Annotated in this window: 39 protein-coding genes and 7 pseudogenes (2 of these 46 only partly in view); 35 read left to right on the forward strand and 11 right to left on the reverse strand. The window is 69.8% G+C overall.

The window, feature by feature from the left end; translation table 11 throughout:
• Positions 1 to 719, reverse strand: the 5' portion of a protein-coding gene (locus tag OGH68_RS35620; RefSeq protein ID WP_264249726.1) for a WecB/TagA/CpsF family glycosyltransferase. The gene continues 22 nt to the left of window position 1, outside the view; the window shows 719 of its 741 coding nt (coding positions 1-719); the start codon lies at positions 717 to 719; its stop codon lies off the left edge, out of view.
• Between the two features lie 32 nt (positions 720 to 751).
• Positions 752 to 1,747 carry an NAD-dependent epimerase/dehydratase family protein gene (locus OGH68_RS35625; RefSeq protein ID WP_264249727.1) on the reverse strand — a complete coding sequence of 332 codons (996 nt, stop codon included), beginning with the start codon at positions 1,745 to 1,747 and terminating at the stop codon, positions 752 to 754.
• Positions 1,748 to 2,671: 924 nt separating this feature from the next.
• Here OGH68_RS35625 and OGH68_RS35630 point away from each other — a divergent pair.
• The 5 genes and pseudogenes from OGH68_RS35630 to OGH68_RS35650 all read left to right on the forward strand — a co-directional run bounded on the left by OGH68_RS35630 (position 2,672) and on the right by OGH68_RS35650 (position 8,942).
• Complete coding sequence (locus tag OGH68_RS35630; RefSeq protein ID WP_264249729.1) at positions 2,672 to 3,052, forward strand: bifunctional 3-phenylpropionate/cinnamic acid dioxygenase ferredoxin subunit; 381 nt, start codon at positions 2,672 to 2,674, stop codon at positions 3,050 to 3,052.
• A pseudogene (locus OGH68_RS35635) lies at positions 3,049 to 4,310 on the forward strand (NAD(P)/FAD-dependent oxidoreductase). The gene OGH68_RS35630 and the pseudogene OGH68_RS35635 overlap by 4 nt, the downstream one beginning before the upstream one ends.
• A gap of 89 nt (positions 4,311 to 4,399) precedes the next feature.
• Positions 4,400 to 5,227 (forward strand): dihydropteroate synthase, encoded by an 828-nt coding sequence (folP, locus tag OGH68_RS35640; protein ID WP_264250443.1) that lies wholly within the window; start codon positions 4,400 to 4,402, stop codon positions 5,225 to 5,227.
• 191 nt (positions 5,228 to 5,418) lie between these two features.
• Positions 5,419 to 6,540, forward strand: a complete 1,122-nt coding sequence (locus OGH68_RS35645) for an aromatic ring-hydroxylating oxygenase subunit alpha (protein WP_264250444.1) — start codon at positions 5,419 to 5,421, stop codon at positions 6,538 to 6,540.
• Positions 6,541 to 6,578: 38 nt separating this feature from the next.
• The gene (locus OGH68_RS35650; protein WP_264249730.1) at positions 6,579 to 8,942 is read left to right on the forward strand and encodes an FdhF/YdeP family oxidoreductase; all 2,364 of its coding nucleotides are present in this window, start codon (positions 6,579 to 6,581) and stop codon (positions 8,940 to 8,942) included.
• Here the strand turns inward: OGH68_RS35650 and OGH68_RS35655 are convergent.
• The 4 genes and pseudogenes from OGH68_RS35655 to OGH68_RS35670 form a co-directional block, all read right to left on the reverse strand.
• Positions 8,930 to 9,727, reverse strand: a complete 798-nt coding sequence (locus OGH68_RS35655) for an IclR family transcriptional regulator (RefSeq protein WP_264249731.1) — start codon at positions 9,725 to 9,727, stop codon at positions 8,930 to 8,932. The genes OGH68_RS35650 and OGH68_RS35655 overlap by 13 nt on opposite strands.
• Before the next feature lie 554 nt (positions 9,728 to 10,281).
• Positions 10,282 to 11,154: a formyltetrahydrofolate deformylase gene (gene purU / locus OGH68_RS35660; protein WP_264249732.1), complete on the reverse strand. Its 873-nt coding sequence runs from the start codon at positions 11,152 to 11,154 to the stop codon at positions 10,282 to 10,284.
• Between the two features lie 464 nt (positions 11,155 to 11,618).
• Positions 11,619 to 13,085: pseudogene (locus OGH68_RS35665) on the reverse strand (catalase).
• 510 nt (positions 13,086 to 13,595) lie between these two features.
• Positions 13,596 to 13,958 carry a cupin domain-containing protein gene (locus OGH68_RS35670; protein ID WP_264249734.1) on the reverse strand — a complete coding sequence of 121 codons (363 nt, stop codon included), beginning with the start codon at positions 13,956 to 13,958 and terminating at the stop codon, positions 13,596 to 13,598.
• 594 nt (positions 13,959 to 14,552) lie between these two features.
• Between OGH68_RS35670 and OGH68_RS35675 the strand changes: the two genes are divergently transcribed.
• From OGH68_RS35675 to OGH68_RS35775, 23 genes and pseudogenes are all read left to right on the forward strand, one after another.
• Positions 14,553 to 16,268 carry a BCCT family transporter gene (locus tag OGH68_RS35675; protein WP_264249735.1) on the forward strand — a complete coding sequence of 572 codons (1,716 nt, stop codon included), beginning with the start codon at positions 14,553 to 14,555 and terminating at the stop codon, positions 16,266 to 16,268.
• A gap of 511 nt (positions 16,269 to 16,779) precedes the next feature.
• A complete protein-coding gene (locus OGH68_RS35680) occupies positions 16,780 to 17,868 on the forward strand; it encodes an S-(hydroxymethyl)mycothiol dehydrogenase (protein WP_264249736.1) in 1,089 nt (362 codons plus the stop codon).
• Positions 17,865 to 18,497, forward strand: coding sequence for an MBL fold metallo-hydrolase (locus tag OGH68_RS35685; protein ID WP_264249737.1), 633 nt, complete (start codon positions 17,865 to 17,867; stop codon positions 18,495 to 18,497). Before OGH68_RS35680 ends, OGH68_RS35685 begins: the two co-directional genes overlap by 4 nt.
• Before the next feature lie 36 nt (positions 18,498 to 18,533).
• Positions 18,534 to 20,972: a GcvT family protein gene (locus OGH68_RS35690; RefSeq protein WP_264249738.1), complete on the forward strand. Its 2,439-nt coding sequence runs from the start codon at positions 18,534 to 18,536 to the stop codon at positions 20,970 to 20,972.
• Between the two features lie 61 nt (positions 20,973 to 21,033).
• The gene (gene solA / locus OGH68_RS35695; protein WP_264249739.1) at positions 21,034 to 22,182 is read left to right on the forward strand and encodes an N-methyl-L-tryptophan oxidase; all 1,149 of its coding nucleotides are present in this window, start codon (positions 21,034 to 21,036) and stop codon (positions 22,180 to 22,182) included.
• Between the two features lie 20 nt (positions 22,183 to 22,202).
• Positions 22,203 to 23,336, forward strand: coding sequence for an aromatic ring-hydroxylating oxygenase subunit alpha (locus OGH68_RS35700; RefSeq protein ID WP_264250445.1), 1,134 nt, complete (start codon positions 22,203 to 22,205; stop codon positions 23,334 to 23,336).
• A 332-nt stretch (positions 23,337 to 23,668) separates the two neighbouring features.
• Positions 23,669 to 24,796 (forward strand): hypothetical protein, encoded by a 1,128-nt coding sequence (locus OGH68_RS36580; RefSeq protein ID WP_413471074.1) that lies wholly within the window; start codon positions 23,669 to 23,671, stop codon positions 24,794 to 24,796.
• 362 nt (positions 24,797 to 25,158) lie between these two features.
• Positions 25,159 to 25,811, forward strand: a pseudogene (locus tag OGH68_RS36585) (PP2C family protein-serine/threonine phosphatase); the annotation flags it as partial.
• Positions 25,812 to 25,928: 117 nt separating this feature from the next.
• Entirely contained in the window at positions 25,929 to 26,354 is a 426-nt protein-coding gene (locus tag OGH68_RS36590; protein WP_413471148.1) for an ATP-binding protein, read from the forward strand.
• Positions 26,355 to 26,695: 341 nt separating this feature from the next.
• Positions 26,696 to 26,845: a hypothetical protein gene (locus OGH68_RS35710; protein ID WP_264249740.1), complete on the forward strand. Its 150-nt coding sequence runs from the start codon at positions 26,696 to 26,698 to the stop codon at positions 26,843 to 26,845.
• Positions 26,842 to 28,023, forward strand: coding sequence for an NAD(P)/FAD-dependent oxidoreductase (locus OGH68_RS35715; RefSeq protein WP_264249741.1), 1,182 nt, complete (start codon positions 26,842 to 26,844; stop codon positions 28,021 to 28,023). The genes OGH68_RS35710 and OGH68_RS35715 overlap by 4 nt, the downstream gene beginning before the upstream one ends.
• A gap of 44 nt (positions 28,024 to 28,067) precedes the next feature.
• Entirely contained in the window at positions 28,068 to 28,457 is a 390-nt protein-coding gene (gcvH, locus tag OGH68_RS35720; protein WP_264249743.1) for a glycine cleavage system protein GcvH, read from the forward strand.
• On the forward strand, positions 28,454 to 29,713 hold the full coding sequence (gene glyA / locus OGH68_RS35725) for a serine hydroxymethyltransferase (protein WP_264249744.1): 1,260 nt from the start codon (positions 28,454 to 28,456) through the stop codon (positions 29,711 to 29,713). Before gcvH ends, glyA (OGH68_RS35725) begins: the two co-directional genes overlap by 4 nt.
• 70 nt (positions 29,714 to 29,783) lie before the next feature.
• A complete protein-coding gene (locus tag OGH68_RS35730) occupies positions 29,784 to 31,166 on the forward strand; it encodes an L-serine ammonia-lyase (RefSeq protein WP_264249746.1) in 1,383 nt (460 codons plus the stop codon).
• Between the two features lie 11 nt (positions 31,167 to 31,177).
• The gene (gene moaA, locus OGH68_RS35735) at positions 31,178 to 32,167 is read left to right on the forward strand and encodes a GTP 3',8-cyclase MoaA (RefSeq protein WP_264249747.1); all 990 of its coding nucleotides are present in this window, start codon (positions 31,178 to 31,180) and stop codon (positions 32,165 to 32,167) included.
• A gap of 98 nt (positions 32,168 to 32,265) precedes the next feature.
• A pseudogene (fdhD, locus tag OGH68_RS35740) lies at positions 32,266 to 33,105 on the forward strand (formate dehydrogenase accessory sulfurtransferase FdhD); the annotation flags it as partial.
• A 119-nt stretch (positions 33,106 to 33,224) separates the two neighbouring features.
• A complete protein-coding gene (mshA, locus tag OGH68_RS35745) occupies positions 33,225 to 34,637 on the forward strand; it encodes a D-inositol-3-phosphate glycosyltransferase (RefSeq protein WP_413471075.1) in 1,413 nt (470 codons plus the stop codon).
• Positions 34,638 to 34,825: 188 nt separating this feature from the next.
• A pseudogene (locus OGH68_RS35750) lies at positions 34,826 to 36,450 on the forward strand (BCCT family transporter).
• A 213-nt stretch (positions 36,451 to 36,663) separates the two neighbouring features.
• Positions 36,664 to 37,749, forward strand: a complete 1,086-nt coding sequence (locus OGH68_RS35755) for an S-(hydroxymethyl)mycothiol dehydrogenase (RefSeq protein ID WP_264249749.1) — start codon at positions 36,664 to 36,666, stop codon at positions 37,747 to 37,749.
• A complete protein-coding gene (locus tag OGH68_RS35760; protein ID WP_264249750.1) occupies positions 37,749 to 38,384 on the forward strand; it encodes an MBL fold metallo-hydrolase in 636 nt (211 codons plus the stop codon). The genes OGH68_RS35755 and OGH68_RS35760 overlap by 1 nt, the downstream gene beginning before the upstream one ends.
• Positions 38,385 to 38,521: 137 nt before the next feature.
• A pseudogene (locus OGH68_RS35765) lies at positions 38,522 to 39,650 on the forward strand (chorismate-binding protein).
• A gap of 216 nt (positions 39,651 to 39,866) precedes the next feature.
• Complete coding sequence (locus tag OGH68_RS35770; RefSeq protein ID WP_264249752.1) at positions 39,867 to 40,229, forward strand: bifunctional 3-phenylpropionate/cinnamic acid dioxygenase ferredoxin subunit; 363 nt, start codon at positions 39,867 to 39,869, stop codon at positions 40,227 to 40,229.
• A complete protein-coding gene (locus tag OGH68_RS35775; protein ID WP_264249753.1) occupies positions 40,226 to 41,386 on the forward strand; it encodes an NAD(P)/FAD-dependent oxidoreductase in 1,161 nt (386 codons plus the stop codon). The genes OGH68_RS35770 and OGH68_RS35775 overlap by 4 nt, the downstream gene beginning before the upstream one ends.
• A gap of 101 nt (positions 41,387 to 41,487) precedes the next feature.
• On the opposite strand, the gene OGH68_RS35780 is transcribed toward OGH68_RS35775, so the two are convergent.
• Positions 41,488 to 42,285 carry an IclR family transcriptional regulator gene (locus OGH68_RS35780; protein ID WP_264249755.1) on the reverse strand — a complete coding sequence of 266 codons (798 nt, stop codon included), beginning with the start codon at positions 42,283 to 42,285 and terminating at the stop codon, positions 41,488 to 41,490.
• Between the two features lie 384 nt (positions 42,286 to 42,669).
• Between OGH68_RS35780 and OGH68_RS35785 the strand changes: the two genes are divergently transcribed.
• The 7 genes and pseudogenes from OGH68_RS35785 (at position 42,670) to OGH68_RS35815 (ending at position 53,535) form a co-directional block, all read left to right on the forward strand.
• On the forward strand, positions 42,670 to 43,479 hold the full coding sequence (locus OGH68_RS35785) for a 5,10-methylenetetrahydrofolate reductase (RefSeq protein WP_264249756.1): 810 nt from the start codon (positions 42,670 to 42,672) through the stop codon (positions 43,477 to 43,479).
• A 384-nt stretch (positions 43,480 to 43,863) separates the two neighbouring features.
• On the forward strand, positions 43,864 to 46,302 hold the full coding sequence (locus OGH68_RS35790) for a GcvT family protein (protein ID WP_264249757.1): 2,439 nt from the start codon (positions 43,864 to 43,866) through the stop codon (positions 46,300 to 46,302).
• Between the two features lie 22 nt (positions 46,303 to 46,324).
• Positions 46,325 to 47,185: a bifunctional methylenetetrahydrofolate dehydrogenase/methenyltetrahydrofolate cyclohydrolase gene (locus OGH68_RS35795; protein ID WP_264249758.1), complete on the forward strand. Its 861-nt coding sequence runs from the start codon at positions 46,325 to 46,327 to the stop codon at positions 47,183 to 47,185.
• Positions 47,182 to 48,458, forward strand: a pseudogene (gene glyA, locus OGH68_RS35800) (serine hydroxymethyltransferase). Before OGH68_RS35795 ends, glyA (OGH68_RS35800) begins: the two are co-directional and overlap by 4 nt.
• Positions 48,455 to 49,687 carry a sarcosine oxidase subunit beta family protein gene (locus OGH68_RS35805; RefSeq protein ID WP_264249759.1) on the forward strand — a complete coding sequence of 411 codons (1,233 nt, stop codon included), beginning with the start codon at positions 48,455 to 48,457 and terminating at the stop codon, positions 49,685 to 49,687. The pseudogene glyA (OGH68_RS35800) and the gene OGH68_RS35805 overlap by 4 nt, the downstream one beginning before the upstream one ends.
• Before the next feature lie 10 nt (positions 49,688 to 49,697).
• Positions 49,698 to 52,937, forward strand: a complete 3,240-nt coding sequence (locus OGH68_RS35810) for a sarcosine oxidase subunit alpha family protein (RefSeq protein WP_264249761.1) — start codon at positions 49,698 to 49,700, stop codon at positions 52,935 to 52,937.
• Positions 52,930 to 53,535, forward strand: coding sequence for a sarcosine oxidase subunit gamma (locus OGH68_RS35815; RefSeq protein WP_264249763.1), 606 nt, complete (start codon positions 52,930 to 52,932; stop codon positions 53,533 to 53,535). Before OGH68_RS35810 ends, OGH68_RS35815 begins: the two co-directional genes overlap by 8 nt.
• Before the next feature lie 401 nt (positions 53,536 to 53,936).
• Here the strand turns inward: OGH68_RS35815 and OGH68_RS35820 are convergent, their stop codons facing one another.
• The 4 genes from OGH68_RS35820 to OGH68_RS35835 form a co-directional block, all read right to left on the reverse strand.
• Complete coding sequence (locus OGH68_RS35820) at positions 53,937 to 54,905, reverse strand: pyridoxal-phosphate dependent enzyme (RefSeq protein WP_264249764.1); 969 nt, start codon at positions 54,903 to 54,905, stop codon at positions 53,937 to 53,939.
• On the reverse strand, positions 54,902 to 55,603 hold the full coding sequence (locus tag OGH68_RS35825; RefSeq protein ID WP_264249766.1) for a transcriptional regulator: 702 nt from the start codon (positions 55,601 to 55,603) through the stop codon (positions 54,902 to 54,904). The genes OGH68_RS35820 and OGH68_RS35825 overlap by 4 nt, the downstream gene beginning before the upstream one ends.
• Complete coding sequence (locus OGH68_RS35830) at positions 55,593 to 56,009, reverse strand: Rid family hydrolase (protein WP_264249767.1); 417 nt, start codon at positions 56,007 to 56,009, stop codon at positions 55,593 to 55,595. The genes OGH68_RS35825 and OGH68_RS35830 overlap by 11 nt, the downstream gene beginning before the upstream one ends.
• A gap of 684 nt (positions 56,010 to 56,693) precedes the next feature.
• On the reverse strand, positions 56,694 to 57,671 hold the 3' portion of the coding sequence (locus tag OGH68_RS35835) for an FAD-binding oxidoreductase (protein WP_264249768.1). 375 nt of this gene lie beyond the right edge of the window; 978 of the gene's 1,353 nt are visible here — the last part of the coding sequence; the start codon falls outside the window, past its right edge — the gene reads right to left on this strand; the stop codon is at positions 56,694 to 56,696.

Genomic DNA, 57,671 nt, shown 5'->3' on the forward strand with positions numbered 1-57,671 from the left:
TGGAAGCGTGGCGGGCGCAGTGTGCTGCGTGCCAGATAGGAGGGGTTGTTGCGGAGGTAGCGACGCCACAGCCGGCGCGGCTCCTTCATCAGGCGGTACGCCCACTCGAGACCAGCCTGCTGGATCCATCCCGGCGCCTGGGGCTTGAGGCCGGCGTGGAAGTCGAAGGCAGCGCCGACCCCCAATAGGACGGGCGGCTGCAGTCGGCCGCGGTGTTCCGCCATCCAGAGCTCCTGCTTGGGCGTGGAGAGGCCAACCCAGACCAGATCAGCGCCTGAGGCGTTGATGGCGGCCACCACCGCCTCTGACTCCTCGGCTGTCAGCTGCCGGTAGGGCGGTGAGTACGTGCCTGCGATCTTCAGGCCGGGAATCTGTTCGCCAAGCCGCTGACCGAGCAGTTCGGGTACGCCGGCAGCACCGCCGTACAGGAACGAGGACCAACCCCGCACGGCAGCTCTTTCAAGGACGGCGAGCATGAGATCGGGGCCGTAGACCCGGCGCATCCAGGGCGCCCCGGCCCGGTGGCCGGCCCAGACCATGGGCATACCGTCGGGGACGGTCAGACCGGACGTGTTGTGGACGTGGCGCAGTACCGGATCACGTTGGGCTTCCATGACACCGTGTACTCCGGTGACGCAGACGTACGTGCGCTCGCCGGTCTCGATCCAGCGGGCGATCTCGTCGACGGCGGTCCGTGGTGTCACCGCACTGACGCCCACACCCAGAACGTCGACTCGGGGATGGCGCCCCATCAGATCTGCCGGGTGCCGCTGCCGAGTTGCGCCTTCACTTGGTCGTACACCCAGCGATAGGTGACCTCCAGGCCGTTGACCAGGGAGACCTGTGGCTCCCAGCCGAGTTCCTTGCGGATGAGGGTGTTGTCGCTGTTGCGGCCCCGTACGCCGAGGGGTCCGGCAACGTGGCAGTGCTCAAGCGTGACCCCTGCGATCTGCTCCACGAGCGCATACAACTGATTGATGGAAACGACCTTGTCCGAGCCGATGTTGATCGGTTCGGCGTGCTCGCTACGGGTGAGGCGCAGGGTGCCCTCGACGCAGTCGTCGATGAAGGTGAAGCTGCGGGTCTGCTCACCGTCGCCCCAGATCTCGATCTCGTGTTTCCCGGCGAGAGCGGCGAGCGCGACCTTGCGGCAGGCCGCGGCGGGAGCCTTCTCACGGCCGCCCGTCCAGGTGCCGTAAGGGCCGTAGACATTGTGGTAACGAGCGGTGCGGGTGGCCAGTCCGTAATCCTCGCGGAAATGGCGTGCCATTCGCTCGCTGAAGAGCTTCTCCCAGCCGTAGCCGTCCTCGGGCATGGCGGGGTAGGCGTCCTGCTCGCGCAATGGCAGTACGTTGCTGGCGACCTGTTTGTCGGCGGCGTACACGCAGGCGGACGAGGAGTAGAAGTACCGGTCGACGCCCGCGTGCCGCGCGGCCAGCAGCATGTGGGTGCTGGACAACACCGAGAGCATGCAGGCGGCCTTGTTGCTCTCGATGAAGCCCATGCCTCCCATGTCGGCGGCAAGGTGGTACACCTCGCCCGCGCCGCTGTCGAGGATCTCGTAGCAGGTGTCGAGCAGCGAGACGTCGTGCACCTCGTTCAAAGCGTCGTGGTGGAGCTGGTACCACTCGTCGTACGGCTTGCGGTCCACCGCCCGCACACTCTTGCCCTCAGCGAGAAGAGCCCGCGTCAGATGTCCGCCGATAAAACCACCGGCCCCTGTCACCACGGCGTCAACGTCAGTCACGCTTTCGCCTTCCTTGTGCTAGGCAGTCACTTTCGATAAAGAATACATTTGGGAGCAAAAGCGCCATTTTTGGCGCTCCGGCTGATGAGGAAATCTCGCCCATTCCCACCCGTCCGCAGGAGTCACGGGCCCAGGCGCTGTGCGTCGGCCGCGGGTGACTGCACAGCCCGATTCACACGCCTTCCCCCATCGTCCTTCGGCGGCAGGTCCCTGCAGTCGAGGTGGCAGCGCCGGGCGTAGTCGAACGGGACCTCGTGGCCATCGAGGGCGGTGTTCCAGCGTTCGGCGACGGCGTTCTGCACGAGGGGCGAGTTCCGGGTCCATCCGGCTTCAGCGCGCACAGTGGCCGATGCCGATGTCCACCAAGTGCCCGCGCGTATGGACGAACGAGCGCTGCCCGCCGGGCCCGAGGAATCAGGACGAGTAGAGCCGGGGCACGGATCAACGTCTTCTCTGCATACCACCTGGGTCATTCGTGTGGAGCGGCGCCCTGCGGCGCCGCCGGTGAGCATGGGGCTGTCCCTTCCGTCCTTGGTCCCGGGGGCGAAGCGCATGCCGTGATGCACCGCCGCCGACGCTCCCGGCAGCGCTGCCGGCCGGCGCGGTAGCGAGGCGCGGGCCGTGCGTCCTCGGTCCGCCGGGCGAGGTGGGCTCATTCCGCCAGCAACTCGGTCTGTGCGCCTGGTGAACCGCCGGATTCCCAGCCGGTCGTCTCGTGCGTCGCCGTCCGGTGCGCGCGGGGCGCCGTCGGTGATGGCAGTTCCGCGATCTGGCCAGTAGCGCGTGCGGCAGCCGCCTGGCGGCGGGCGGGCTGCGGGAGACCGCCGTGGATGCCCACATCAACTCCTTGACAAGGGGTAGAGGCGACCTCAAACTGACGTTGCACTTGACGCAATCAGTTTCGTAATACGCACCGAGGTGGTCATGATGATTCCTGCGTGCCGTGTCGCCGATCTGCCGCGAGGCGAGGCGTTCCGGATCGAGTTTGACCCGCCCGTCGCCGTGTTCCACACCGAGGACGGCGAGTTCTACGCGATTGACGACACGTGCACCCATCAGGACGCCTCGCTCTCCGACGGATGGCTGGAGGGGTGCGAGGTCGAATGCCCCCTGCACGCTTCGAAGTTCGACGTGCGCACCGGAAGCGTGGACGCCCCGCCGGCCCGGCTCCCCGTGCGCACCCACCAGGTCCTGCTCGAGGACGGCATGATCTACGTCAAGCTTTCCGACGCCCCGCCGAACCTCCCGCCCTCCTGTGTCGCCGCACGGCTCGGAGCCGTCCCGGTCGCCGGAGGCGCTGCGTGAAGAGCGTGGCTGTCGTCGGCGCCTCGCTGGCCGGGCTGTCGGCCGCCCGGGCGCTACGCGCGCAGGGTTTTGACGGACGGCTCGTCATCGTCGGTGACGAGACTCACCGTCCCTACGACCGGCCGCCGTTGTCCAAGGAGTTCCTCGCCGGTCAGGTGGGGGAGTCCGACCTTGCGCTCGAGGGGGACGGTGAGGAGCTGGATGCGCAGTGGCTGCTCGGCACCCGCGCCGTCGGGCTCGACCGCGCCCAGCGCGCGATACGGCTCGCGGACGGCCGTACGGTGCGCGCCGACGGGGTCGTCGTGGCCACCGGAGCGGCCGCCCGCACCCTCCCCGGCGGCCACGGCCTGGAAGGCGTCCACGTGCTGCGCACGCTCGACGACGCCCGCGCGCTGCGCGAGGACCTCGCGCGCGGTGGCCGGCTCGTGGTCATCGGCGGCGGATTCATCGGTGCCGAGGTCGCCTCGACCGCCCGCGCACTCGGGCTCGAGGTCACTGTGGTCGAGGCCGCGCCGACCGCGCTCGCCGGTCCGCTCGGAACGGCGATGGGCACGCTGGTCTCCGCCCTCCACGCCGACCACGGAGTGCGGCTCGTGTGCGGAGTCGGCGTACAGGCGCTCAGCGGTGACGACCCGAGCGGGAGGGGAGTCCCTCCGGCGCAGGACGGCCGCAGCGGTGGCCGAGGCAGGGTGAAGGCGGTGCTGCTGGAGGACGGCCGCAGCCTTGCGGCCGACACCGTCGTCGTCGGGGTGGGTGCCCGTCCCTGCACCGAGTGGCTCGAGGGCTCCGGCGTGGCGCTGGACAACGGGGTGCGGTGTGACGCCGCCGGTGCCACGAACGTCCCCGGCGTCGTCGCGGTCGGCGACTGCGCGGCCTGGTACGACCCCGCGGTCGGGGCGCACCGCCGCGTCGAGCACTGGACCGGTGCGCGCGAGCGGCCGGCGGCGGCCGTTGCCGCGCTGCTCGACATGGGGGTCCCCCCAGCGAAGCGGGGGGAGGCAAGGCCGCACCTGAGCCGCTGCGTCCGCCGTACTTCTGGTCCGACCAGTACGGCGTGCGTATCCAGTTCGCCGGATACGCGGCCGGAGCCGACAGCGTGACCGTCGAGGAGGGTGCGGCGGACGAGGGCAGCTTCCTCGCCGTCTACCGGAGGGCAGAGCGCCCGGTCGCCGTGCTCGGCGTGAACCGGACCCGCCCGTTCATGCGCTGGCGCCGTCAGCTGGCCACCGAGGCGGCGCACAAGGATGGATCCCCGTGACCGCCACGGCCCGCCCCACCGCCCCACCGCGCCCGGGAAGGCCGGAACTGCACCCCTACGGGCTCCCGCGGCCCGGCCGGACACTGGTCATGGGCGTCGTCAACGTCACGCCGGACTCCTTCTCCGACGGCGGGCTGTCGTTCGCTCCGCAAACGGCACTCGCGCACGGACACGCCCTGTTCGAGCAGGGAGCGGACATCGTGGACGTGGGCGGTGAGTCGACCCGCCCCGGCGCGGCCCGTCCACCGGTCGAGGAGGAGCTGCGGCGCGTCGTGCCTGTTGTGCGGGAACTCGCCGCGGCGGGCGGAACCGTCAGCGTCGACACCATGCGGGCCGAGGTCGCCGCCCGCGCCCTCGATGCCGGTGCACGGCTGGTCAACGACGTCTCGGGCGGCCTTGCCGACCCGGCGATGCTGCCGCTGATGGCCCGGGCCGGCACGCCGTACGTGGTGATGCACTGGCGCGGCCACGCAGCCGGCATGCAGGCGAACGCCGCATACGACGACGTCGTCACCGACGTGGTCGACGAGCTGCGCCTGAGGGTCGAGGCAGCGTTGCAGGCAGGGATCGGGCCCGGGTGCCTGATAGTCGACCCCGGGCTGGGTTTCGCCAAGACGCCCGAGCACAACTGGGAGCTGCTGGGCCGTCTCGGGGAGGTCGGCGCGCTGGGCTGTCCCCTTCTCGTGGGCGCGTCACGCAAGTCGTTCCTCGGGCGCTTGCTGGCGGACCCGGCGACGGGCCGCGTGCGCCCGGCGCGGTTGCGGGATGCCGCGACCACCGCTGTTTCCGTACTCGCCGCCGCGCAGGGCGTCTGGTGCCTGCGCGTGCACGATGTGGCCTCGACGCTCGACGCGGTGCGGGTGACCGCCCGCTGGGGCGCCGAGGCGGCGGCCCCGGCGCAGACGTCCCTGCGCTGAGGACCCGGTGTCCGACCGGCATCGCAGGCTCTGCCCGCCTCCGGTCGACGTCTTGACACCGCTGGATTCACACCAGATTCTTTGTTCCGTAATACGCCACCCGTCTCTTATTAGGAAACGTGCCGTCGTAAAACCGTCTCTGACGGCCGCCCCCGCCGTGTGCGCGTGTGACATCTTCCGAGGTGAGAATGATGAGCAGGACCAGTCTGTCCCCGAGCTTGATCGCCACGTTGTCCGGGGAGTACTACACCGATCCTTCAGTCTTCGCTGCCGAGCAGGAGCGTGTTTTCGAGGCCATGTGGTTCTGTGCGGTCCGTGCTTCGGAGCTGGCCGGGCCCGGTGCTTTCCGCACGGTTCAGGTGGGGCGGGAGAGTGTGTTGATCTCGCGTTCCCGGGACGGTTCGGTCAGGGCGTTTTTGAACATCTGCCGGCACCGTGGTGCGAAGTTGTGCACGGAGGAGTCGGGTGAGGTCAAGCGGGCGTTCCAGTGCCCGTACCATGCCTGGACCTACGGTCTGGACGGCAAGTTGGTCGCGGCTCCGAATCTGACGTCGATGCCGGACATCGACCGGGTCGAGTACGGGCTGGTCAATGTCCATGTCCGTGAGTGGCTCGGGTATGTGTGGGTGTGTCTTGCGCAGACGCCGCCGTCGTTCGAGGCGGATGTGATCGGTGCGGTGGCTGAGCGGTTGGGCGGCGCCGAGCCGATCGAGAACTACGGGATCGATGACCTTCGGGTGGGCCGGCGGATCACGTATGACGTGAAGGCCAACTGGAAGCTGATCATCGAGAATTTCATGGAGTGCTACCACTGCGCCACCATTCATCCCGAACTGACGGAGGTGTTGCCGGAGTTCGCGGACGGGTTCGCGGCGCAGTACTACGTCGGCCATGGTGCCCGGTTCGGTGAGGAGGTCAAGGGGTTCACGGTCGACGGCGGTGAGGGTCTGGACCGTATTCCGGGTGTGGCGCAGGAGCAGGATCGTCGCTACTACGCGATCACCGTGCGGCCGCAGGTGTTCGTCAACCTGGTGCCGGACCATGTGATCTTCCACCGGATGTATCCGATGGCGCACGATCGCACGGTCGTGGAGTGCGACTGGCTTTACTTGCCCCACGTCGTGGAGAGCGGCAAGGACGTGGACCGGTCGGTGGAGCTGTTCCACCGGGTGAACCAGCAGGACTTCGATGCCTGCGAGCGCACCCAGCCGGCGATGAGTTCGAGGGCGTATGCCAAGGGCGGTGTCCTGGTGCCCAGCGAGCACCACATCGGCGAATTCCACACCTGGCTGCAGGCCCGCCTGGGCGCATAACAGCAGTCCAACCGGCACATCGACGAGGAGAGACAGCCATGGCACGCAAGGCGCCGCGCGTGGACCCCGGCGAGGACGCACTGGAAGTGACCGAGCCAAAGCGCTGGGCCGTCGGGATCCCCGCGGTGACCCATGCGCTGCGCATGGGGTACGACCAGATGGGCGTGCGGCGCACCGCGCTGACCCTGCTGAAGGTCAACCAGAAGGACGGCTTCGACTGCCCCGGTTGCGCCTGGCCCGAGGGCGATCACCGCAGCAAGGCCGAGTTCTGCGAGAACGGCGCCAAGGCCGTCGCCGAGGAGGCCACCGTCCGCCGGGTGACGCGGGAGTTCTTCGCCGCACACCCGGTGGGCGAACTCGCGGGCCGCAGCGACTACTGGCTGGGCCAGCAGGGCCGCCTCACCGAGCCGATGTACAAGCCGGCCGACTCCGACACGTACGCGCCGGTCACCTGGGAGACGGCGTTCGACATCATCGCCCAGCAGCTCAAAGCACTGCGAAGCCCCGACGAGGCCGCGTTCTACACCTCGGGACGGACCTCCAACGAGGCCGCCTACCTCTATCAGCTCCTCGTACGGCAATTCGGCACCAACAACCTGCCGGACTGCTCCAACATGTGCCACGAGTCGAGCGGCTCGGCGCTCACCGAGACGATCGGGGTGGGCAAGGGCAGTGTCCACCTCGATGATCTGTACTGCGCCGACCTGATCTTCGTCGTCGGGCAGAATCCCGGCACCAACCACCCGCGGATGCTGTCCGCGCTGGAGATGGCCAAGCGGCGCGGTGCGCGCATCGTGGCGGTGAACCCGCTGCCCGAGGCCGGGCTGCTGCGCTTCAAGAATCCGCAGAACGCCCGCGGAGTCGCAGGCGGCGGCACGCCCCTGGCGGACCGTTTCCTGCAGATCCGGCTCGGCGGCGACCAGGCGCTCTTCCAGGCGCTGTCACGGCTGCTGCTGGACGCCGAGGACGCCGCGCCCGGCACGGTCCTCGACCACGACTTCATCACCGCACACACCGACGGCTTCGAGGCCTACGCCGAACACCTGCGCACACTCGACTGGGACGACGTCGCCGAGGCGACCGGACTCGCGCGCGAAGCCATCGAGGAGGCCGCACGCGACGTCCTGTCCGCCCGGTCGGTCGTGGTGTGCTGGGCCATGGGCCTCACCCAGCACAAGCACTCCGTGCCCACCATCCGCGAGGTGGTAAACTTCCTGCTGCTGCGAGGGAACATCGGCCGCCCCGGCGCCGGAGTGTGCCCCGTGCGAGGCCACTCCAACGTCCAGGGCGACCGGACGATGGGCATCTACGAGAAGCCGGCGCCGGAATTCCTCGACGCGCTGCGAGGCGAATTCGGATTCGACCCGCCCCGCCACCACGGTTTCGACGCGGTGGAGACGATCCGGGCTATGGGCACCGGGGACGTGAAGGTGTTCTTCGCCATGGGCGGCAACTTCGTCTCCGCCGCTCCGGACACGGCCGCCACAGAGCGCGCCCTGCGAAACTGCCGGCTGACCGTGCAGGTCTCCACCAAGCTCAACCGCTCCCACGCCGTCTGCGGCCGAGAAGCCCTCATCCTTCCCGTCCTCGGCCGTACCGAACGCGACCGGGGACCCGACGGGCAGGACCGGTTCGTCACCGTCGAGGACTCGATGGGGATGGTGCACGCATCGCGCGGTGGGCTGCCCCCTGCCTCCCCGCACCTGCTCTCCGAGCCGGCCGTCGTCTGCCGGCTGGCCCATGCCCTCTTCGGGCCCGATGACCAAGTGCCGTGGGCGGCCTTCGAGGCCGACTACGACACCGCCCGCGACAGCATCGCCCGGGTCGTGCCCGACTTCACCGACTTCAACGCCCGGGTCCGGCAGCCCGGAGGCTTCACCCTGCCGCACGCTCCTCGCGACGAGCGGTACTTCCCCACCCGCACGGGCAAGGCCAACTTCACGGTCAACCCGCTTCAGGTACTGCGCGTCCCGCCCGGCCGCCTGCTGCTGCAGACACTGCGCAGCCACGACCAGTACAACACCACGATTTACGGCCTCGACGACCGCTATCGCGGCATCCACCAGGGACGCAGAGTGGTGTTCGTCCACCCCGACGACCTCGCCGAGCACCAGATCACCGACGGTGATCTGGTGGACCTCGTCAGCGAGTGGCAGGACGGCCCGGAGCGGCGGGCGGAGGCCTTCCGAGCCGTCGCCTACGACACGCCCCGCGGCTGCTGCGCGGCCTACTTCCCCGAGGCCAATGTGCTCGTCCCGCTCGACTCGGTGGCCGACATCTCCAACACGCCGACGTCCAAGAGCATCGTGGTCCGGCTCGAGCCGCGTGCGGCAGCCCGCACCGACGAGAGGCCGGCGACGCCGACCGGACCCCTGGGCCCGTGTGGGACTCAGTCGATGTAGCCCATGCGGTGGCTGATTTCGTCGGCGCCTTCGCGCAGCACGGGGGCGAGCTCGTGGATCCGTTCCTCGGTGAAGCGGTACTCGGGGCCGGAGGCGCTGAGGGCGGCGATGACTTCGCCGTCGCGGGACCGGATCGGCGCCGCCACGGCGTGCAGTCCGATCTCGAATTCCTCCAGTGACACGGCGTAACCGCGCTCCCGCGCCTCGGCGAGAGCCTTCTCGAGTTTGGTCTTGGCGGTGATGGTGTGCGGCGTCAGCTTCTGCATCCCGGACCCCGCGGCTACTGCGGCCCGCTCCTTCGCCGACAGGTGAGCCAGAAGGATCTTGCCGCTGGAAGTGGCGTGCGGCGGGGTGAGCTGCCCGACCCAGTTGTACGTGCCGACCGCGCCCGGGCCACGCACTTGGTCGAGGTTGACCGCGTAGTGCTCCTGCAGGACGGCGATGTTGACGGTCTCACCGATCTCCTCGGCGAGCCGCTCGCACACCGGCCGGCCCTGCTGGATGAGGTCGAGACTGCCCGTGACCGCGCCTGCCAGGCGCACGATGCCGAAGCCGAGCCGGTACTTGCCCCTCTCGGTCGCCTGCTCAACCAGATCACGCGCCTCCAGCGCCCCGAGCAGACGGAACGCGGTCGACTTGTGAACGTCGATCTCTGCGGCGACCTCGCTCACGCCCGCCTCGCCGCGCTGGGCGAGGATCTCCAGGACGCTGACGGCACGGTCGACGGACTGCACACCGCCCGCCGCGGGACCTGTTGTTTCGCCATCTGCCGTATGGTTGCTCATAGCGCAACTATACGCACTGGTGTCCGTGGTCCTGCAGGGCAGCGACATCAGCGGCCCGAGTACGGATAAGCCGGTATACCAGGACCCGGCAATGTCCTCAAGGGATCCGGTCGCCCACCGGGCGGATAAGAGCGGACCGGCGCACCGGGCTCTGCCCGGCCCGCGAGCACGTCGCCGGCGATGCGAAGCACATGCCCGCCGGATCCACCGGACGGCAGGTCCTCCGCTCGGCCCGCTGCCCGGCCGGTCGTCGCGCCGCTGACGGGCCCGGCCCGACGCCGGAGCCGACCTACCGCCTTGGCCGGACACCGCTACCGCGCGGCCTTGGATCGGGCCGCCCGGACGACCGTCGGCCAGGCGCACGCTGCAGACGTCATCGCCGGGCTGAAGACCGCGTCGCGGATGCGGTCGTGTCCTGGCGATCCCGGCCCGCGGGCGACCGGATCCTGCGCTGCCGCGCCGGGGGAGCGAGGCGGGCCACCGCAGACGCACACGTCGGCGTGCAACCGATGGGCCCTTGGCGGCCGGAAGGAGTCGAAACCCGCCCGGCGCAGTCAGCGAAACACGACCGTGCGGTTGCCGTTGACCAGCACGCGGCTCTCGCTGTGCCACTCCACGGCGCGGGCGAGTACCTGGGCCTCGACATCGCGGCCCAGGGTGACCAGCTCGTCCGGGGCGCGCGAGTGGTCCACGCGGACAACGTCCTGTTCGATGATCGGGCCTTCGTCGAGGTCCGACGTGACGTAGTGCGCCGTGGCTCCGACGAGCTTGACGCCGCGCTCATGCGCCTGGACGTACGGCCGCGCGCCCTTGAAGCTCGGCAGGAACGAGTGGTGGATGTTGATCGCCCGGCCGTCGAGCTGCTTGCACAGGTCATCGGAGAGGATCTGCATGTAGCGGGCGAGAACGACGAGGTCGATGTCGAGCTCGTCCACGAGCTGCAGCAGTCGGGCCTCCGCCTCGCCCTTCGTCTGCGGGGTCACCGGGATGTGGTGGAACGGGATGCCGTAGTTCTGCGCCAGCGGCTCGAAGTCAGGGTGGTTGGAGACGATCGCCGGGATCTCGATGTTGAGCGTGCCCGTGGACCTGCGGAAGAGCAGGTCGTTCAGGCAGTGGCCGAACTTCGACACCATGATCAGTGTGCGGGTCGGGGTCGCCGCGTCGTGCAACTGCCAGGTGATTCGGTAGGCCTCGGCCACCGGGCCGAAACCGGTGCGCAGCTCCCTCAGTGAAATGTCCGGATCAGAGACATCGAAGTGCACCCGCATGAAGAATCGGTTCTGCAGTCGGTCGTCGAACTGATGGCTCTCCAGGATGTTGCCGGAGTGGCCGACGAGAAAGGTGGTCACGGCGTGGACGAGACCGGCCCGGTCAGGGCACGAAAGGGTGAGGACGAACTCGCTGCCGGACTGCGGTCGAGGAGACATGGCATCCTCCGTTGATGCGTATTACACAACAGGATGAGTGATACGCAACATCGTCCGGTGTGGACGGCCGGCTGGTCAAGAGCCGGCGGGTAACTGTCGCGCATGGTGGGGGAGTCTCTTGCGGCACGCGTCACCCATGTGCCGCGGGTTGCATGATGTGCATTGTGTTGCACATGTTGAACTGGAGGTTCCGTTCGGGTCCCGGGCGTTGGTCCACTGCCCGTTCGCAGGGCGGTCCGGCTGACCGGATGCTCGGGCACCGCATGCGAAGACGCCGTGCTCGCCTCCGGGCGTGGTGGCCTGTGAGGCCGGTGAAGCATGCCGGAGCCCGAATCTCGGGAAGGCGGTTGCAGCCCCCGGCCCTGAGCCCGAGTCGGGCCTGCCCGTTCCCCTTCCTGGGGGACGGGCAGGCTGGTGTGGGTGTGGGTCCTCGGGTCGCCGCAGGGCCCGCTGTCCGGTGCCGATCAGCCGCGGAGGGCCTGGACCGCGGCCTCGAGCCGCTTGCCGAAGTCTCCGTCGGCCTGACGGAAGTTGCTGATCGCGCGCTCGGCGATGTCGTCGCGGGTGACACCGGAGAGGGCGCCCGCGAGGTTGTCGACGAGACGCTGCTTCTCGTCCTCTGACATCAGGCGGTAGAGGTTGCCCGCCTGGACGAAGTCGTCGTCCTCGGCGTGCCGGGGCGTGGTCTGCTCACCGGTCTCGCCGGTGACGGCGACCGGCTGCCACAGCGCGCGGTCCGTCTGGTGCGGGCCGCCGAAGCTGTTCGGCTCGTAGTTCTTCGCGCCCTTGTGACGGCCGTCGTACAGGAAACCGTCACGGGAGTGGGTGCGTGCCTCGGTGGCGTGCGGCCGGTTCACCGGCAGGTGGTCGGCGTTGATGCCGACGCGGTAGCGGTGGGCGTCGCCGTAGGCGAAGAGCCGGCCCTGGAGCATCTTGTCGGGGGACGGGCCGATGCCGGGCACGAAGTGGGCGGGGCTGAAGATCGACTGCTCGACCTCCGCGAAGATGTTCTCCGGGTTGCGGTTGAGCTCCAGCTTGCCGAACTCGATGACCGGGTAGTCGGCGTGCGGCCAGACCTTGGTCAGGTCGAACGGGTTGAAGCGGTAGGTCGCCGCCTCCGCCACCGGCATGATCTGCACACCGACGGTCCAGGACGGGAAGTCGCCGCGCTCGATGGCCTCGCGCAGGTCGCGCTGGTGCGAGTCGGGGTCCTTGCCGGCCAGTTCCTCGGCCTCCGCGGCGGTGAGGTTCTTGATGCCCTGGTCGGTCTTGAAGTGGTACTTGACCCAGAAGGCCTCACCGGCCTCGTTGTTCCACTGGTACGTGTGGGAGCCGAAGCCGTCCATGTGGCGGTAGGAGGCCGGGATGCCCCGGTCACCGAACAGCCAGGTCACCTGGTGGGTGGACTCCGGGCTCAGACCTCAGAAGTCGAAGACGTTGTCCGCCTCCTGCGAGCCCGTGTACGGGTCGCGCTTCTGGGTGTGGATGAAGTCGGGGAACTTGATGGCGTCCCGGATGAAGAACACCGGGGTGTTGTTGCCGACGAGGTCGTAGTTGCCCTCTTCGGTGTAGAACTTCAGCGCGAAGCCCCGCGGGTCACGGACGGCGTCGGCCGCACCGAGGTTGCCCGCGACGGTCGAGAAGCGCAGGAACGTCTCGGTCTGCTTGCCGACCTCGGAGAGGAACGTGGCCCGGGTGTACCGGGTCACGTCCGCGGTCACCGTGAAGGTGCCGTAGGCCCCGGCGCCGCGCGCGTGGACGACGCGCTCCGGGATGCGCTCGCGGTTGAAGTGCGCGAGCTTCTCGAGCAGGAGCTGGTCCTGGACAAGCACCGGCCCGCCGACGCCCGCGGTCTCGCTGTTCTGGTTGTCGGCGACCGGAGCCCCGGCCTCCGTGGTCAGGGCGGTGTGAAGCTCGTCTTGGGTAGGCATCAGATAACTCCAGGGGGCATAACGGTTCGTAAGCCGGATCCAGATGTCGGACGTGAAGAGAGATGGGAGGAGTCATGCCGACCCCGGATCCGTGAGGGCTGCCGCAACGACTTGGCGGCGGCCGTGGAGAGGGGTCGACGGAATCCGATGCGGCCGGCGCTGTCCATCGACGGCACCCGGGCCCCTCATGGGCCTTGGGGTCCCCTCGGAAGGGCAGACCCCGATGTTGCGTATAGGAGCACAGGTTCCATTAAGTGCAACTGAAGCATCAAGAGTGAACGTCGGCGGGTCAAGGGTGCGAGAGGGTGCGGCCGCATGGGCCCTGCGCGCGTCGCTCGTGTCGTGGCCGAGGTGAAGGGCCGAGCGGCACCGCCTCTTCGCCCCGGAGGGGCCGGCGCGGGGTGAAGAGGCGGTGCCGCTCGGCCGGCCGGACGGTGCACGGCGTGCAGCGCTCCGGACGTGCCGCGAGTCTGCTCTCGAGCTCGAGGGCAGGCTCGCGGCAGCCGAGGTCTACGTGTAGATGACGAAGACCTTGCGCAGGGTCTCGTGGATCGTCCACGTGCCCTGCCAGCCGATGGGGAACACTGCTGTGGTTCCAGGGCCGACCTCGGTCTTCGCTCCGCCCTTCTCTTCGCACGTCATGCGCCCGGACAGCACGTGGATGACTTCGCCGCGGTCGGCGAAGTCCCACGCCGAGTCCCCGGGTTCGCACTCCCATGTTCCGCTGACGATCCTGCCGTCGTCCGAGGTGAAGATCCGCCGGCTGCGGGTCCGCATGGGCCCGCCGAGCGGCGTGGCTGTCGGCGGGGCCAGATCCTTTCTGTCCTCGAGTTCGTCGGAGGGCAGCGATCCGGCGTTCACGCTGATGGTCATGCCCATGTCCCTTCTCTCGTCATGAGAGCGACTGACGTCCGCCGATCGCCCGCTCCGGAAGCGGCGCAGCAGCGCTGTTCCTCTATGAAGAACTCGCATCGCAATGCGCAACATCATGAGGGCGTGGTGAGGCGTCGTCAAGAGCGGGCCGGTGGGGTGATGGCGTCATCGGCATCCTGCGAGGGTGGAAGGGGCGGCAGGATCTGTTCTGTTTGCACCTGGCGGCGCTCCTTGAGTCGCCCATCGGTGCTGTTGGCGGGACGGGCGTGTGTGGCCGACACCGTTGCCGGGTGCCCGAGGAAGTTACAAAAGCTTCAGCGGCTTGTCTTGACGTCGACACGCTATCGATGTTCCGTTGCGCATGTAGAGACAAGTTTTTTTTAGTGCAACGCTGCTTAGGTGTGAGCCGTCAACCGCGATGTCGCCGCCCAGGACGGCCCTGGGGCGGGCTCTCTCCCGTACCGCCGCAGCGCGGCGTTTACCGGGCCTCGAAGGGAGTCACGGTTTGCGAGCCACGCGGTCCACAGTCCCCCATCCCGGGAGGTCCGATGTCCCGCCAGCCGTCCAACAATGACAGCAAAAGGAAGTGAGAGCATGGCCGCCCAACAGATGGCGACTTCGCCAGGTGACACATCGGATGCGGAACGAGTGGGGACGCGCCGCAGGTCGTCGATCGCGCCACGTGTCTTCTGGCCCTCCGCGATCCTCATCGTTGCTTTCGTGCTGTACGCCACGATCTTCAGGGGCGCGGCACAGGGCCATGTCAGCACGGTTCAAGAGAAAATCGTCGGCGGTCTTGGCTGGTATTACACCGCCATTGTCTCGCTCTTTGTGATCTTCGCCCTCTGGGTCGGTGTCGGACGGTACGGAGATATCAAACTCGGCAAGGACGATGAGAAGCCGGAGTTCGGCCTGGGGTCGTGGCTGGCGATGCTGTTTGCCGCCGGTATGGGTATCGGGCTGGTCTTCTGGGGAGTCGCCGAGCCGCTGAACCACTTCGTCAACCCCAGGCCGGGAGTCGGCGAAAGTGCAGCCGATCGGGGCGAGTTCTCCATGGTGCAGACGTTCCTGCACTGGGGCATCCACCCGTGGGCGATCTACGTCGTGGTCGGCCTGACAGTCGCGTACTCCGTGCACCGCAAGGGCCGCCCGGTCTCGATCCGCTGGGCCCTGGAGCCGATTCTGGGCAACCGGATCAGGGGCCGCTGGGGGGATGCCATCGACGTCATCGCGATCATCGGAACGGTCTTCGGTGTGGCTACCTCCCTCGGCTTCGGCGTGCTGCAGATCTCCTCCGGACTGGAGTTCGAGGGGTGGGTGGCCGACCCCGGTCGGACCGTGCAGGTCGCCCTCGTCATCGGCATCTCCGTGGTCGCCGCCGTCTCCGTGGTCACCGGCGTCGCCAAGGGCATCAAGTGGCTGTCGAACACCAATATGGCACTGGCTACCGTGATCCTGCTGTTCGTTCTCATCGCCGGCCCGACGCTCTTCATCCTCAACGGCTTTGTCCAGGACATCGGCGCGTATCTGCAGAACATCCTCGCGCTGAGCTTTGACACCGGTGCTGCGCAGGGCGACGCCGGCACCGCATGGGTCAAGGCGTGGACGGTCTTCTACTGGGGCTGGTGGATTTCCTGGGCCCCGTTCGTCGGCATCTTCATCGCCCGCATTTCCCGCGGCCGCACCGTCCGTGAGTTCGTCACCGGCGTGCTGCTGGTACCGACCCTCCTGACCTTCCTCTGGTTCGCCGTCTTCGGCGGCTCGGCGCTGCACCGTGAGATGTTCGGCGCCGACGGACTCGTCGGTGCCGGTGGCGCGGTCGACACGAACAGCGCGCTCTTCCGACTGCTCGACGCGCTGCCGGGCAGCACGATCGTCGCCGGGATGGCGATCTTGCTGATCGTGCTGTTCTTCGTCACCTCCTCCGACTCGGGCAGCTATGTGGTCGCCATGCTGTCCTCCGGCGGCAACCCCCATCCGCCGGTGTGGAACCGGCTGTTCTGGGCGGCCGCTCAGGGCGCCGTGGCCGTCGCGCTGCTGGTCGCCAGCGGCACCGGCACTGCCTCCCTGACCACGCTGCAGACGGTTGCGATCATCATCGCGGTGCCGTTCAGCCTGGTGATGCTCGGCATGTGTATCGCTACCATCAGGTCCTTCCACCGGGAGCGCCAGGCCCATCTGGCGGCCCAGCGGAGAAAGCAGCACGAGCGGCTCGTCGACGAGGCCGTCGCGGCGATCGAGGAGGGAATGGAGAACGGCACCCTCTCCGGAGGGTCAGGCGACTCCGACACCGTGCTGGGCAAGAGGTAGCCGCTGCACCGAACTGACGAAGAGGCCGCCGCCGGTCCCGACCGGCGGCGGCTCCGTGATACCCCCTCCGGGGCATCACGGTGCATGCTCCATGGGCGAACCCCGGGCCATCGCTGCCCCGGTACGCCCGTACGCCCGTACGTGGTCGGTGGACACCAACGGGCAAGCCCGTAGTGAGGCTCCGACGAGATCCGGCCGCAGGACAAGTTCGCCCGGCCAACCTCTTGACAGCGGTCGCCCAGCAGGCAAACTGTTCCTCATGGCGAAGAGGGAAGCGTAATGCGCAACAACTGCTCGTCTCGGCCCTCCCAGGCTCCGGGCCCGTCGGTCCGGCGCCCGTTGCCAAGTCGTTCGGTGCATCGCCCGCTGCTCGTGCGGGATCTCGTGAACAGCGACGTTCACTTCCCTCCCTCGTCAATCGCTCCGGCTGGAGCGATGCGACGTCCCCCGTCATCCAGCACATCCGGTCGAACCTCGCATTCGGCCCTCTCCCTCAATGAGGAGATCGACAGTGACACACGAGGTACGCGCCGTCGTCGCCCGGAAGAAGGGCGCTCCGGTCTCGGTGGAGACCATCCTGGTTCCCGACCCCGGCCCGGGCGAGGCGCTGGTGCAGGTGCAGGCCTGCGGCGTCTGTCACACCGACCTGCATTACCGGGAGGGCGGGATCGCCGACGAGTTCCCCTTCCTGCTCGGCCATGAGGCCGCGGGCGTGGTGGAGGCGGTCGGGGATGGCGTCACCGACGTCGCACCCGGCGACTTCGTCGTGCTCAACTGGCGCGCGGTCTGCGGCGGCCAGTGCCGGGCCTGCAGCAAGGGCAAGCCCTGGTACTGCTTTGCCACCCACAACGCCACCCAGGCGATGACGCTGGCCGACGGCACCCCACTGTCCCCGGCTCTGGGTATCGGCGCGTTCTCCGAGAAGACCCTGGTCGCCGCCGGCCAGTGCACCAAGGTGGACTCGACCGCCTCCGCCGCCGCGGCGGGACTGCTCGGCTGCGGCGTGATGGCCGGGTTCGGCGCCGCGGTCAACACCGGCGGGGTGGGCCGCGGGGACTCGATCGCGGTGATCGGCTGCGGCGGCGTGGGCATGGCTGCCATCGCGGGCGCCAAGGTGGCCGGTGCCGGCCGCATCATCGCCGTCGACGTCGACGAGCGGAAGCTGAGGTGGGCCGAAAAGTTCGGCGCCACCGACACCGTCGACTCCTCCAGGACCGACGCCGTCGAGGCCATCCGCGCCCTCACCGGCGGCTTCGGCGCCGACGTCGTCGTGGACGCCGTGGGTCGTCCTGAAACCTACAAGCAGGCCTTCTACGCCCGCGACCTGGCCGGCACCGCCGTCCTGGTCGGCGTCCCCACCCCGGAACTGACCGTAGACCTCCCCCTGCTGGACGTCTTCGGCCGCGGCGGGGCACTGAAGTCCTCCTGGTACGGCGACTGCCTGCCCTCCCGGGACTTCCCCGCCCTGATCGACCTCTACTTGCAAGGCCGCTTCGACCTGGCGGAGTTCGTCAGCGAGAAGATCGCCCTCGACGAGGTGGAAGCGGCGTTCGCCAAGATGCACCGCGGTGAGGTCCTGCGCTCGGTGGTCGTCCTGTGACGGCGCGGATCGAGCACCTGGTCACCTCCGGAACCTTCCAGCTGGACGGGGGTAGTTGGGAGGTGGACAACAACGTCTGGCTCATCGGTGACGACCGGGAGGTCTTGGTCATCGACGCTGCGCACGACGCAGCGGCGATCGCGGCCGCTGTCGGCGACCGGCGTCTGGTCGGCATCGTGTGCACCCACGCCCACAACGACCACATCAACGCCGCCCCTGCTCTCGCCGCCCGCACCGGGGCGCCCATCCTGCTCCATCCGGCCGACGCGGTGCTGTGGAAGGAGGTGCACCCCGACAGGGAGCACGGGCACTGGGAACTCGTCGACGGCGAGCTGCTGGCCGTGGCAGACACCGGACTGTATGTGCTGCACACTCCCGGGCACTCTCCCGGGGCGATCTGCCTGTACGCGCCCGAGCTGGGCGTCCTGTTCTCCGGCGACACTCTTTTCCAGGGCGGTCCCGGGGCCACCGGCCGATCCTACTCCGACTTCGACACCATCATCGCCTCCATCCGCGACCGGCTGCTCACGCTCCCCGCCGACACCACCGTCCACCCCGGTCATGGCGCCACCACCTCGATCGGGGCCGAAGCCCCCCATCTCGACGACTGGATCGCCCGAGGGCACTGACCCACCCGCCGCAGAACATGAATCTGGAGGAAGGCCATGGCGGCACAGCCGAAGGTGGTCATCATCGGTGCAGGCATCGTCGGGTGCGCACTCAGCGACGAACTCACCGCACGCGGCTGGACGGACGTCACCGTCCTGGAGCAGGGCCCGCTCTTCACCACGGGCGGCTCCACCTCGCACGCCCCCGGTCTGGTCTTCCAGACCAACGGGTCCAAGACGATGACCGAATTCGCCCGCTACACGGTCGAGAAGTACAGCACGCTGACCCTGGACGGGCAGTGGTGCTTCCGGCAGGTCGGCGGGCTGGAGGTGGCCACCCGCCCCGAGCGGCTGGCGGAGATTCAGCGCCGGCACGGGTGGCTGAGCTCCTGGGGCGTCGACAGCCGCCTGCTGACACCCGAGGAGTCCGCCGAGCTGCACCCCCTGCTGGACGCCGAGCAGATCCTCGGCGGATTCCACATCCCGAGCGACGGCCTGGCCAATGCCGTGCGGGCGGGCGAGGCGCAGGCCCGCCGGGCGATGTCCCGCGGCGCTCGGTTCCTCGGCCACCACACGGTGACCGGGATCGAGACGAGCGGGGACCAGGTCAGCGCGGTGGTCACGGACGAGGGGACCTCCCCGGCGGACATCGTGGTCTCCTGCGCCGGCTTCTGGGGCCCGAAGATCGGACGCATGGTCGGGCAGGACGTGCCGCTGGTGCCACTGGCCCACCAGTACGCCAGGACCACCGCACTGCCCGTGCTCGCCGGGCGCAACGACGAGCGTACCGAGGCGTCCCTGCCCATCCTGCGCAACCAGGACGCCGGCCTGTACTACCGCGAGCTCGTCGACCGGATCGGCATCGGCTCCTACGCCCACCGGCCGATGCCCGTCCGCCTGGAGGACGTCCCGCACCCACGTGACGCCGTCGTGATGCCGTCCTCGCTGGAGTTCACCGAGGCCGACTTCGAGGGCGCCTGGGACGACTCGGTCGCCCTGCTCCCGCCCCTGGCCGACGCGAAGGTCGAGGAGGGCTTCAACGGCATCTTCTCCTTCACCTCCGACGGCATGCCGCTGATGGGCGAGTCACCGACCGTGCAGGGCTTCTGGCTGGCAAAGGCCGTGTGGGTCACCCACTCCGCCGGCGTGGCCAAGGCGATGGCCGAGTGGCTGGTCGACGGCCGGCCCGGCACCGATGTCCACGAGTGCGCCTACAACCGCTTCGAGGAGGTGCAGCTGGCCCCCTCCTACGTGCACGAGCGCAGCTGCCAGAACTTCGACGAGGTGTACGACATCCTCCACCCGCTGCAGCCGGTTCAGGCCCCGCGCCCCCTGCGGATCAGTCCCTTCCACTCCCGCCAGGAGGCACTCGGCGCAGTCTTCCTGGAAGGCGGCGGCTGGGAACGGGCCCACTGGTACGAGGCCAACGCCAACCTGCCAGAAGCGGCCCGGATCCCCCACCGCAACGACTGGGCGTCCCGCTACTGGTCGCCGATCGCCGGTGCCGAGGCCCTCGTCACCCGCGAGCGTGTGGCCCTGTACGACATGACGCCGCTGAAGCGGCTCGAGGTCACGGGCCCCGAAGCGCTCGCCTTCCTCCAGGTGCTGACGACCAATCAACTCGACAAACCGGTCGGCTCGGTCACCTACACCCTGCTGCTCGACGACGCCGGCGGCATCCGCAGCGACTTGACCATCGCCCGCCTGGACACCGAGCGCTTCCAGATCGGCGCCAACGGCAACCTCGATCTGGACTGGCTGCGCCGCCATCTGCCTGGCGACGGCTCCGTGCAGGTGCGCGACATCACCGCCGGCACCTGCTGCCTGGGCGTGTGGGGCCCGCGCGCCCGCGACCTGGTGCAACCGCTGACCGAAACCGACTTCTCGCACCAGGGCTTCGGCTACTTCAAGGCCAAGCAGGCCCATCTCGGCGACGTCCCGGTCACCGCGATGCGACTCAGCTACGTGGGCGAGCTCGGCTGGGAGCTTTACACCACGGCCGATCTCGGAGCCAAGCTGTGGGACACCCTGTGGGAGGCCGGACAGGAGCTGGGGATCATCACTGCCGGCCGCAGCGCCTTCAACAGCTTGCGCCTGGAGAAGCGCTACCGCTCCTGGGGCCATGACATGACCACCGAGCACAACCCCTACGAGGCCGGTCTCGGCTTCGCCGTCCGCCGCAAGAAGCCGCACTTCACCGGACGGCCCGCGCTGGAGGGAGTCAGCGAGGAGACTGTCGGCCGCCGACTCACCGCCCTGGTGATGCAGGACCAGCAGGCCGTGGTGATGGGTCACGAGCCGGTCTACGCGGACGGCCGGCCGGTCGGATACGTGACCAGCGCTGCGTACGGCTACACGATCGACTACGCCTGGCTGCCCGCCCAGCACACCGCCCCTGGAACGCCGGTGGAGATCGAGTACTTCGGCACCAGAGTCGCGGCTGTCACGGCCGCCGAGCCCCTGTTCGACCCCGAGATGTCACGCATCCGGCGCTGAACCGGCCACGGGCACGCGCAGAACCAACTCAACGACAGCAAGATTCCCAGGAGATGGACACATGGCTCCTTCGTACGACGTGATCGTCGTCGGTCTGGGCGGGATGGGCAGCGCAGCCGCCTACCACCTTGCCGCCCGCGGTCAGCGAGTGCTCGGCCTGGAGCGCTTCGGCCCGGCCCACAACCTCGGCTCCAGCCACGGCGGATCCCGTATCTACCGGCAGGCCTACTTCGAGGACCCCGCCTATGTTCCACTGCTGCTCCGCTCCCACGAGCTGTGGGAGAAGCTGGCCGTCGACTCCGGCCACGAGGTCTTCACCGAAACAGGCGGCCTCATGATCGGCCGCGAGGACAGCCTCGCCTTCGCCGGCACACTCAGCAGCGCCCAGCAGTGGGGCCTGGACCATGAGGTCCTTGGCGCCGCCGACATCCGGCGCCGCTTCCCCACCTTCAACCCGGCCGCCGAGGACGTCGGCTTCTACGAGCGCAAGGCCGGCGTCGCCCGGCCGGAGGCCACCGTCACCGCCCACCTGAATCTGGCCCGCGAACACGGCGCCGAGCTGCACTTCGCGGAAATGGTCCTCGCTTGGGAGGCCGACGGCCCGGGAGGCAAGGCCTGGGTGGTGACCGACCGCGGCACCTACACCGCCGACCGGCTGGTCATCGCCCCCGGCGCCTGGGCTCCGAAGCTCCTCTCCGGCCTCGGGATGAGCGTGACGGTGGAGCGTCAGGTCATGTACTGGTTCCAGCCCGAAGGCGGAACCGGCCCGTTCACCCCCGACCGGCACCCCGTCTACATCTGGGAGGACCCGGACGGCACCCAGATCTACGGCTTCCCCTCCCTCGACGGCCCTGACGGAGGCGCCAAGGTCGCCTTCTTCCGCAAGGGCGTCCCCAGCGACCCGGACACCCTCGACAGGGAAGTCCACCCCGAGGAGACCGCGGCCATCACCGAGTACCTGCGTCCGCGCATTCCCACCCTGCCCGGCCGCTTCCTCAAGGCCGCGGCCTGCATGTACAGCAACACTCCGGACGAGCACTTCGTCCTCGCCCAGCACCCCGAGCACCCGCAGGTAACGGTGGCCTGCGGATTCTCCGGCCACGGCTTCAAGTTCGTGCCCGTGGTCGGCGAGATCCTCGCCGACCTCGCCACAGAAGGCACCACCGAACACCCCATCGCACTCTTCGACCCCCGCCGTGTGCGCGTGTGACATCTTCCGAGGTGAGAATGATGAGCAGGACCAGTCTGTCCCCGAGCTTGATCGCCACGTTGTCCGGGGAGTACTACACCGATCCTTCAGTCTTCGCTGCCGAGCAGGAGCGTGTTTTCGAGGCCATGTGGTTCTGTGCGGTCCGTGCTTCGGAGCTGGCCGGGCCCGGTGCTTTCCGCACGGTTCAGGTGGGGCGGGAGAGTGTGTTGATCTCGCGTTCCCGGGACGGTTCGGTCAGGGCGTTTTTGAACATCTGCCGGCACCGTGGTGCGAAGTTGTGCACGGAGGAGTCGGGTGAGGTCAAGCGGGCGTTCCAGTGCCCGTACCATGCCTGGACCTACGGTCTGGACGGCAAGTTGGTCGCGGCTCCGAATCTGACGTCGATGCCGGACATCGACCGGGTCGAGTACGGGCTGGTCAATGTCCATGTCCGTGAGTGGCTCGGGTATGTGTGGGTGTGTCTTGCGCAGACGCCGCCGTCGTTCGAGGCGGATGTGATCGGTGCGGTGGCTGAGCGGTTGGGCGGCGCCGAGCCGATCGAGAACTACGGGATCGATGACCTTCGGGTGGGCCGGCGGATCACGTATGACGTGAAGGCCAACTGGAAGCTGATCATCGAGAATTTCATGGAGTGCTACCACTGCGCCACCATTCATCCCGAACTGACGGAGGTGTTGCCGGAGTTCGCGGACGGGTTCGCGGCGCAGTACTACGTCGGCCATGGTGCCCGGTTCGGTGAGGAGGTCAAGGGGTTCACGGTCGACGGCGGTGAGGGTCTGGACCGTATTCCGGGTGTGGCGCAGGAGCAGGATCGTCGCTACTACGCGATCACCGTGCGGCCGCAGGTGTTCGTCAACCTGGTGCCGGACCATGTGATCTTCCACCGGATGTATCCGATGGCGCACGATCGCACGGTCGTGGAGTGCGACTGGCTTTACTTGCCCCACGTCGTGGAGAGCGGCAAGGACGTGGACCGGTCGGTGGAGCTGTTCCACCGGGTGAACCAGCAGGACTTCGATGCCTGCGAGCGCACCCAGCCGGCGATGAGTTCGAGGGCGTATGCCAAGGGCGGTGTCCTGGTGCCCAGCGAGCACCACATCGGCGAATTCCACACCTGGCTGCAGCACAAGCTCGACGCGCGGCCCACTCAGTGACCCGCCCCCACCAGTACAGCCCGTCCACCTGCCGCGCGGCCCCTCCGGCAGGTGGACGGGCCCCATCGGCCCATCCCGCACCGTGCAGTGAGGGTGCCGGATCGGCAGCCACCACGGTGCGGTCGCGCGCAGGAGTGTTGGCTTATCGCGACAACCGGGACTAGAAGTGTGATATGCGCAAATTTAGGCGGTCCTCCGTATCGTCTGCCCGGCTTTTCACCGGGTGGCGTACGCGGGGGGACCGGCGTCCGAGGGGCGGGCAGCCGGCCGGGGGCGAGGGGGACCACGAGGCTCCGCACCGGTCGCCGGTACGCCTGCCCTCTGTGTTGAGCGTGCTCAGCGTCGCGGGCCAGGTCTTCTTCCTGCAGGTGGCGGTCGTCATGCTGATCGTCGTCGCTGCGGTGGTCGCCCTTGTGCTGCAGGGTCGGGGTGCGAGCCTGCAGGATGCCCGTGAGCGCTCGCTCGTCGGCGCCGCGACCTTCGCGCGCCCCCCGGGGACGCTGGCCGCCATGACATCCTCCGACCCCAGTGCACGGCTGCAGCCGCGTGCGGAGGAGGCCCGGAAGCTGTCCGGGGTGGACTACGTCATCGCGTTCGACACGGCCGGCTTCCGCTGGACCCACCCCGACCCGGATCTGATCGGCAAGCGCGTCGTCGGCTCCTATGCGGAAGCGCTCGCCGGCAAGGTGCACCAGGAGACCTACGACACCCCCGGGGTCGGCCGCGCCGTGGACTCGATGGTCCCCGTCTTCGACACCGACGGCAAGGTCGTCGGGCTGGTGTCGGTCGGCATCACGGTCAAGAGCGTGAACGAGGAGGTGATGGAACAGCTTCCGCTGCTGCTCGGTTCCGCGGCCGGCGGGCTGGTGCTGGTTACGGGAGGCTCGGCGTTGGTGAGCCGGCGCCTGCGGCGGCAGACGCACGGTCTGGAGCCGGCGGAGATGACGCGGATGTACGAGCACCACGACGGGGTCCTGCACTCGGTCCGGGAAGGCGTGGTCGTCGTCAGTGGCGAGGGGCGGTTGCTGCTGGCCAATGATGAGGCGTGCCGTCTGCTGGATCTGCCCGACGACGTGGAGGGCTGGCGGGTCACCGACCTCGGCCTGGCCCCGCGTACTGCCGCGCTGCTGGCTTCGGGCCGAGCAGCCACCGACGAGGTGCTCCTGGCGGGGGAGAGGCTGCTGGCGGTCAACCTGCGGCCGACCGCCCCGCATGGGGGCAGGCCGGGAGCGTGGCGACCCTGCGGGACACCACTGAGCTGCGCGCACTGGCGGGCCGGGCCGAAGTGGCGCGGGAACGCCTTCGACTGCTCTACGACGCCGGAGTGCGGATCGGCACCACGCTGGATGTGGTGCGCACCACCGAGGAACTGGCCGAGATCGCGGTCCCCCGGTTCGCCGACTTCGTCACCGTCGAGTTGCTGGATGCTGTCCGGCTGGGCGAGGAACCGGACGGCGTAACCCTGACCATGCGCCGCACCGCCGTGCGCGGCATCCGGGACGACCACCCGCTGTACCCGGCGGGCGCGGTGATCACATTCCTGCCGGCGACGCCGCAGGCGCAGGGCCTGCAGGGCGGTCACGCCGTGCTGGAGCCCGATCTGAGCCTCGGACCGGGCTGGCAAGCTCCGGATCTTCAGCGGGCGGGGCGCGTCCTGGGCTTCGGCATCCACTCCCTGATCACCGTGCCGTTGCAGGCCCGCGGCGTGGTGCTGGGGATGGTCGACTTCTGGCGCTCGGAACAGGACTCCTTCGCCGAGGAACTGACCGCCCGTGCGGCGGTGTGCATCGACAACGCCCGCCGCTACACCCGCGAGCACACCATGGCCGTCACCTTGCAGCGCAGCCTGCTGCCCCACAGCCTGCCCCAGCAATCGGCCCTGGAAGTGGCCCACCGATACCTGCCGGCCCAAGCCGGAGTGGGCGGGGACTGGTTCGACGTCATCCCCCTGCCCGGCGCCCGCGTCGCCCTGGTCGTCGGCGATGTCGTCGGGCACGGCCTGCACGCGGCCGCCACCATGGGCAGCCTGCGCACCGCCGTCCACAACTTCTGCGCCCTCGACCTTCCCCCGACGAGCTCATGGGCCACCTGGACGAGCTGGTCGCCGACATCGACCAGAGAGAGGCCGCCGAGGGCGAGAGCGAAGGCGTCACCGGCGCCACCTGCCTGTTCGCGATCTACGACCCGGCCTCCGGCCATTGCAGCATCGTCCGGGCCGGCCATCCCTCACCCGCCCTTGTGCACCCCGACGGCACCGTCACCTTCCCCGACGTGCCGGTCTCCCCGCCCCTCGGCCTGGGCGCGGGCCTGCCCATCGAGACCGCCGAACTGCAACTGCCCGAGGGCTCCCGGCTGGCCCTGTACACCGACGGGCTCGTCGAGGACCGCGACCGCGACATCGACACCGGCCTCGAACTCCTGCGAGACGCCCTGGCACACCCCGACCAGACTCCGGAACAGGCGTGTCAGGCGGTGCTCGACGCCCTGGTGCCCGACCGCCCCAGCGACGACATCGCCCTGCTGGTGGCCCGTACCCGGCTGCTGGACCCGGACCGGGTCGCCGGGTGGGACGTGCCCTCCGATCCAGCTGCGGTGGCCTCCGTCCGCACTGCCTGCGTCCGTCAGCTGGAGACCTGGGGCCTGGACGAGATCGCCTTCACCACTGAACTCATCCTCAGTGAACTGGTCACCAACGCCATCCGCTACGGAGCCGAACCCGTCAGGCTCCGCCTGCTGTACGACCGGTCCAACCTGATCTGCGAAGTCGCCGACGGCAGCAGCACCTCCTCGCACCGGCGCCGGGCGGCCACCACCGACGAGGGCGGCCGGGGACTGTTCCTCGTCGCCCAGTTCGCCCAGCGCTGGGGCACCCGGTACACCGCCCGCGGCAAGGTCATCTGGACCGAACAGCCACTGGACGAGACGGCAGCCGGGCTGGGCGGAGCCACTGGTGATCTCCTGCTGGATGGGGGCACCTTCCAGGCGGAGATCTGGGGGAGGGGCGAGCCGGCGCCGTGACCGCGGGCCGCCACCTCCTGGGCCGGGCCGTCCGCGCGTAGTCGCCCGGTCGGTTTCGGCGGCGGCAACGTGCGTTCGGCATGCCCCTGCTGCGGCGGCCTCAAGGGACCGGGTCGCGCCCGCTTTCTGTTGAGAATGGCGCAACAATGTGCACGGTAGGGGACTGGCGCGGCTTTCTCTCTTGACAACCCCCGGGTCAACCGAAAACATGTTGCGCATAGTGAATTTGGTTGTGTTATTCGAGACAGCCTTGTTGCTCTCGCTCCGTCGATAAACCGGGTGCCACCCCCGGCCCGACGGCTCCCCATCCCAGTCGGGCACCCGCAACCCGGAGGTTCCCCATGATCACGGTGTGCCGGATCGAAAACCTGCAGCCTGGCGAGTCCAGCGGCGTCACCTGCCCGCCGGTGAAGGACCCGGTGCGCACCCGCCAGGCCTCCCCGGCAGGCGGCCACGTCCAACTCCACGTCACCGGCGGGGAGCCCGCATGAGGAGCATCACCGTCGTCGGAGCGTCGCTGGCAGGGCTGAGTACGGTCCGCGCGCTGCGCGCAGAAGGCTACGACGGCGACCTCGTCGTCGTCGGGGAGGAGCGCCACACCCCCTACGACCGCCCGCCGCTGTCCAAAGACTTCCTCAAGGGCGACCTCGACGCCGCCGCGCTCGCGCTCGGCGACGCGGACGAGTATGAGGACCTGAACGTGCAGTGGCTGCTCGGCGAGCGCGCGACGCGGCTCGACACCACAGCCCGTTCCGTCATCCTGGCCGGAGGGCGGCAGCTGCGCACCGACGGGGTCGTCGTCGCGACCGGCGCCGGTCCACGGACGCTCCCCGGCATGAAGGGTCTGGCCGGTGTCCACACCCTGCGGACCCTGGACGACGCCAAGGCCCTGCGCGCCGAGCTGTTGGACGGCCTGCCCCGCGTCGTCGTCATCGGCGCCGGCTTCATCGGCGCCGAGGTGGCGTCCACCGCTCACCAGCTCGGACTCCACGTCACCGTCGTCGAGGCACTCGACGTACCACTGGAACGCCAACTGGGGCGCGAGATGGGGCTGGTGTGCTCCTCGCTCCACACCGATCACGGAGTGCGCCTGCTGTGCGGAACCGGCGTGGCCGGATTCAACGGCGACGGCCGGGTCACGGGCGTACGGCTAGGGGACGGGCGCCTGCTGCCCGCCGACATCGTCGTGGTCGGGGTGGGCGTACGGCCCGCCACCGACTGGCTCGCCGGTTCCGGCGTTCAGGTGGACGACGGAGTGGTGTGCGATACCGGCTGCGCGACCAGCGTCCCGGGCGTGGTCGCCGTCGGTGACGTCGCCCGCTGCCCCAGCCTGTTCACCGGGCGGCATGTACGCATCGAGCACTGGAGCAACGCCACCGAGCAGGCGAAGACCGCCGCCCGCACGCTGCTCTCCGGCGTGTCGGCCCCAGCCCCGCGCACCGCGCCGTACTTCTGGTCCGACCAGTACAAGGTGCGCATCCAACTCGCCGGACACGTCGTCCCCGGTGCCGAGCCGCAGGTCGTCGAGGGCGACCGCGGCAGCCGCTCCTTCACGGCCGTCTACCGGCACGAGGGCAACCCCGTCGCCGTGCTCTCGCTGAACCAGCCGAAGCTGTTCAACCGGCTCCGCCGCACCCTCACCCCGGCCGTCGCGGCCGCCGCCTCATGAGCTCCTCGCCCCGACTGCCCCTGCGGTCCCCGCGGGAGATCTCCATGAGCGTTCCGGAGCACCTGCGGTACACCTGGGACCACGAGTGGCTGGTCGTGGACGAGGGCAACGCGACCGTCGGCATCACCGCGTTCGCGGCCGACGCGCTCGGCAATGTCGTCCACCTCCGGCTGCCCGAAGTCGGCACCCAGGTCGAGGCCGGGGAGAGCTGCGGGGAGATCAGGTCACCAACGGCCGTCAGCGACCTGTACGCACCTGCCTCGGGTGAGGTCCTGGAAGTCAACACTGCGCTGGCCGACAACCCAGGCGTCGTCAACGCGTTTCCCTACAGCGTCGGTTGGCTGTTCAAACTGCGGGTCGAGAACATCGCCGGCGCACTGTCCGCCGATGCGTATGCCGCGTACTGCGCCCACACACAAGGAGACCGCCGATGACCCTCTTCCACCAGCCTCTCCATGAGCTGGACCCGGATGTCGCCGCCGTGGTCGACGCCGAGCTCCACCGTCAGCAGTCCACCCTCGAGATGATCGCCTCGGAGAACTTCGCTCCGGTCGCGGTCATGGAGGCCCAGGGCTCCGTCCTCACCAACAAGTACGCCGAGGGCTACCCGGGCCGCCGCTACTACGGCGGCTGCGAGCACGTCGACGTGGTCGAGCAGATCGCGATCGACCGCATCAAGGCGCTGTTCGGCGCCGAGCACGCCAATGTGCAGCCCCACTCGGGCGCCCAGGCGAACGCCGCCGCGATGTTCGCGCTGCTGAAGCCGGGCGACACGATCATGGGCCTGAACCTGGCCCACGGCGGTCACCTGACCCACGGCATGAAGATCAACTTCTCCGGCAAGCTCTACAACGTGGTCGCGTACCACGTCGACGACGCCACCGGCCAGGTCGACATGGCAGAGGTCGAGCGGCTCGCCAAGGAGTCCAAGCCGAAGCTGATCGTCGCCGGCTGGTCCGCGTACCCGCGTCAGCTGGACTTCGCGGCCTTCCGCCGGATCGCCGACGAGGTCGGCGCGTACCTGATGGTCGACATGGCCCACTTCGCGGGCCTGGTCGCCGCGGGTCTGCACCCCAACCCGGTGCCGCACGCCCACGTCGTCACCACCACCACGCACAAGACCCTCGGCGGTCCGCGCGGCGGTGTGATCCTGTCCACGGCCGAGCTCGCCAAGAAGATCAACTCCGCGGTCTTCCCCGGCCAGCAGGGCGGCCCGCTGGAGCACGTCATCGCGGCGAAGGCGGTCTCCTTCAAGGTCGCCGCGTCCGAGGACTTCAAGGAGCGCCAGCAGCGCACGCTGGACGGCGCCCGCATCCTCGCCGGCCGGCTGCTTGCCGACGATGTCGCCGAGGCCGGCGTCTCCGTCCTGAGCGGTGGAACCGAGGTCCACCTGGTCCTGGTCGACCTGCGCAACTCCGAGCTGGACGGCCGGCAGGCCGAGGACCGTCTCCACGAGGTCGGCATCACGGTCAACCGCAACGCCATCCCGAACGACCCGCGGCCGCCGATGGTCACCTCGGGTCTGCGGATCGGCACGCCGGCGCTCGCCACCCGCGGCTTCACCACCGAGGACTTCCGCGAGGTCGCGGACATCATCGCCGAGGCCCTCAAACCGACCTACGACGCCACCGCCCTGCGCGCACGGGTGACCGCCCTGACCGAGAAGCACCCGCTCTACCCCGGCCTGTAACCGACAACCCTCGCAAGGGACGTGCTCACGCCCATGGCCGGCATGTCCCTCAAATCCCACGGAGTGTGGCGTGGCAATCAGCGTCTTCGACCTGTTCTCCATCGGCATCGGCCCGTCCAGCTCGCACACCGTCGGCCCGATGCGAGCCGCCCGGATGTTCGCCGTCCGGCTGAAGAAGGACGGCCTGCTCGCCCAGTCCGCCGCGGTGCGGGCGGAGCTCTTCGGCTCCCTCGGCGCCACCGGTCACGGCCACGGCACCCCCAAGGCCGTGCTGCTCGGACTGGAGGGCAACGAGCCGCACACGGTCGACGTCGCCCAGGCCGAGCTGGACGTCGAGCGGATCCACACCACCAAGCGCATCCGCCTCCTCGGTACCGAGATCGGCCCGGCCCACGAGATCAACTTCGATGCCTCGACCCAGCTGGTCCTGCACCGCCGGCGCTCGCTGCCGTACCACGCCAACGGTATGTCCCTGTTCGCGTACGACGCGGACGGGCTGCCGCTGCTGGAGAAGACGTACTACTCGGTCGGCGGCGGCTTCGTGGTCGACGAGGAGGCCGTCGGCGCGGACCGGATCAAGCTTGACGACACAGTCCTGAAGCATCCCTTCCGCACCGGGGACGAACTCCTGCGCATGGCCCGCGAGACGGGCCTGTCGATCTCCGCTCTGATGCTGGAGAACGAGAAGGCCTGGCGCACCGAGGACGAGATCCGCACCGGCCTGCTGGAGATCTGGCGGGTCATGCAGGCGTGCGTCTCCCGAGGCCTGTCCCGCGAAGGGATCCTCCCCGGCGGCCTGAAGGTCCGTCGGCGCGCCGCCGCGGCGGGACGGGCGCTGCGCAGCGAGGGCGACCCGGCGGGCCGCGCGATGGAGTGGGTGACCCTCTACGCGATGGCCGTGAACGAGGAGAACGCCGCCGGCGGCCGGGTCGTGACCGCGCCGACGAACGGCGCCGCCGGGATCATCCCGGCCGTTCTGCACTACTACCTCGACTTCGTGCCGGGCGCGGACGAGGACGGCATCATCCGCTTCCTGCTCGCAGCGGGTGCGATCGGCATGCTGTTCAAGGAGAACGCCTCCATCTCCGGCGCCGAGGTCGGCTGCCAGGGCGAGGTCGGCTCCGCCTGCTCCATGGCTGCAGGCGGCCTGGCCGAGGTGCTGGGCGGCAGCCCGGAGCAGGTGGAGAACGCCGCGGAGATCGGCATGGAGCACAACCTCGGCCTGACCTGCGACCCGGTCGGCGGCCTGGTGCAGATCCCGTGCATCGAGCGCAACGGCATGGCCGCGGTCAAGGCGGTGACCGCGGCTCGTATGGCCATGCGAGGCGACGGCCGCCACCACGTCTCCCTCGACAAGGTCATCAAGACCATGAAGGAGACCGGTGCCGACATGAAGGTGAAGTACAAGGAGACCGCCCGCGGCGGTCTCGCCGTCAACGTCATCGAGTGCTGAGGGGGCGAGCGGTGCTCATCGACACATTCGGTCGCGTCGCTACCGACCTCAGGGTCTCGCTCACCGACCGGTGCAACCTGCGCTGTACGTACTGCATGCCGGAAGAGGGCCTGCAGTGGCTGGCCAAGCCCGGCCTGCTCACCGACGACGAGATCGTCCGGCTGATCCGCACCGCGGTCACCGGCCTCGGCATCGAGGAGGTCCGCTTCACCGGGGGCGAGCCACTGTTGAGGCCCGGCCTCGTGGGCATCGTCGAGCGCTGCGCCGCCCTCGAACCCCGCCCTCGGATGTCGTTGACCACCAACGGCATCGGGCTGCAGCGCACCGCTCAGGCGCTGAGGGACGCGGGGCTGGACCGGGTCAACGTCTCGCTGGACACGCTGCGCCCGGACGTCTTCAAGGCTCTGACCCGCCGCGACCGCCACCGGGACGTGCTGAAGGGTCTGGAAGGGGCCCGTGCCGCGGGTCTCACCCCGGTCAAGGTCAACGCCGTGCTGATGCCCGGCCTCAACGATGACGAGGCGCCCGACCTGCTCGCCTGGGCCGTGGAGAACGGCTACGAGTTCCGTTTCATCGAGCAGATGCCGCTGGACGCCCAGCACGGCTGGAAGCGCGATGGCATGATCACCGCAGGCGACGTCCTGGAGAGCCTGCGCACCCGCTTCACCCTCACCCCTGAGCCGGGCAAGGCCCGCGGCTCCGCGCCCGCCGAGCGCTGGATCGTCGACGGCGGCCCGGCCCGGGTGGGCGTCATCGCCTCCGTCACCCGGCCCTTCTGCCGCGCCTGCGACCGCACCCGGCTCACGGCTGACGGCCAGCTGCGGACCTGCCTGTTCGCGCGGGAGGAGTCCGATCTGCGCGAGGCGTTGCGTTCCGGGGCACCCGACGAGGAGATCGCACGGCTGTGGCAGACGGCGATGCGGGGCAAGAAGGCCGGGTCCGGGCTCGACGACCCGTCCTTCCTGCAGCCCGAGCGGCCGATGTCGGCGATCGGCGGCTGACGCCCCCGGGCGTCGAGCGGCACGACGTCCCCGAGGAAGCGGACGCCCACAGGATTCAGCAGTTCGGCCACCAGCACGTACAGAACCGGGAGCAACGCATGGGACGGGTCACCGAGCGACGGCGCGTGCTGCGCATTCGGGACGGTGCGGTGAGCACCCGCCCGGACACACTGGTCGCCGAGGAACCACTGGAGATCCGGCTGAACGGCAAGCCGCTGGCGATCACCATGCGCACGCCCGGCGACGACTTCGCGCTGGCTGCCGGATTCCTGGTGAGCGAGGGCGTCCTCGGCCGGACCGAGGACGTGGCGAACATCTTGTACTGCGCGGGCGCCACGAGCGACGGTTCGAACACGTACAATGTCGTCGACGTGCAACTCGCCCCCGGTGTGCCGGTGCCCGACATCACGCTCGAGCGGAACGTGTACACCACCTCCTCCTGCGGGCTGTGCGGCAAGGCCAGCCTGGAGGCCGTGCGGACCACCGCCCGCGGGCCGATCTCCGACGTCCCCCCGGTCCGGGTCGCCCCCGAGCTGCTGGCCACCCTGCCCGACCGACTGCGGGCCGCGCAGCGGGTGTTCGACCGGACCGGCGGCCTGCACGCCGCCGGTCTGTTCTCGCCCGAGGGCGAACTGCTGGACCTGCGCGAGGACGTGGGCCGTCACAACGCCGTCGACAAGCTGATCGGCCGCGCGCTGCAGTCCGGCCGACTGCCGTTGTCCCGGAGCATTCTGCTGGTGTCCGGGCGGGCGTCCTTCGAGCTGGCCCAGAAGGCGGTCATGGCAGGCATCCCGGTGCTGGCGGCGGTCTCGGCACCGTCCTCCCTCGCGGTGGACCTGGCATCGGAGACCGGGCTCACACTCATCGGCTTCCTGCGCGGAGCCTCCATGAACGTGTACGCGGGCGACCAGCGCCTCGACCTGCGGCCCGCGGTCGCAGCGGCGGGCGTCGCGCCGGCGACATCGACGTCCTCGACACGAGCCGCACCACAGAAGCAAAACCGGGGCGTCCACCAGACATCCGGCACGCCACGGCAGCCGGAAGGGGGGCTCGCGACGTGAGCCGGTACGTGTCCCGGCTCGGCAGGCACCGCGGCCCCGCCTCCGAAACCGTCGCCGGCCCGCCGCGATTGCCACTTCCCGGCCCCCGCCGCCCCCGCCGCGTCGCGATGCTCAGCGTGCACACCTCCCCGCTGCATCAGCCGGGCACGGGCGACGCCGGCGGCATGAACGTCTACATCGTCGAGCTCGCCAAGCGGCTCGCCACCATCGACGTCGAGGTCGAGATCTTCACCCGCGCGACGTCCGCCGCCCTCCCGCCCGCCGTCGAGCTCGCGCCCGGTGTCCTCGTGCGGCACGTCGACGCGGGGCCGTACGAGGGGCTGGCCAAGGAGGACCTGCCGGCCCAGCTGTGCGCCTTCACGCACGGCGTGATGCAGGCCTGGGCCGGCCACCTCGCCGGTCACTACGACCTGGTCCACTCCCACTACTGGCTCTCCGGCCATGTCGGCTGGCTCGCCGCCGAGCGGTGGGGTGTCCCGCTCGTGCACGCCATGCACACCATGGCCAAGGTCAAGAACCACGCTCTCGCCGGGGGCGACACCCCCGAACCCGCCTCCCGCGTCCTCGGTGAGACGCAGGTCGTCCGGGCCGCCGACCGGCTGATAGCCAACACCGAGAAGGAGGCGGAGGAACTGCTCCGCCACTACGACGCCGACACCGGCCGGGTCGCCGTCGTCCACCCAGGGGTCGACCTGGAGCGCTTCCGGCCCGTCGCCTGCGGCGTCGAGGCCGGTCGGGCTGCGGCCCGCGCCCGTCTCGGGCTGCCGCAGGACGCGCTCGTCCCCCTCTTCGCGGGCCGCATACAGCCGTTGAAGGCGCCGGACGTCCTGCTGTTCGCCGTGGCCCGGCTGTTGGAGGAGCGGCCCCAGTTGCGTGAGCGGATGGTGGTGCCGGTCATCGGCGGGCCGAGCGGCAGCGGACTCGCCAAGCCGGAGGGGCTGCAGAAGCTGGCGGCCAGGCTCGGCATCGGCGACGTCGTGCTGTTCCGGCCACCGGTGGGCCAGGAACAGCTCGCCGACTGGTACCGGGCGGCATCGGTCCTGGTCATGCCGTCCTACAGCGAGTCCTTCGGCCTGGTGGCCATCGAGGCGCAGGCCTGTGGCACCCCGGTGATCGCGGCCGAGGTCGGCGGCCTGCCGGTGGCAGTACGGGACGGGACGAGCGGCGTGCTCGTAGCGGGGCATGATCCGGTGGACTACGCGCGGGCGTTGCACGGCTTCGCCGACGACCCGGCGCTCTCCGTCCGAATGGGCGAGGCCGCTGCGCGGCACGCCCGGTCCTTCGGCTGGGACACGGCTGCGACGGCGACGGTAGACGTGTACATGCAGGCGATGCAGGAGCGTCGTATGCGGTCGCTGCACGACGGCGGCAGCAGCCCGCACGCCGGTGCACTCGCCTTTGAGCCGTAGCCAGACATCACCGCGGCCGGCTCGGTCGAGACCGAAACGATGGGTGTACGGGGCTTGACGTACCGGGGCCCGGAAGAAACTGTGTTGCACATCAAGCTGACAGTTGCGTGTCACGCACCAATGTGTGGTGGTTCCTCCAGGGCAGAGGCCCTCCCCCCGCCCCCACGTCCTCTTTCGGAAGGCTTCGGATGAGTACCGCAACGACGAAGAAGGCAAGATCGGCTCTGGGGCGAGTGGACCCGGCTGTCCTCTACATATCCGTGACGCTGTCCGCCCTGTTCGTGGCGTGGGGAGTGTTCTTCACCGACAAGCTCGCTTCGGTGGCCGAGGCGACGCTGGGCGGGATCATCGGGAACTTCGGCTGGCTCTTCGTCCTGACGAGCTCCGGATTCGTGCTTCTGGCGGCCGTGTTGGCGTTCAGCAGGTTCGGCTGCATCCGGCTCGGCAAGGACCATGAGCGACCCGAGTTCAGCACCGCCTCCTGGGTGGCGATGATGTTCAGCGCAGGCATGGGCATCGGCCTGATGTTCTACGGGGCGAGTGAACCCATCATGCATATGTCCAGCCCCCCGCCGGGTACGGCCGAAGCCGGAAGCGAAGACGCGGCCAAGGCGGCGTTGGAGTACTCGTACTTCCACTGGGCGATCCACCCCTGGGCGATGTACGCCGTCGCCGGCCTGGCGCTCGCCTATTTCGGATTCCGCAAGAGCGGCAACAGTCTGATCAGCTCCGCCTTCCGCCCCCTGCTCGGCGACGGGTCGACGGACCGCTGGGCAAGTCCATCGACATTCTGGCGATCTTCGCCACCCTCTTCGGCTCCGCCGTCTCCCTCGGGCTCGGCGCGTTGCAGATCAACAGCGGCCTGAAGACGCTCTGGGGTGTCGACGACTCGACCGCGCTCGCCGTCTCGATCATCGCGGTCCTCACCGTCCTGTTCGTGCTCTCCGCACTCTCCGGGGTGCACCGCGGCATCCAGTGGCTGAGCAACGGCAACATGATCCTGGCCGGCGTCCTGCTGCTGTTCGTCTTCGTCGTGGGTCCCACGGTGTTCATCCTGAACAGCCAGACCGAGGCGCTGGGGGGATACCTGGCCTCGCTCCCGAGGATGAGTTTCACGACGGGTGCCTTCGGCGGCGGTGAATGGCTCTCCAGTTGGACGATCTTCTACTGGGCGTGGTGGATCTCCTGGACGCCGTTCGTGGGCATGTTCATTGCACGGATCTCCCGCGGCCGCACGATCCGGGAGTTCATCGTCGGTGTGATCATCGCGCCGAGCGCGGTAAGTGTCGTGTGGTTCGCGGTCCTCGGCGGTACCGCACTGAACCAGGAGATGCACGGCGGTCATCTGTCCGAGGCGGTCGCCAAGGGCGAGGAAGCGGGCCTGTTCGCCACCTTGCAGACTCTTCCCTGGTTCCCCCTCACCTCGGTAGTGGTGATCGTCCTGGTCGGCCTGTTCTTCGTCAGCGGTGCCGATGCGGCCTCCGTCGTGCTGGGCATGCTCTCCAGCCGGGGCTGCACGAGCCCGAGCCGCCCCGTCGTGATTCTCTGGGGCACGCTGACCGGCCTGGTCGCGGCCGTCCTGCTGCTGGCCGGTGGCCTGGAGGCGGTCAAGCAGGTGGCCATCATCGCCGCCTTCCCGTTCCTGTTCGTGATGATCGGTCTGTGCGTCTCCCTGGTGAAGGCGCTGCGCGCCGAGCCGAGGAGGAAGCCGGCTCCCTCGGGTAAGGAGACGGTCGACGCCGGCGACGAACGGGAGCCGGACGACGGTGCGCGGACGGTCGAGGCCATGGCGGATGCGCGGGCCGCGCACTGAACGGCCGGAGCGGAGCGGTTTGAGGGGCGAAAGCCGGCGCAGGGGCCGCGTCCGGACCCCCGTGTTCCCGCCGGCGGCTCCGGCCGAGCCGACCCTGCCGGAGCCGGCCTCTTGACCCCCTGGCGCTCCCTCCCTGATGATCGGTTGCGCATAGCGATACATGTATCTAATTAGGCAACAGTGCGGGAGCGTTTCCCGCTCGAGGAGTAACTCATGGCTCATGAGGTTCGTGCCGTCGTCGCCCTGAAGAAGGGCGCACCCGTCTCCGTCGAGACGATCGTCGTCCCCGACCCCGGTCCGGGTGAGGCGCTGGTCAAGATCGAGGCGTGCGGCGTCTGCCACACCGACCTCCACTACCGGGAGGGCGGCATCAACGACGACTTCCCCTTCCTGCTGGGGCACGAGGCGGCCGGCCGCGTCGAGGCCGTCGGCGAGGGAGTCACCGACGTCGAGCCGGGAGACTTCGTCATCCTCAACTGGCGTGCCGTCTGCGGCCAGTGCCGGGCCTGCAGCAAGGGCAAGCCCTGGTACTGCTTCTCCACCCGCAACGCGACGCAGCCGATGACACTGCTCGACGGCACCCCGCTCTCACCCGCACTCGGCATCGGCGCCTTCGCGGAGAAGACGCTGGTGGCCGCGGGCCAGTGCACCAAGGTGGACCCGGCGGCCCCGGCGGCCGCCGCCGGCCTGCTCGGCTGCGGCGTCATGGCGGGCTTCGGCGCGGCCGTGAACACCGGCGCCGTCGGCCGCGGGGACAGTGTCGCCGTCATCGGCTGCGGCGGGGTGGGTATGGCCGCCGTCGCGGGGGCGAAGCTCGCCGGCGCGAGCAAGGTGATCGCCGTCGACCTCGACCGGCGCAAGCTGGAGCGGGCCCTGAGCATGGGCGCCACCCACACCGTCGACGGCACGGCGGCAGACGTCGTGGAGGCGGTGCGCGAGCTGACCGGAGGCTTCGGTGCGGACGTGGTCGTCGAGGCAGTCGGCCGCCCCGAAACCTACGAGCAGGCCTTCTACGCCCGCGACCTGGCCGGCACGGTCGTCCTGGTCGGCGTGCCCACCCCGGAGATGAAGGTCGAACTGCCGCTGCTCGACGTCTTCGGGCGCGGCGGCTCGCTGAAGTCCAGCTGGTACGGAGACTGCCTGCCCTCGCGCGACTTCCCGGCCCTCATCGACCTGTACCTGGGAGGGCGATTCGACCTGGACGCCTTCGTCTCCGAGACCATCGGCCTCGGTGACGTGGAAGAGGCGTTCGAGAAGATGCACCGCGGTGAGGTACTGCGTTCCGTGGTGGTGCTGTGATGGCCGGCGCCCCGCGCATCGAACACCTCATCACCAGCGGGACGTTCAGCCTCGACGGCGGCACCTGGAACGTCGACAACAACGTCTGGATCGTCGGCGACGACGACGAGGTCGTCGTCATCGACGCGGCACACGACGCCGGCGCCGTCCTGGCGGCCATCGGTGACCGCCGTCTGTCGGCAGTCGTGTGCACGCACGCGCACAACGACCATGTGAACGCGGCGCCGGACGTCGCAAACGCCACGGGCGCGCCCATCCTCCTGCACCCCGACGACCAGGTGCTGTGGACGATGGCGCACCCGGACCGGCGGCCCGACGGCCCGCTCGCCGACGGCGACGAACTCAAGGTGGCGGGCATCGGCCTGCGCGTCCTCCACACGCCCGGACATGCTCCGGGCGCCGTGTGCCTGTACGCACCCGAGCTGGGGGCAGTGTTCAGCGGCGACACACTGTTCGCAGGAGGGCCCGGCGCGACCGGGCGCTCCTACAGCGACTTCGGCACGATCATCGCCTCGATCGGTGACCGTCTGCTGGCGCTCCCCGGTGAGACGGTCGTCCACACCGGACACGGCGACACGACCAGCATCGCCGCGGAAGCACCGCACCTGCAGGAGTGGGCGGCCCGCGGCTGGTGACGCGGGCACGGCCATGCCCCGCCGGGGCTCTCGACGTGCGGCCGCGCCCTTCCGGGCGGAACCCGTAGACGAGAGCCCCGGCCCTGCCATCCCACTGCCGAGGAACATCCGACCGCCTGCTCACTGGACGAACCGCTGTGTACGACGCCGCCCCGCTGGCCCGCTTCGGCTCCCTCGTCGCCACCGATCTGCGGGATGTGACCGGCGATCCCGCAGCCCTGGACTCCGCCGGCTTCTGGGCGGTGGTCGCCGGCTTCGAAGGAGCTCTGGTGTGCGCCCGCTTCGGGGACGTACGCAGGGCGCCGGTGCCCGCCCCCCGGGCCTGGCAGGCGTCGGCCGGCCCGGTGGGGCCCGGCGGCCGCCGACTGGACCTCTTCCCTGGACCGCACCGCCTACACCGCGGGGGTGCGGCGCATCCGCGAATACATTGCGGCGGGCGAGGTCTACCAGGCCAATCTGTGCCGGGTGCTGTCCGCGCCGTTGCCCGACCCCGAGACGGCCGATGTCGATGAGCTGACCGCTCTGCTGGCCCGTGGCAATCCCGCTCCGTACGCCGGTACGGTCCGGCTGCCGGCCCACGGCGTCGAGGTCGCCACTGCCTCGCCCGAACTGTTTCTGCGGCGCGACGGCCGGAGCGTCGAGTCCGGGCCGATCAAGGGCACCGGCCGGCCGGCGGACGACCTGCTGGAGAAGGATCACGCCGAGAACGTGATGATCGTGGACCTGGTCCGCAACGACCTGGGCCGGGTCTGCGCCACCGGATCCGTGACCGTCCCGGCGCTGTGCACGGTCGAGCAGCATCCGGGCCTGGTCCACCTGGTCTCCACTGTGCGGGGCGAGCTGGAGAAGGGGACGGGCTGGCCGGAGCTGCTGGCCGGTACGTTTCCTCCTGGTTCGGTCACGGGCGCGCCCAAGTCCAGCGCGCTGCGCGTCATCGATGCGCTGGAGACGGCGCCCCGCGGGCCGTACTGCGGCGGCATCGGCTGGGTCGACGCCGACCGCAGGACCGGCGAACTGGCCGTGGGAATCCGCACCTTCTGGATCGACCGCTGCGCCCCGAAGGGCCCGGCGCTGCGCCTCGGCACAGGCGCCGGCATCACCTGGGGATCCGAGCCGGAGCGGGAGTGGACGGAGACCGAGCTGAAGGCCTTCCGGCTGCTGGCTCTGGCGTCGGGGCCGCATCAGGGGCCGCAGGTCCTGCGGGTGCGGACGGAGGCCGGCGGCAGCGCGACGCATGCCACGTCGACTCCTCCTCCGTGGCGCTGACAGCGGCAGCCCGCAGGCTCGTTGCGTGCCTGGCCGCTGTTCCTCCCCGTGCCACGAGGCCCATCATGTGTTGCGTATTGCGCAGCTCGGTGCATAAAAAGAAACCACGAAAAGAGCTGCGACCCGCCCTTCGGGCGCCTTGACAAGGGTTCGGGGCCGCCCGCAAACTGGCGTTGCGTTAACCGCAATCCGTTTCGCTATATGCACCGAGGTGTCATGATGATTCCCGTGTGCCGTCTCGTGGACCTGCCGCGAGGCGAGGCCTGCCGGCTCGACATCGATCCGCCGGTTTCGGTGTTCCACACCGATGACGGCGAGGTCTTCGCCATCGATGACACCTGCACCCACCAGGACGCCTCGCTCGCCGACGGCTGGCTGGAGGGCGGCGAGGTGGAATGCCCGCTGCACGCTTCCAAGTTCGACCTCCGGACCGGAGCCGTCGACGCTCCGCCGGCAAAGCGCCCGGTCCGCACGCACGAGGTCTTCATCGAGGGCGGCGTGATCCACGTGCGGCTGTCCACCGATGCCCCCAACCTGCCGCCCTGCATCGCGTCTCGGCTCGCGGGGGGTCTCGCGTGAGGACAGTGGCTGTGGTGGGTGCCTCGCTGGCCGGTCTGTCGGCGGCGCGCTCGTTGCGGAAGCAGGGATACGACGGGCGGCTGGTCATCGTCGGCGACGAACAGCACCGCCCGTACGACAGGCCGCCGCTGTCCAAGGAATTCCTGGCCGGCGGCATCGGCGAGGCCGATCTGGCGCTGGAGTCGGACGACGAGGACTTGCGGGCCCAGTGGCTGCTCGGCGCCCGCGCCACCGGACTCGACAGCGCGGACCGCGCCGTGCGCCTCGCCGACGGCCGAGCGGTCCGGGCCGACGGGATCGTCATTGCGACCGGCGCGGCCGCGCGGAAGCTGCCGGGCACGGAGGGGCTGGCCGGCGTGCACTGCCTGCGCACGCTGGACGACGCCCGCGCCCTGAGGGACGAACTGGCCCTGGGAGGACGGCTGGTGGTGATCGGCGGCGGATTCGTCGGCGCCGAGGTCGCCTCCACCGCATACGCTCTGGGACTCGACGTGACCCTCGTCGAGGCGGCGCCGACACCGCTGGCCGGGCCGCTCGGTGAGACCATGGGCGGCATCGTCTCCGCCCTCCACGCGGACCACGGCGTACGGCTGTTGTGCGGCGTGGGTGTCAAGGGGCTGAGCGGGGAGACCCGGGTCGACGCTGTCCTGCTCGAGGACGGCCGCAGCATCCCCGCCGACACCGTCGTCGTCGGTGTCGGCGCCCGCCCGTGTGTCGAGTGGCTGGAAGGATCCGGCGTCGCGCTCGACAACGGCGTCACGTGCGGTGCGGACGGCCGCACCAGCCTGGCCTCTGTGGTCGCGGTCGGTGACTGCGCCTCCTGGTACGACCGGTCTGCGGGCGTCCATCGACGCGTCGAACACTGGACCGGTGCGCGGGAGCGGCCCGACGCGGCCGTGGCCGCACTGCTGTCGTCGGGCGCGGCTGAACCGGGGGTGCCCCGGCCGCCGTACTTCTGGTCGGACCAGTACGGCGTGAAGATCCAGTTCGCCGGCCATGCGGCCGGTGCCGACAGTGTGACCGTCGAGGAAGGCACTCCGGGCGACCGCAGTTTCCTGGCCGTCTACCGGCGTGCCGGACATCCGGTCGCCGTGCTCGCGATGAACCGGGCAAGGCTGTTCACGCGGTGGCGCAAGCAGCTCACCGGCGCATCATGAGGGCGTCCTTCGTTCACGGGCGCCCGGGAGCGAGACAGTCGCAGCAGCGGCGGGTCCGCGGGCGTCGGACACCCGGGCCGTCGGCCGCGGCGGCCGCGGTCTCACCCCAGGTGGCCCATTCGATGGCTGATCTCATCCGCCCCCCGGACCAGGGCCGGAGCGAGTTCGTGCATGCGCTCCTCGGTGAGCCGGTACACGGGTCCGGAGGCGCTGAGTGCCGCGATGACCTCTCCGTTGCGGTTGCGGACCGGTGCGGCCATGGCGTGGAGCCCCACCTCCATCTCCTCCAAGGTCCAGGAGTAGCCGCGTCTGTGCGCCTCGGCGAGATCCTTCTCGAGTTTCGTCTTCGCGGTGAGAGTGCGCGGGGTCATCTTCTTCAGCCCGGTCTCGGACAGCAGCGCGGCCCGCTCCTCGGGGGGCATGTGGGCCAGCAGGATTTTGCCGCTGGAGGTGGCGTGCAGCGGGGTCAGCTGGCCGACCCAGTTGTGCGCGGTGACGGCACCTCGGCCGCGCACCTGGTAGAGGTTGATCGCGTAGTGCTCCTGCATCACGGCGAGGTTGACGGTCTCACCGAACTCCTCGGCGAGACGCTCGCAGACCGGGCGGCTCTGCTGGATGATGTCGATCCGCCCCGTGGCCGCACCGGCGAGGCGCACGATGCCGAAACCGAGGCGGTACTTGCCGCGCTCACCGGCCTGCTCCACCAGGCCCCGCGCTTCCAGCGCGCCCAGCAGACGAAACGCCGTGGACTTGTGCACCTCTATCTCGGCGGCCACCTCGCTGACCCCGGCCTCGCCGCGCTGGGCCAGGATTTCCAGCACGCTGATGGCGCGGTCGACGGACTGCACCCCACCGGTCTGCGAACCCGCCGTTTCGTTATCCGGACTGTAGTTGCTCATGGCGAAACCATACCGGTCGGTAAAAACAACAGCAGCGGCAGCCGTCGCAGGGTGACGCACCCCTCCTTAGTTGTGTAAATCGCAACATGGTGCGTATAACGCTACTGCTACGAGTGGGCCGCGCCCATCTGCGGCGCGAGCGGGACGAGGGGCCATGGCTTCACTGCAGCACTGCGTCGTCACCGGCGGCGGATCGGCCGGCAGCGCGCCGGCCGGCCGGCTCTCCGCCGAGACCGCCCTGCATCCGTCCTGCACCGGTACGACGGGCGCTGACCGGACGCCCGTCCCACCGGTCGGCAGACGCATGCGCACAGCGCAGAGGCCGCGTGTGGTTCCCGGAAGCGGGTCGGGCACTTGGTGAGCGGCGACCGCTTCCGTGCACTGATGCGCACCGTCCGTTACGAGGTGCTGCCCGCGAAGGGGACCGAGGACAAGGTCATCGCCCATGTCCCGCGCGATGTCGTCGTCACCGTGACGGCGTCGCCGGTCAAGGGCCTGGAGCCGACGCTCGACCTCGCCACCCGGCTCGCGGCGCACGGCTACCGCGTCGTCCCGCACGTTCCCGCGCGACTGCTGCGGGACGACGTGCACCTGAAAGACGTCGTCGACCGGCTCCGCGGGGCCGGCGTCGCCGACGTCTTCGTCCCGGCGGGCGACGCGGACCCGCCGGCCGGGGCCTACGGCGGGGCGCTGCCGGTGCTGCGCAGGCTGAGCGAGTTGGGCAGCCCCTTCGATCATGTCGGCATCACCGGTTATCCCGAGAGTCACCCGCTCATCCACGACGACCTCACTGTTCAGGCGATGTGGGACAAACGGGCGCACGCCACGTACATCGTCAGCAACATGTGCTTCGACCCGCGCCTGCTGGGTGACTGGGTCGGCCGGATACGCCGCCGCGACGTCACCCTGCCCGTCCACGTCGGCGTCGCAGGGCCCGTGCAGCGCGCGAAGCTGCTGTCCATGGCGGCGAAGATCGGCGTGGGGGAGTCGGCCCGCTTTCTGACCACGCACACCTCGTGGTTCCTGCGCTTCGCGGCACCGGGCGGCTACTCGCCCGAGCGACTGCTCACCCGCAGTGCCGAGGCACTCACCGCACCTTCGTCGGGCGTGGCCGGCCTGCACCTGTTCACCTTCAACCAGATCGCCGAGACCGAGCGGTGGCGCTGCGCTTTGCTCGACCGGATGACCGGATGACCGGATGACCGGCGCCTCGGCGGCGACCGGGGCGGGTGGCGGGTCACGCTGAGGGCTCGCCTCTGCCTCTTGAACAGCCCGCGCCCTCATGGGCAGGCACTTTCTGTCCACGGCAAGATCGACGCCTGGACCGAGCAGGGTGCAGGGCAGCTCCCTCTCCGGTTCCCGCGCCGCCGGCGAGCGCCGGTACGCGAGCGACCCGGCGCCCCGCCCGGCGGGCCCGGCAGGCTGCGTCGGCAGCCCGCCGGGCCCGCCTGCGTTCCGTCCTGTTCCCCGACGTCACGACCCCTTGACACTCCTCACTGCGACAGGCACATTGAGTTGCGCAACATGAACCTTGTTGCGCAGAAAGCAACTGAATTGCTTTGAGTCGGAGGTGCGGCGATGGCGGGACCCCGGGTGGTCATTATCGGAGCGGGCGTCGTGGGAGCGGCACTTGCCGATGAGATCTCCGCGCGAGGCTGGACGGACGTGACCGTGGTCGACCAGGGCCCGCTCCCTGCCACCGGGGGATCGTCGTCACACGCCCCGGGCCTGGTCTTCCAGACGAACTCCTCCAAGACCATGACCGAGTTGGCCCGCTACACCGTCGAGAAGTTCTGCTCGCTCGACGTCGACGGCCGCCCCTGTTACCTGCAGGTCGGCGGCCTCGAAGTGGCGACCACTCCCGAGCGCGTCGCGGAACTCCAGCGCCGCCACGGCTGGCTCACCGCCTGGGGCATCGAGAGCCGGCTGCTGAGTTCCGAGGAGTGCGTCGAACAGCACCCGCTCGTGAACCCGGACAAGGTCCTCGGAGGTCTCCTGATCCCGACCGACGGCCTCGCCAAGGCCGTCCTCGCCGTCGAGGCGCAGATCCGGCGGGCCACCGACCGCGGTGTGCGCTTCCTCGCCCGCCACGAGGTTCTCGACATCCGCACCGAGGACGACCGCGTGACCGCAGTCGTCACCGACCAGGGGGAGACCCCCGCCGACATCGTGGTGTGCTGCGCCGGGATCTGGGGCCCGAAGATCGCCCGCATGGTCGGCATGAACCTCCCGCTGACCCCGTTGGCCCACCAGCTGGCCTGGACCGGCCCGGTACCGGCCCTTGCGGGCCAGACCGAGGAGGCGGTGCGCCCGATCCTGCGTCATCAGGACGCGGACCTCTACTACCGCGACCGTTTCGACGGGCTCGGCATCGGCTCCTACGGCCACCGTCCGATGCCCGTCGACGTGGACGACATCCTGTCCGTGGACGAGGCCGACGAGATGCCGTCGGTGCTGAAGTTCACCGAGGACGACTTCGCCGAGGCGTGGACCGAGACGCAGGCCCTGCTGCCCGCGACGAAGGAGGCCGAGGTCGAGGAGGGCATCAACGGCCTGTTCTCCTTCACCACCGACGGACTGCCCCTGCTGGGCGAGTCCCCGGACGTGAAGGGCTTCTGGGTCGCGGAGGCCGTGTGGGTCACCCACTCCGCCGGCGTGGGGCGCGCCATGGCCGAATGGCTCGTCGACGGTCACTGTTCGTCCTTCGACCTGCACGAGTGCGACGTCAACCGCTTCGAGCCGCACCAGCTCGCTCCGGAGTACGTCCTGGCCCGCGACTGCCAGAACTTCGTCGAGGTCTACGACATCCTGCATCCGCTCCAGCCGCCGGCGGACCCGCGGCCGATCCGCACCAGCCCCTTCTACTCCCGCCAGCAGGAGCACGGCGCCTTCTTCCTGGAGGCGAACGGCTGGGAGCGCCCGCACTGGTACGAGGCCAACGCCGGGCTGCTGGAAGGCCGCACCATCCCCACCCCCAACGACTGGGCCGCGCAGTACTGGTCGCCGATCGTCGGCGCCGAAGCCCAGGCCACCCGCGAGACGGTCGCCATGTACGACATGACGGCCCTCAAGCGCCTCGAGGTCACCGGCCGCGGCGCCGCCGCCTTCCTGGAACGGCTGTCCACCGGCAAGGTCGACAAGTCCGTCGGCTCGGTGACGTACACCCTGCTCCTCGACCAGGACGGCGGCATCCGCAGCGACATCACCGTCGCCCGGCTCGCCCGCGACCACTTCCAGGTCGGCGCCAACGGCAACCTCGACCTCGACTGGTTCACCCGCCACCTGCCCGCCGACGGCTCGGTCCAGGTCCGCGACATCACGGCCGGCACCTGCTGCATCGGCCTGTGGGGCCCCAAGGCGCGTGAGGTCCTCCAGCCGCTCACCGACCAGGACTTCTCAGGCGACGGCCTGAAGTACTTCCGCGCCAAGCGCGCCCACATCGGCAGCGTCCCGGTCACCGCGTGGCGCCTGTCGTACGTCGGTGAACTCGGCTGGGAGATCTACACCACCGCCGACATGGGCCCAAAACTGTGGGACACCCTGTGGCAGGCGGCCGAGCCGCTCGGCGGCATCATCGCCGGCCGAGGCGCCTTCAACAGCCTGCGCCTGGAGAAGGGATACCGCTCCTTCGGCACCGACATGACCTACGAGCACGACCCCTACGAGGCCGGAGTCGGTTTCGCGGTCAAGCTCGACAAGGACGACTTCATCGGCAAGTCGGCGCTGGAGCGGCGCAAGGCCGGCGTCCGGCGCAAGCTGACCTGCCTCACCATCGACGACCCGCACGCCGTCGTCATGGGCAAGGAGCCGGTGTACGACGGCGACCGCCCCGTCGGCTACGTCACCAGCGCCGCCCACGGCTACACGATCGGCAAGGGCATCGCCTACGCGTGGCTCCCCGCGGAACTCGCCACACCGGGCCGGACCCTGCACATCGGCTACTTCGACCAGCGGGTCGAGGCGGCCGTCGCCGAGGAGCCGCTGTTCGACCCGACCATGTCCCGCCTCCGTGGCTGACCGCAGGGAAGGAACACCGCCGGTGACCGCACAACTGCTCGACGGAAAGGCGACCGCCGCCACGATCCGCCGCGAACTCGCCGAACGCGTGGCCAAGCTGACCACCACCGAGGGACGCCCGCCGGGGCTCGGCACCGTCCTGGTCGGCGACGACCCCGGCAGCCGCGCCTACGTCGCCGGCAAACACCGCGACTGCGCCCAGGTCCAGATCGCCTCGATCCGCCGTGAACTGCCCGCCGACGCCACGCAGCAGCAGGTCGAGGACGTCATCGACGAGCTCAACGCCGACCCGGCCTGCACCGGCTACATCGTCCAGCTTCCGCTCCCGCGCCACCTGGACGCGGGCGCCGTCCTGGAGCGCATGGACCCGGCCAAGGACGCCGACGGCCTGCACCCCGTCAGCCTCGGCCAGCTCGCCCTCGGTGTCGAAGCCCCGCTGCCCTGCACCCCGCGCGGCATCGTCGAACTGCTCCGCCGCCACGACGTGCCACTCGCGGGAGCGCGGGTGTGCGTGATCGGACGGGGCGTCACGGTCGGCCGTCCCCTCGGACTGCTGCTCACCCGCCGGTCCGAGAACGCCACCGTGACCCTGTGCCACACCGGGACCAAGGGCCTGGCCTGGCACGTACGCGAGGCGGACATCGTCGTCGCGGCCGCCGGCTCACCCGGGCTGATCACCAAGGACATGCTGCGCCGCGGCGCAGCCGTCCTGGACGTCGGTATCACCCGCACCGATGACGGCCTTCTCGGCGATGTGCACCCGGACGCGGCCACCGTCGCCGGGTGGCTCGCGCCGATGCCCGGGGGAGTGGGACCCATGACCCGGGCGATGCTGCTCGCCAATGTCGTCGAGGCCGCCGAGAGGAACGCAGGCACCGCATGAACACGCTGAACACCCCCCTCGCGGAGCTGGACCCGGAGGTCCACGAAGCCCTCCGCGCCGAGCTGCACCGCCAGCAGTCCACCCTCGAGATGATCGCCTCCGAGAACTTCGCGCCCACCGCCGTGATGGAGGCCCAGGGCTCGGTCGCGACCAACAAGTACGCGGAGGGCTATCCGGGCCGTCGCTACTACGGCGGCTGCGAACACGTCGACTTCACCGAGCGGTTGGCCATCGAGCGGATCAAGTCCCTCTTCGGCGCGGGCTTCGCCAACGTCCAGCCGCACTCGGGCGCCCAGGCCAACACCGCCGTCTTCTTCGCGCTGCTCCAGCCCGGAGACACGATCCTCGGGCTCGATCTCGCCCACGGCGGGCACCTCACCCACGGCATGAGCATCAACTACAGCGGCAGGATGCTGGGCGTCGTGCCGTACCACGTGGCCGAGGCGGACAACCTCGTCGACATGGACGAGGTCGAGCGTCTCGCCAAGGAACACCGCCCCAAGATGATCATCGCGGGCTGGTCGGCGTACCCGCGGCAGCTGGACTTCGCGGCCTTCCGCCGGATCGCCGACGAGGTGGGCGCCCTTTTGATGGTCGACATGGCGCACTTCGCCGGGCTGGTCGCCGCCGGCCTGCACCCCAACCCCGTACCGCACGCCCACGTCACCACCACGACGACGCACAAGACGCTCGGCGGCCCCCGCGGAGGAGTCGTCCTCACCAACGACGCCGACCTCGCCAAGAAGATCAATTCGGCGGTGTTCCCCGGTATGCAGGGCGGACCGCTGGAGCACGTCATCGCCGCGAAGGCAGTGTCGTTCAAGGTCGCCGCGTCACCCGAGTTCGCCGAACGCCAGGCCCGCACCCTCGCCGGCTCCCGCATCCTCGCCGAACGGCTCACCCGCCCCGACACGGCGGCTGCCGGAGTGAAGTCCTCACCGGCGGCACGGACGTCCACCTCGTCCTGGTCGACCTGCGCGCCTGCGAACTCGACGGCAAGCAGGCCGAAGACCTGCTCCACGAGATCGGCATCACCGTCAACCGCAACGCCGTCCCCTTCGACCCGCGCCCGCCCATGGTGACCTCGGGACTGCGCATCGGCACCCCGGCCCTGGCCACCCGCGGCTTCACCGAAGAGGACTTCGCCGAAGTCGCCGACATCATCGCCCTGGCCCTCCAGCCCGAGCCCGACACCGGCGCCCTGCGCGCCCGCACCGAGGCGCTGGCGATCAAGCACCCGCTCTACCCGCACCTGTCAGGAGACCCGCGATGAGCCCCCGCACCCCAGGCGCCGACCTGCCCGAACACCCCGCCTGGCTGTGGCGCACGCCCGAGCCGAAGCGTTCGTACGACGTGGTGATCGTCGGCGGTGGCGGTCACGGCCTGGCCACCGCCCACTACTTGGCGAAGAACCACGGCATCACCAATGTCGCCGTGCTGGAGAAGGGCTGGCTGGCGGGCGGCAACATGGCCCGCAACACCACCATCATCCGGTCGAACTACCTTCTGGACGAGAGCGCCGGGATCTACGAACACGCGCTCAAGCTGTGGGAAGGGCTGGCGGACGAGCTCGACTACCCGATCCTGTTCTCCCAGCGCGGTGTGCTCAACCTCGCGCACAGCCTTCAGGACGTGCGTGACAGTGTGCGCCGGGTGGAGGCCAACCGGCTCAATGGCGTCGACGCCGAATGGCTCGACCCGCAGCAGGTCAAGGATGTCTGTCCGATCGTCAACATCTCGCCGGACGTGCGCTACCCGGTGATGGGCGCCACCTACCAGCCCCGCGCCGGTATCGCCAAGCACGACCACGTCGCCTGGGGCCTGGCCCGCTCGGCCGACGCCGCCGGTATCGACATCATCCAGAACTGCGAGGTCACCGGCCTGGACATGGTCGGCAACCGGGTGGTCGGCGTCCAGACCACCCAGGGCCCGATCGCGGCGGGCAAGGTGGCGCTCTGCTCGGCAGGCCACACCTCGGTCCTCGCCGCGATGGCCGGCATCGAGCTGCCGATCCAGAGCCACCCGCTGCAAGCTTTGGTCTCCGAACTTCTGGAGCCCGTGCACCCGACGGTCGTCATGTCCAACGCGGTGCACGTGTACGTCAGCCAGGCGCACAAGGGCGAGCTCGTCATGGGCGCGGGCATCGACGCGTACAACTCCTACACCCAGCGCGGCGCCTTCCACATCATCGAAGAGCAGATGTCCGCGGCCCTGGAGCTCTTCCCCGTCTTCGCCCGCGCCCATGTTCTGCGTACCTGGGGCGGCATCGTCGACGTCAGCCCCGACGCCTCGCCGATCGTGGGCCTCAGCCCCGTCGACAACCTCTACCTCAACTGCGGCTGGGGCACCGGCGGCTTCAAGGCCACCCCCGGCGTCGGCTCGGTCTACGCCCACACCATCGCCCACGACACGCCTCATCCCCTCAACGCCCCCTTCTCGCTCGACCGTTTCACCACCGGCGCGCTCGTCGACGAGCACGGCGCGGCCGCGGTCGCTCATTAGGAGCCTGCCGATGATGCTCATTCCATGCCCCTGGTGCGGACCTCGTGACGAGGCCGAATTCCACTACGGCGGCCAGGCGCACGTGCCCTACCCCGAGGGCCCTGCGGCCCTGACCGACGAGGACTGGGCGCGCTACCTGTTCTTCCGCGACAACCCCAAGGGCCCCTTCGCCGAGCGCTGGAGCCACGCCGACGGCTGCCGCCGCTGGTTCAACGCCGTCCGGAACACGGCGACCAACGAGATCCTCGCCGTGTACCGGGCCGGCGAGCCGGAGCCGCACACCACCCCCTCCGCCGAGCCGCGTCCGGCGCCGACGGCCGGCGACAGGCACGTCGACGGCGGCAGGAGGACGCAGCCCACAGCAGGGGCCGGCAGCCGGCCCACGTTCTCCGGACGGACCGGGACGGCGGACGAGACCACGACCACGACCACGCAGCCCTTCCGCCTGCCCACCGGCGGCCGGGTGTCGCGGAACCAGCCCCTCACCTTCCGCTTCGACGGCGTGGAGTACGAGGGCTACCGGGGCGACACCCTCGCCTCCGCCCTCCTCGCCAACGGCGTCATCCAGGCCGGCACGAGCATCAAGCTCGGCCGCCCGCGCGGCATCTTCTCCGCAGGCGTCGAGGAACCCAACGCCGTCGTCCAGATCGAGGCCCCCTTCCCCGAGCCGATGCTCCCTGCGACAGCCGTCGAACTCTACGACGGCCTGGTCGCGAGCAGCCTGCCCGGCCAGGGCCGCCTCGCCACCGAACCGGACCCCGCCCGCTACGACGCCGTCCACGCACACTGCGACCTGCTCGTCGTCGGCGCCGGACCCGCCGGACTCGCCGCCGCGTCCGCCGCCGCCGGCAGCGGAGCCCGCGTCATCCTCGCCGACGACCAGCCCGAACTCGGCGGCAGCCTGCTCGGCACGGGCGACCTCCTCGACTGGGCGGACGAGACCGGCCGCGAACTCGAAGCCGCTCCCGACGTACGTGTGCTGCGCCGCACCACCGTGTTCGGCTACTACGACGGCAACCACCTCCTCGCCGTCGAGCGCCGCACCAACCACCTCGGCGCCGACGCCCCCGGGCACGTCTCCCGCGAACGCATCTGGCGGATCCGCGCCCGGCGCGTCGTCCTCGCCACCGGAGCCCACGAGCGCTCGCTCGCCTTCGCGGACAACGACCGCCCCGGTGTGATGCTGGCGGGCTCGGCCCGCACGTACGCAGGCCGCCACGGTGTTCTGCCCGGCCGCCGCGCCGTCGTCTTCACCACCAACGACAGCGCCTACGCCGCAGCTCTCCATCTTGCCGAGGCGGGCCTGCACATCGCCGCGATCGTCGACACCCGCTCCGAGCCGGGGGAGTGGGCGCGCCATGCCCGGGAAGCCGGGATCGAGGTGCTGACCGGACATGCCGTCACCGGCACGGAAGGCGACACGCGTCTCACCGCGGTGACCGCCGCCCGCTACGGGGAGTCCACGGCACGCCGGGAGTTCGCCGTCGACCTGCTGCTGGTCTCCGGCGGCTGGAACCCCGTGGCCCACCTCTTCAGCCAGGCCGGCGGCAAGCTGCGCTACGACGACACGCTCGGCTCCTTCGTCCCCGACACCTGCCGCCAGGCCGTCGAGGCCGCGGGCAGCGCGAACGGCGTCCTCCACCTGGCCGGGGCTCTCGCACAGGGCGCCGCCGCCGGCGCCCGCGCCATCGAGGCCGAGAGCTACACCTGTGAGGCGCCCCGCCTTCCCGACGTTGCTGCCGCCGTACCGCAGGCCCCTCCCATGCAGGTCTTCACCGTTCCCGGTGCGACCGGAGCACCCCGATTCGTCGACCTCCAGCGCGACGTCACGGTCGACGACCTGGCGCGCGCGACCGGCTCCGGTCTGCGCTCGGTCGAGCACACCAAGCGCTACACCACGGCCGGCACCGCGGGCGACCAGGGCAAGACCTCCGGAGTCCTGGCGAGCGGCGTCGTCGCCGAACTCCTCGGCGTCGACATCTCCGCCCTCGGCACCACCACCTTCCGGCCGCCCTACACGCCGGTCTCGTTCGCGGCGCTGGCGGGCCGCGGCCGCGGCCCGCTGCTCGACCCGATCCGTACAACGCCCCTGCACGACTGGCATGTCGCGCGCGGCGCCCTGTTCGAGAACGTCGGACAGTGGAAGCGCCCCTGGTACTACCCGCACGACGGCGAGGACATGGAGACCGCCGTGCTGCGCGAGTGCGCCGCCGCCCGCGAGGGCGTCGCGTTCATGGACGCCTCCACCCTCGGCAAGATCGACGTACAGGGCCCGGACGCCGGCGCCTTCCTCGACCTGCTCTACACCAACATGATGAGCACCCTGAAGGTCGGCATGATCCGCTACGGCGTGATGTGCCGCCCCGACGGAATGGTCTTCGACGACGGCACCGTCATCCGCCTGACGCCGGACCGTTTCCTCATCACCACGACCACGGGCAACGCCGCCGCCGTGCTGGACTGGATGGAGGAGTGGCTCCAGACCGAGTGGCCGCACCTGCGCGTGCACTGCACCTCGGTCACCGAACAGTGGGCAACCGTGGCACTGGTCGGCCCGAACTCCCGGGCGGTGCTGGGTGAGCTCGCGCCGACGCTGGGGGTGGACAACGACAGCTTCGCGTTCATGGCATGGCGGGACACGACGGTCGCGGGCATCGAGGCCCGGGTGTGCCGGATCAGCTTCTCCGGCGAACTGGCCTACGAGATCAACGTCTCCCCGTGGCACGCGAGGGCGCTGTGGGAGGCACTGTGCGAGGCGGGCCGGCCGTTCGGCATCACCCCGTACGGCACGGAGACGATGCACGTCCTGCGCGCCGAGAAGGGTTACCCGATCGTCGGCCAGGACACCGACGGCACGGTGACCCCGCAGGACCTCGGCATGAGCTGGGTGGTGTCGAAGAAGAAGCCCGACTTCATCGGCAAGCGCTCCCACGCCCGTGCCGACACGGTGCGCCCCGACCGCAAGCACCTGGTCGGTCTGCTCCCCGAGGACCCCGGCACCTTCCTCCCCGAGGGCACGCACCTGGTCGCCGACAGTGTGCTGCCCGCCCCACCCGTCCCGATGCTCGGCCACGTCACGTCCAGCTACCACAGCGCCGCCCTCGGCCGGACCTTCGCCCTCGCCCTGGTCAAGGGCGGCCGCGACCGCATCGGAGAGCGGCTCTACGCCCCCTTGGGCGACCGACTGGTCCCGGTGACCGTCGCCAGCCCTGTTCTCTACGACCCCGAGGGAGCCCGCCGCGATGGCTGACACCGCCCTTCCCATCCCGCTCCAAAGCCCCCTGACGGATGCCGCCGACCGACTGGCCGCCGCGACCCGCGCTTCCCAGGGCGCGGTCCGACTGGCCGAACTCCCCTTCCTGGCTCAGGTCGACGTCCGTCTCGACGCCAAGGGAGCGGCAGCGGACGCCGTCGGGCTCGCGCTGGATCTCCAACTGCCCCTCGAACCCAACACCGTCGTACGCGCCGGGGAGCTGACGGCTCTGTGGCTCGGTCCCGACGAGTGGCTGGTGGTCGGCCCGCCGGGCAGCCAGAAGGACCTTCAGAGCCGGATCCGCGGGGCCGCCGGTGAGGAGCCCGTATCCGTCACCGACGTCTCCGCCCAGCGAACCACCCTCCTCGTCGCAGGTCCACGCGCCCGAGACCTGCTGGCACACGGCTGCCCGCTCGATCTCCACCCGCGCACCTTCGAGCCCGGACGCTGCGCCCAGACCACCCTCGCCCGCGCCCAGATCGTGCTGGTCGCCCGGGAAGAACCCAGAGCCGGGTTCTGGGTGCTGGTCCGCTCGTCCTTCGCCGGCTACCTGACGGACTGGCTGCTGGACGCGGCCGCGGAATGGACGGCCTGAGGCCGGCGGGCTCGCACGGCAAACTGCCGCACGCCTCGCCGGTTCGACGGTATGACGGCTGCACGGTGCCACAAGGCCGGCGATGCGGTGAACCGCTCCGGGGCCGATGGAGCCTCGGACCCGGAGCGGTATAGACCCGGACGTCGGGCCCACCGGAATCCCTGAGGGCAGCCGTACCCACGCCGCGGGCGGCATGGACGGTCCACTTCAAGGGGCAAGCGACACACAGGCTCACCCGGCACACCGCCTACATCAGCCCCCTGGCCTCAGCCCAGACGGCAGTGTGCTCGCCGCCCACGATGCCAGCGGGGTCGCCCCGTCCGGGACGCCCGCACTGGGAACACCTGATGATGACTCAGCAACACCCGAAACCCGCCCCGGCGGCGACCGACCCATACATTTCAGCCATCGAGGACCTCGGTGAACCGCTGGGCACTGATGTTGCCGCCGGAGATGATGACGCCGATCCTGCGCGGAACGCGGTCGATCCGGTGGGCCAGCAGGGCGGCCAGGGCGCTCGCTCCGCTGGGTTCGACGACGATCTTCATGCGTTCGAAGGCGAACCGCATCGAGTCACGAATCTGATCGTCGTTGACCAGGGCGATGCCGTCCACGAGCCGCTGGTTGAGGGAGAAGGTGAGCTCCCCGGGAATGTCCGCGGCCTGACCGTCGGCGATGGTACGGGGCACCGGGATGGAGACGCGCCGGCCGGCTTCCAGGGACCGCTTGGTGTCGTCGCCGCCTTCCGGCTCGACGCCGATCACTCTCACTCCGGGCAGAAGTCCCTTGGCGGCCGTGGCGCTTCCGGCGATCAGGCCCCCGCCTCCGACGGGCACAATCAGGGCGTCAAGGTCGCCGACCTCCTCGATCAGCTCAAGCGCGGCCGTGCCTTGTCCGGCGATCACGTGCGGGTGCTCGTACGGAGGTATGAGCGTCAGACCGCGGTCGGCGGCGAGCGCTTCCCCGATCGCGACCCGGTCGCCGGTGTAGCGGTCGTAGGTGACGATCTCCGCTCCGTAGTCGGCCGTCGCTGCCATCTTGGAGTGTGGTGTGTCCTTCGGCATGAGGATCACGGCGCTGGTGCCGAGCTCTCGGGCAGCGAGGGCGACGGCCTGCGCGTGGTTGCCGGAGGAGTAGGCGGCGATTCCCTTCGCCAGTTGCTCGGCGGACAGCTGTGACGCGGCGTTGTACGCCCCGCGGAACTTGAACGCTCCGATGCGCTGGAAGTTCTCGCATTTGACGAAGACTTCCGCGCCGCTCAGGCCGTCCAGCGTGCGCGAGCGCAGCACGGGAGTGCGGTGGGCGACGCCTTTGATCCGCACGGCGGCGTCGCGGACGTTCTCCAGGGTGATGTGCGGGGTGTCGGTCATGCCTGTGCTCCATCCTGGTCGGTGCCGACCGTCGCGCTGCGGTCCGGGCCGTTGGCGCCCCCGGTTCTGGCCTTGGCGAGGTAGCTGTAGGCGGAGGCCCGTGAGATGCCGAGTCGTTCCGCGACTTGCTGAGCTGCGCCGCGCACGGCGAAGACACCATGGTCGTCGAGGCTGCTGAACAGCTCCAGGCGTTCACTGCGGCTGAGTTCGGACCACTTCTTGTTCTGCCGCAGTTGGTGAGCGTCGACGATCGCGTCCACCACGGAGCCGATGTCGTTGTCGAACGTGGTCGTCGGCATCGCGGCGGAACCGGTGACGCCGGCGAGTTCTCCGATCAGGGCGTGCGCCTGGTTCACCGCGGTGATGTCGACGTTGACGCACAGCGCCCCGAAGACCGTACCTGCGGAATCGCGCAGAACCATGGTCGACGACTTGACCAGCTTCCCGTCCTGGGTGCGGGTGATGTAGTTCAGCTCGTCGGTCGCCTCGTCGCCACGCGCGAGAATGCCCATGCCGATCTCGCTCATCGATCCGTCGACCGTACGTCCGGTGACCGTGCCCGCGATGGCGACGACGGACCTCTCCGGCCGGCGGAAGTCGTGGACGACCACCTCGCAGAAGGACCCCAGCGTCGTGACGATGCCGTCGATGACGGGGGCCAGCGCCGCGATGATGGCGTCCTGCTCCTCAGTCGACACCGCTTGCCTCCGATGCCACAGGTACCCGGGCAAGAGCCTCGATCTCGATGCAGCCGCCGTACGGCAGTGCCGCCACTCCGACGCAACTCCGGGCGGGGCGCGGCGAGGTGAAGAACCGTTCGTACGCAGCGTTGAGCCGGGCGCGGTCGGCGACGTCGGTCAGATAGGCCACCACCTTGATCACATCGGCGCGGACAGCGCCGGCCGATCTCAGGGCTTCGTCCAAGTTCGCGAGCGCCTGTGCGCATTCGGCCTCGAACCCGCCCGGCACTAGAACACCGGGTTCGCTCACACCGAGGCGTCCGGACACTGCGACCAGATCACCGCTACGGAACGCCACCGAGTAGGGGTGTTCGTCGACTGGCTGCAGTGCGGCGTGGTCGACGTCCGGCTGATTGCCCGCCATCCATCCTCCTCAGGGACGGTCCGGATTCTGTATCAGAAGTCTAAGGCATTGGACAAAAATTCCAAAGTCCCGTGTTGGTCTCCGCCGTGGACGGCGCCCGGCCCGGTCACGAGAAAGGTGCTGGCACGGTGAACCCGAGCGGTGCAGGCCGCCGGTGCGGGTGACGCAGACCTGCAGACGGCCATGTCGGCCGTCGGCTCCGGCGACCGATGCTTCGAGGTGACGCGTCTCGGGCGGCTTTCCTGCACGGCGGCTTCTGCCGTCGAGGTCATGGGCACGGCTGCCGGTTCCGCCCCGGCAGAGGCTGCCGGTTCCGCCCCGGCAGAGACGGCAAGAAGACTCGCGCCGGGCGTGGAAGCGGTAGAGGGGACGACCGCGGACATTCCGTCTACTTAACGCCCTCTGAGAGACCCTCGCTTCCGGCTGTGGCCCGCCGTCCACCCGCCGACCGGCCGCGAGGGATACCGGCCACCGCTGAAATGGCGGACAGCGGAAGGAAGCGATTGTCGTCGCCCCTGTGGGCTCCACGCCCCGGGCGCCCGAGGTGGGGATGGACTGGAACTCGGTGAGGTGTGTGCTGGGCGTGGTTGTCGGGCCTCTCCGCCGGAGTACGGGTGGTGGGTGCGTTGACCGGGGCGCGGTCCGTGTCGATGTGTCGCCCCTGGGGGCTGCCGTCGGCCGGGGTCAACCGGGGAGGTCCGCCGACGGCAGGGCGAAGTTGTTGTCGAAGACGTGGTCGCGGTCGTAGCGCGACTTGAGGAGCACGAGCCGGTCCAGCACCGCCCCGGGGAAGGCGTCCTGCAACTGCTGTCGTCCGGTGCCCGTTTCGAAGCTCAGGTAGAGCCCCTTCAGGTGCGGGTGAAGCCGTTCCCAGTACCGGTCCAGGTTCTTGCGCCCCGTCGGCACGGTGGCGGCCATCAGCGAGAAGTTCTGCGTGCGGTGCGCGTAGGCTGTCGCGGTCGAGGGCGTGTCGTTGACCGCTCCGCCGACGGACCGCAGCTGCACCATGGGAGCCCTTCCGGTCACCAGCACCGACGCGATGGCCGCGGCGGCGGGCTCGGTGAGGTGCTCGAGCAGCCCGGACCGCGACACCGTGAGCGGCTGCTGCGCGTACTGCGCCGCGTGCGTGGCCGGCAGCAACTGGTGGTACGGGGTGACGAAGGCCTGGTTCTGCAGCACGGGTCCGGCGGACAGCACGGGTGCGAGCGCCTCGCGCGCAGTCTCGGGGTCCGCCCCCGCGTGCACGGTCATCGCCTGGGCGACGGACTGTCCACCGGGGCCCGACATGAGCGTCAGGAAGCTGGTGACCGTTCGGGGCGCCGCCTCCACGGCGGCCCCCCACCGGGTGAGGAACGCGGCTGTGTCCCCTGCGTCGAACGTGGTGACCGCGGCGATCACGTCGCCCACCGGCTCGGCCTGGAACTCGAAGGCCGTCGCGACCCCGAAGTTGGCTCCCGCGCCGCGTACGGCCCAGAACAGGTCCGGGTCGTGTTCGGCGTCGGTGCGCACGAGGGAGCCGTCCGCCAGAACGAGTTCGGCGGCGCGCATGTGGTCGATGGTCAGGCCGTGCAGGCGGGACATGAGGCCGATACCGCCGGTGGTGGCCAGCCCGCCGACCCCGACGTCCCCGGTGTCTCCGGAGGACAGGGCCAGACCGTGGGG

The organism is Streptomyces peucetius, from assembly GCF_025854275.1.
GTDB classification, from domain to species: Bacteria; Actinomycetota; Actinomycetes; order Streptomycetales; family Streptomycetaceae; genus Streptomyces; species Streptomyces peucetius_A.

Coding starts and splice junctions, on each gene's coding strand:
- OGH68_RS35630 (WP_264249729.1), top strand. CDS start 2,672: ATGATGATTCCTGCGTGCCGTGTCGCCGATCTGCCGCGAGGCGAGGCG.
- folP (WP_264250443.1), top strand. CDS start 4,400: ATGGGCGTCGTCAACGTCACGCCGGACTCCTTCTCCGACGGCGGGCTG.
- OGH68_RS35645 (WP_264250444.1), top strand. CDS start 5,419: ATGAGCAGGACCAGTCTGTCCCCGAGCTTGATCGCCACGTTGTCCGGG.
- OGH68_RS35650 (WP_264249730.1), top strand. CDS start 6,579: ATGGCACGCAAGGCGCCGCGCGTGGACCCCGGCGAGGACGCACTGGAA.
- OGH68_RS35655 (WP_264249731.1), bottom strand. CDS start 9,727: ATGAGCAACCATACGGCAGATGGCGAAACAACAGGTCCCGCGGCGGGC.
- purU (WP_264249732.1), bottom strand. CDS start 11,154: ATGTCTCCTCGACCGCAGTCCGGCAGCGAGTTCGTCCTCACCCTTTCG.
- OGH68_RS35670 (WP_264249734.1), bottom strand. CDS start 13,958: ATGACCATCAGCGTGAACGCCGGATCGCTGCCCTCCGACGAACTCGAG.
- OGH68_RS35675 (WP_264249735.1), top strand. CDS start 14,553: ATGGCCGCCCAACAGATGGCGACTTCGCCAGGTGACACATCGGATGCG.
- OGH68_RS35690 (WP_264249738.1), top strand. CDS start 18,534: ATGGCGGCACAGCCGAAGGTGGTCATCATCGGTGCAGGCATCGTCGGG.
- solA (WP_264249739.1), top strand. CDS start 21,034: ATGGCTCCTTCGTACGACGTGATCGTCGTCGGTCTGGGCGGGATGGGC.
- OGH68_RS35700 (WP_264250445.1), top strand. CDS start 22,203: ATGAGCAGGACCAGTCTGTCCCCGAGCTTGATCGCCACGTTGTCCGGG.
- OGH68_RS35710 (WP_264249740.1), top strand. CDS start 26,696: ATGATCACGGTGTGCCGGATCGAAAACCTGCAGCCTGGCGAGTCCAGC.
- OGH68_RS35715 (WP_264249741.1), top strand. CDS start 26,842: ATGAGGAGCATCACCGTCGTCGGAGCGTCGCTGGCAGGGCTGAGTACG.
- gcvH (WP_264249743.1), top strand. CDS start 28,068: ATGAGCGTTCCGGAGCACCTGCGGTACACCTGGGACCACGAGTGGCTG.
- glyA (WP_264249744.1), top strand. CDS start 28,454: ATGACCCTCTTCCACCAGCCTCTCCATGAGCTGGACCCGGATGTCGCC.
- OGH68_RS35755 (WP_264249749.1), top strand. CDS start 36,664: ATGGCTCATGAGGTTCGTGCCGTCGTCGCCCTGAAGAAGGGCGCACCC.
- OGH68_RS35760 (WP_264249750.1), top strand. CDS start 37,749: ATGGCCGGCGCCCCGCGCATCGAACACCTCATCACCAGCGGGACGTTC.
- OGH68_RS35770 (WP_264249752.1), top strand. CDS start 39,867: ATGATGATTCCCGTGTGCCGTCTCGTGGACCTGCCGCGAGGCGAGGCC.
- OGH68_RS35780 (WP_264249755.1), bottom strand. CDS start 42,285: ATGAGCAACTACAGTCCGGATAACGAAACGGCGGGTTCGCAGACCGGT.
- OGH68_RS35785 (WP_264249756.1), top strand. CDS start 42,670: ATGCGCACCGTCCGTTACGAGGTGCTGCCCGCGAAGGGGACCGAGGAC.
- OGH68_RS35790 (WP_264249757.1), top strand. CDS start 43,864: ATGGCGGGACCCCGGGTGGTCATTATCGGAGCGGGCGTCGTGGGAGCG.
- OGH68_RS35805 (WP_264249759.1), top strand. CDS start 48,455: ATGAGCCCCCGCACCCCAGGCGCCGACCTGCCCGAACACCCCGCCTGG.
- OGH68_RS35810 (WP_264249761.1), top strand. CDS start 49,698: ATGATGCTCATTCCATGCCCCTGGTGCGGACCTCGTGACGAGGCCGAA.
- OGH68_RS35815 (WP_264249763.1), top strand. CDS start 52,930: ATGGCTGACACCGCCCTTCCCATCCCGCTCCAAAGCCCCCTGACGGAT.
- OGH68_RS35820 (WP_264249764.1), bottom strand. CDS start 54,905: ATGACCGACACCCCGCACATCACCCTGGAGAACGTCCGCGACGCCGCC.
- OGH68_RS35830 (WP_264249767.1), bottom strand. CDS start 56,009: ATGGCGGGCAATCAGCCGGACGTCGACCACGCCGCACTGCAGCCAGTC.